The 40,483-nt window shown below is 68.3% G+C and carries 22 protein-coding genes and 2 pseudogenes (1 of these 24 running past the window's edge); 13 read left to right on the top strand and 11 right to left on the bottom strand.

Translation table 11 applies throughout. The annotated features are described in order from the left end of the window. From ACWDVB_RS01800 to ACWDVB_RS01790, 3 genes are all read left to right on the top strand, one after another. Positions 1–1,085, top strand: a 1,085-nt coding sequence (locus tag ACWDVB_RS01800) for a glycerophosphodiester phosphodiesterase family protein (RefSeq protein WP_451611933.1), incomplete at its 5' end; no start/stop codon positions are given. Positions 1,086–2,053: 968 nt separating this feature from the next. Then, positions 2,054–2,761, top strand: a complete 708-nt coding sequence (locus ACWDVB_RS01795; protein WP_451515487.1) for a NucA/NucB deoxyribonuclease domain-containing protein — start codon at positions 2,054–2,056, stop codon at positions 2,759–2,761. Between the two features lie 255 nt (positions 2,762–3,016). Beyond that, positions 3,017–3,532 (top strand): DUF6461 domain-containing protein, encoded by a 516-nt coding sequence (locus ACWDVB_RS01790; protein ID WP_451611935.1) that lies wholly within the window; start codon positions 3,017–3,019, stop codon positions 3,530–3,532. A 309-nt stretch (positions 3,533–3,841) separates the two neighbouring features. Here ACWDVB_RS01790 and ACWDVB_RS01785 read toward each other — a convergent pair. The 7 genes and pseudogenes from ACWDVB_RS01785 to ACWDVB_RS01755 all read right to left on the bottom strand — a co-directional run. Then, a pseudogene (locus ACWDVB_RS01785) lies at positions 3,842–4,826 on the bottom strand (IS701 family transposase); the annotation flags it as partial. Between the two features lie 1,143 nt (positions 4,827–5,969). Continuing rightward, positions 5,970–8,159, bottom strand: coding sequence for a DEAD/DEAH box helicase (locus ACWDVB_RS01780; RefSeq protein WP_451515488.1), 2,190 nt, complete (start codon positions 8,157–8,159; stop codon positions 5,970–5,972). Further along, on the bottom strand, positions 8,159–9,484 hold the full coding sequence (brxD, locus tag ACWDVB_RS01775) for a BREX system ATP-binding protein BrxD (RefSeq protein ID WP_451515489.1): 1,326 nt from the start codon (positions 9,482–9,484) through the stop codon (positions 8,159–8,161). The genes ACWDVB_RS01780 and brxD overlap by 1 nt, the downstream gene beginning before the upstream one ends. A 122-nt stretch (positions 9,485–9,606) precedes the next feature. Next, positions 9,607–12,564 (bottom strand): BREX-2 system phosphatase PglZ, encoded by a 2,958-nt coding sequence (pglZ, locus tag ACWDVB_RS01770; RefSeq protein WP_451515490.1) that lies wholly within the window; start codon positions 12,562–12,564, stop codon positions 9,607–9,609. Then, positions 12,561–16,457, bottom strand: coding sequence for a BREX-2 system ATPase PglY (gene pglY / locus ACWDVB_RS01765; RefSeq protein WP_451515491.1), 3,897 nt, complete (start codon positions 16,455–16,457; stop codon positions 12,561–12,563). Before pglY ends, pglZ begins: the two co-directional genes overlap by 4 nt. A gap of 216 nt (positions 16,458–16,673) precedes the next feature. Beyond that, positions 16,674–16,904, bottom strand: coding sequence for a hypothetical protein (locus ACWDVB_RS01760; protein WP_451515492.1), 231 nt, complete (start codon positions 16,902–16,904; stop codon positions 16,674–16,676). Further along, positions 16,901–17,140 carry a hypothetical protein gene (locus ACWDVB_RS01755; protein WP_451515493.1) on the bottom strand — a complete coding sequence of 80 codons (240 nt, stop codon included), beginning with the start codon at positions 17,138–17,140 and terminating at the stop codon, positions 16,901–16,903. Before ACWDVB_RS01755 ends, ACWDVB_RS01760 begins: the two co-directional genes overlap by 4 nt. Positions 17,141–17,391: 251 nt before the next feature. Here ACWDVB_RS01755 and ACWDVB_RS01750 point away from each other — a divergent pair, with 251 nt between their 5' ends. Further along, positions 17,392–18,234, top strand: a complete 843-nt coding sequence (locus ACWDVB_RS01750) for a helix-turn-helix domain-containing protein (protein ID WP_451515494.1) — start codon at positions 17,392–17,394, stop codon at positions 18,232–18,234. After that, a complete protein-coding gene (locus ACWDVB_RS01745) occupies positions 18,216–18,425 on the top strand; it encodes a DUF397 domain-containing protein (RefSeq protein ID WP_451515495.1) in 210 nt (69 codons plus the stop codon). Before ACWDVB_RS01750 ends, ACWDVB_RS01745 begins: the two co-directional genes overlap by 19 nt. 62 nt (positions 18,426–18,487) lie before the next feature. Here ACWDVB_RS01745 and pglX read toward each other — a convergent pair whose 3' ends face one another. Together pglX and pglW are read right to left on the bottom strand one after the other, a co-directional pair. Beyond that, positions 18,488–22,111 carry a BREX-2 system adenine-specific DNA-methyltransferase PglX gene (gene pglX, locus ACWDVB_RS01740; protein WP_451515496.1) on the bottom strand — a complete coding sequence of 1,208 codons (3,624 nt, stop codon included), beginning with the start codon at positions 22,109–22,111 and terminating at the stop codon, positions 18,488–18,490. Next, positions 22,083–26,816: a BREX system serine/threonine kinase PglW gene (gene pglW / locus ACWDVB_RS01735; RefSeq protein ID WP_451515497.1), complete on the bottom strand. Its 4,734-nt coding sequence runs from the start codon at positions 26,814–26,816 to the stop codon at positions 22,083–22,085. Before pglW ends, pglX begins: the two co-directional genes overlap by 29 nt. Positions 26,817–27,119: 303 nt before the next feature. On the opposite strand from pglW, the gene ACWDVB_RS01730 reads away from it, so the two are divergent. The 3 genes from ACWDVB_RS01730 to ACWDVB_RS01720 all read left to right on the top strand — a co-directional run bounded on the left by ACWDVB_RS01730 (position 27,120) and on the right by ACWDVB_RS01720 (position 28,366). Next, the gene (locus ACWDVB_RS01730) at positions 27,120–27,341 is read left to right on the top strand and encodes a hypothetical protein (RefSeq protein WP_451515498.1); all 222 of its coding nucleotides are present in this window, start codon (positions 27,120–27,122) and stop codon (positions 27,339–27,341) included. Between the two features lie 218 nt (positions 27,342–27,559). Further along, the gene (locus tag ACWDVB_RS01725) at positions 27,560–28,027 is read left to right on the top strand and encodes a restriction endonuclease (protein WP_451515499.1); all 468 of its coding nucleotides are present in this window, start codon (positions 27,560–27,562) and stop codon (positions 28,025–28,027) included. A 63-nt stretch (positions 28,028–28,090) separates the two neighbouring features. After that, complete coding sequence (locus ACWDVB_RS01720) at positions 28,091–28,366, top strand: hypothetical protein (protein ID WP_451515500.1); 276 nt, start codon at positions 28,091–28,093, stop codon at positions 28,364–28,366. 347 nt (positions 28,367–28,713) lie between these two features. Here ACWDVB_RS01720 and ACWDVB_RS01715 read toward each other — a convergent pair whose 3' ends face one another. Further along, positions 28,714–29,007: a hypothetical protein gene (locus ACWDVB_RS01715; RefSeq protein ID WP_451515501.1), complete on the bottom strand. Its 294-nt coding sequence runs from the start codon at positions 29,005–29,007 to the stop codon at positions 28,714–28,716. A 548-nt stretch (positions 29,008–29,555) separates the two neighbouring features. On the opposite strand from ACWDVB_RS01715, the gene ACWDVB_RS01710 reads away from it, so the two are divergent. The 5 genes from ACWDVB_RS01710 (at position 29,556) to ACWDVB_RS01690 (ending at position 39,787) form a co-directional block, all read left to right on the top strand. Next, positions 29,556–31,109: a TIGR02677 family protein gene (locus tag ACWDVB_RS01710; protein ID WP_451515502.1), complete on the top strand. Its 1,554-nt coding sequence runs from the start codon at positions 29,556–29,558 to the stop codon at positions 31,107–31,109. Further along, entirely contained in the window at positions 31,106–32,446 is a 1,341-nt protein-coding gene (locus ACWDVB_RS01705) for a TIGR02678 family protein (RefSeq protein WP_451515503.1), read from the top strand. The genes ACWDVB_RS01710 and ACWDVB_RS01705 overlap by 4 nt, the downstream gene beginning before the upstream one ends. Then, a complete protein-coding gene (locus ACWDVB_RS01700) occupies positions 32,443–36,600 on the top strand; it encodes a TIGR02680 family protein (RefSeq protein ID WP_451515504.1) in 4,158 nt (1,385 codons plus the stop codon). The genes ACWDVB_RS01705 and ACWDVB_RS01700 overlap by 4 nt, the downstream gene beginning before the upstream one ends. After that, positions 36,597–37,847, top strand: coding sequence for a TIGR02679 family protein (locus ACWDVB_RS01695; protein WP_451515505.1), 1,251 nt, complete (start codon positions 36,597–36,599; stop codon positions 37,845–37,847). Before ACWDVB_RS01700 ends, ACWDVB_RS01695 begins: the two co-directional genes overlap by 4 nt. Before the next feature lie 668 nt (positions 37,848–38,515). After that, entirely contained in the window at positions 38,516–39,787 is a 1,272-nt protein-coding gene (locus ACWDVB_RS01690) for an IS701 family transposase (RefSeq protein ID WP_451515506.1), read from the top strand. On the opposite strand, the pseudogene ACWDVB_RS01685 reads toward ACWDVB_RS01690, so the two are convergent. Then, positions 39,777–40,483: pseudogene (locus ACWDVB_RS01685) on the bottom strand (helix-turn-helix domain-containing protein) (its annotated part continues 928 nt past the right edge of the window); the annotation flags it as partial. The gene ACWDVB_RS01690 and the pseudogene ACWDVB_RS01685 overlap by 11 nt on opposite strands.

The raw sequence follows: 40,483 nt of genomic DNA, 5'->3' as shown, positions 1-40,483 counted from the left end.
GGTTTCAGTTGTATTACTCGAAGCACTACGACAAGTGGGTGTTCAACCGGCATGCGAGCGACACCGACGGGACAGACATCGTTCGCTCCATGAGTGACAATGCTGCAAAAGTGGGCGAATGGACCCATCTCACGGGCGTATACGACCACACTGCCAAAAAGGTCCAACTATTGGTTGGCGGTGAGCCGCAGACGGCAGCAAGTTTCACCACCCCCTGGCAAGCCCGCAGCGCCCTGCAGATCGGTCGGCTCTTCCACAAGGGCGCCTGGCAGGAGCACTTCAGTGGAACTGTCGACGACATTCGTATCTCTGCATATGACTCAGCTGCTCAATGCCTGAGAACGCACGCAATCGGCCACCGCGGCGCACCTGAGATCGCTCCGGAAAATACCCTTGCATCCCTGGAGGCGGCCGTCGACAGCGGTGCGGAATGGGTGGAGACCGATGTGCAGTTCACCAAGGACGAAAAACCGGTCATCATGCACGATGCGACAGTGGACAGGACTACCAACGGAACTGGACGCGTTGACCATTTTACTGCCGCAGAGATAGCCCAGTTGGTGGTTAAGGGAGGAGGCGGCGTTCCCACTTTGGAACAGGTTCTGGCCTCACCCAAGGTGAGATCCGTCAGACTCCTTCTGGAAATCAAAGGGCCCCAAAAGGCCGAGTATGTGGATCGTGCTCTCCGCCTCGTGGGCGAAGCCGGAATGACCGAGAACACGCTGTCTCAGTCCTTCGACGAGGACGTAGTACAGAGCGTGGCCGTTTCCCCCTACAAGACCAGGGTGGCTTTGCTTCGCTCACGAATGGATGCGGACCCCGTAGCCGTAGCACGTGCACTCTCGCTTGACGCATATGCAGTGAAGTTCAGTGAGCTTTCGACGCAGCCGTCAGTGGTGGGTAAATTGCAGGCAGCAGGAATCGATGTTTTCATCTGGACCGCAGACACCAGCAGTGAATGGCAGTCCGCGACGGCGTGGGGTGTCGACGGTGTTATCACCAATCGTGCGGACCAATACCTGCGGTGGAGGGAAAGCTACTGCAGCGAACAGGCCGCTCCCCGACGATCGACCAGCGACCAGTGAAGCCGCCCGTTCGGCCTCCTCGGGATCCCTTCGCGCGTGCTCACCCTCGCTCGGCGACCTGGGACGGCCGACGTCGCCGTTCCGAGCAGCTGAGGTGACCGCCACCGAGGTGCTAGATACCCCGTGAAACGTCAGCGGCTTGTCTGTGACCGACGCCGAGAAGCGGCAAGAGGTGTCAGCAGCAGCAGGTCTCTCACGTACTCGAGCTGTAGCCACCAGCAATCCCTTCGCGTTCCGCGACCGGGCGAACCCGTCCCACCAGCATCAGAGAGCAGTCATGCCACCACCACGCACCAGATGGGTATGCTTCCTCCTCCTCGCCATGGGCCTTACTGCGGCCGGCACCGCTTACGTCGCCGAGATTTAGACCGAGTCAGCCCAATCTCTCGCTGCGGTCGTGAACGAGACCACGGGCACCGTTCCAGCCGCTCCCGCCACGGCCTCGCAAAGTACTGCCTTCACTGCCGAGGATTCCTGTTTCCATCTCTCGGCCGGCGCCCGAGCGAGGGGGAGCGACGCTGTCACCGCGTGTGTGAGCGTCGACGGCGCGCCCAGCGAAGCGGGCTCAGCAGTCCGCAAGAAGGCAGACACTCTCAACCCGGCAGCTGCTGCCCGCGACGCCGATGATCCTTATGCCTCCGGCGTCGAAACGGAGTTCGAGCCGGACGGCGACGATCCCGAGCCGCCTCCACCCTCGTGTGTGCTGGCCAAGCCGGGACAATGGAACTGGAGTCGCACCGGCGGCCTGTGCATGACTGGCGCCGAGGTCACCTACACGCTGTACGACAGGTCCGGTAAGCCTGCGACACCGGCCCACCGGCCTCATCGAGGTCAGCTCCACGCTCGCCACCTCCTACAAGTCGCTGGACCTCAACGAAACGATCACCGCCAAGCTGGTACGGGTTACCGGAGACGTAAAGAGCCTCATGGTGAAAATGCAGGTCGGTTGCGGTGCCGGGTGTAAGACCGTGACGAAGCAGCCGTGGTACGGCTCCTCCGAGCTGACGCTCGGCCAGGAAAAGACCGGGCAAACCAAATACAGCGGCGACGCTTTCGCGACGAACGCCACCCGTTCATCGTTCCAGACCAGCTACAAGATGTACGTGACGATGTCCGGTGTGGCCCCACTCGACCCCACCGCCTCTTGGTCCAGCCCTGCAGACGGCAAGATCCGCTGTGACAAGGAGCAACCTAGGCTGCGCGGTTGCGTCATACCGACCGATGACCTACCGGTGCTGAGCTACTCGCGGTCGCACGTGAAGTACGGGATCGTCGTACCTCTCTACGAGGAGATCATGAAGCGCCGAGGCACTGATGTTTTGCACGCGGTCGATCAGACCACGGCGAACGCCAACCGCGCCGCGACCTGCACTCCCTTCGCTAACTTGTATCCAGGGCAGAGGTACAGGGACAGCTGCGACGAGTTCCCACCTGCCAGCACGAAGGAGGGGGGCCAGAATGGCGAGCTTTGCGCCGAGCTGACTCCTCAGGTCGTGAATGGTGCATGGTCAGCCCCCGCCACCTGGCCCGACCGTCCGACCTCAGGTACGGAGACGTGCTTGAGGCTCCACATCTCCCAGCGCGCCAACAGCTCGGCGGGCGGGGTCCTCGGCTCGCTTCGCAAATACGAGCGTCTCGTGGACGGCGACCCCTTCCGCATCAAATTGACCGCGTGAGGAACCCCCAGCGAGCACGCCACCCGGTACCGATCTCACAATGGCTCTCCGCCGTGCCTCATTCGCTGCGGGAGCCCGGATGACTCGACCTTGGCAGATGATGCCGGGGGGAAGTGACGGAGGCAGAACATGGCAGCAGGCGCGGACACGCATTCGCTCACCTGGGCGAAAGCCTGGATGTGCGTCACTTTTACCCGCGACCTGAGCCCCGAGGAGGTGTTCTCCCGGTACGGCGCCGATCCGGCTTGAGCGCAACTGCTCGACGCGGACCAGGCTTCGGAGCTGTCCTCGGGCGACTCCGACCACGGGATGGTCTCGTTGTTGCGGGCCGGGAGGCTCGGCAGTTGGACCTCTTGTGTCGAGGAGGACGGCGTCATCGGTTCCTGGGAGGAACCGCTCGCGGAATTGTCCCGGGGCACCGAGACGTACAGCGTGCTGACCACAGAGGGGCTCGACGTCTTCCAGTACTGGCGCGACGGCCATTGCGTCGAGAACTTCGAGCCCGGCATGGAGCACACCCGGCCCGACCGGCCCGAACTCTGGTGGGACCCTTTGGAAGCGGCGCTCGCCGCGCACGGGGACGAGGACACAGGGGTGGCACCCGTGGTGGCCCTCGTACTCAACCGCCTCGGCATCACCCTGGACGACGCCACCCTCGCCCGGCCCTGGCCCAGTCTGACGCTGACCGAGGACGACGCGCCGTCGGCACCGGTGGGTGACACCTACGCGGGCGAGGGACCGGTTCCGCCTCAGCCGTCGCCCGGGGGATGAGCCCAGGGGGCGTAGCCGCCACTGGTACTCCAGTTGCACCTTGCTATTGCCGCTGGTCAAAGGCTTGTTTTCGAGTGTAGCGAGCTGGCTGCCCGTCATGTTGCCGGAGTTCGTGATGCGGGGTGCGGCATTGGTAGTGACAGCGTTCGGCGGTGGCCTGGTGGCTGCGCCGAAAGCGGGACTATCTCAGGGCGTCCTGTGCGCGCTGACGGTGACCTGTTCCAGGGTGGCAAGCTGCTATGAGCTTGCGGATCTCCGCCAGGCTGAGCGGGACGAGGAAAGATCCGTTTCTGCGGCCTCCCTTTCAGTGAAGCAGCACTCGATTGCCCAGTAGCTGCCGTCAACGGTGACCAGCTGGTTCACAGTGGTCGCCGTGACCGCGTATGCCAGGTAGTCGGCGATCTCGTCCGGGCGGGCGATGCTCCAGCGGGCCAGTACCCACCTGCGGTGCGAGGGCCCGTCGTCCTCGAAGAACGGGACGGCCGGCAGCATTGCAGCCGCCCAGTCGTACACGCGTGGGCCCTTGGCACCGTCGCCGCAGGAGAGCCGTTGCCAGGGGTCGTCAGGTGGGTTGGAGATGAGCTGGTCGATGCGTCAGCACCCGGCCAGGGACTTGACCTGCTGCGATTTCGGCACGGCGACGACGTAGCCAAGTCCGGCTTCCTCGAGCATGCGGCGGAAATGCCAGTCCTGGCCATAGAGCGCATCCGCGATCACTCACGCGATGGGCAACGGTGAAGCCAGGGCCCGGGCGACCAGGTGCCGGGCGAGCTCGGTCTTGGTGGCGAATGCCAGGCCGCCGGCCACCCCTGCCACCCGGCACCATTCCCTGTTGGACGTCCAGGACTTCGGCAGATACAGCTGCCGGTGACCAGGGTCCGGCCTCGCGCCGAGGCATAGGCCGCGAACACGGCGACCTGGCAGTTCTCTGTACGTCCCGCCGTGCCCGAGTACTGCCGCTGCACACCCGCCGAAGTGGTGCCCTTCTTGAGGAAGCCTGTCTCGTCAATGATCAGGACACCGTCGGACTCGCCGAGCCGTTCGGCCACGTATTCCTGCAGGTCGTCACGGACCTCGTCCGGATCCCACCGGCCCGGTTCAGTAGGTGCTGCAGACCGGCCGACACGTCATGGCCGACGTACTCGGCCAGCTGCCAGCCGTTCTTCCTGCCGAGGGGACTGAGCAGCCCGCGCACGTAGTCCCGCATCCGCCGCCGCAGATCGACCCGACCGAACCGGTGACCGATTCGCAGCAGCACCTCCTTAAGCTCCGAAGCGCAAACATCGGGCCGCACATCATCTTGCGCGATCAGCACAACAGCGATCACATGCCGCCGGTCAAGAGCTCCGGCAACATGACGGGAAGTCAGCTCGCTACACTTGCGAACAAGCCTTTGACCAGCGGCAATAGCAAAGTGCAACTGGAGTACTAGGTCGTACAGGCCGCCCAGGAAGGCGACTTCGTCCAGGCGCTCCCACCAGCCGCCCTCCGCAGTGCGTAGCAAGTCGAAGACATCGCGCTGTGTCACCGCTGTGATTCTTGCCGCGTTGTCCTGGTCGGAGTGCGTCATGACAACAGAATGGCGTGCCAGCGGCGCGTCTGCCGAGCCTTGATGGCAGTCGCAGGGCCGCGCGAGCGAGGTGTCGAGGTGGTGCAGCTGACCTCCATCGCCCGGTCATACGTCTTCGGCTGTAGGCGCTGGCGTTAGATCTGCAAGAAGCCGAGCGCGGCTCGATGTATTCGAGAGGAGGTCGTCTACGACCGAGACCAGGCGACCGTTATCTCGCTGGCCTGTGCCGCTGAGGAGTTCGAACCTTCGAGTGGGTGTTGTTGCGGCAAGGCGTTGTCGAGCGTCTGCCAGCCGATGAGACACCTGCGCGCGTCGAGAACCATGCCGCTCAATACGGACCCCTCTGACCCGCCATGCTAGGAAGCTGCAAAGGGAGCGGTGGTTATCAGGGAGGGCAATATGGCGCGGGCCGCTACAGGCGGGTCAGAAGAGCCTCCGGCAGCGTGCGTCAGATTCGCGCGCGTAAAGCACGCAGAGCACGTAACGCACACGGTTGATTTGTCCTGATTCTCCCGTGCGGGCCGTTGACCTGCGACTCCTTCCACGCGTTCTTGTTCCACATGTTTCGCGATGACTCAGCATGTGGAGTGCGTGGCGATTCTGGAGCCTGCGACAAAGGGATCCTGACCTGCGCTTCTTCTGGGATTCCTGGCAGGCCCGGGGTGCGTCTCGACCTGTTCTCCATAGTGCACGACGTGGAGCCCCTCTGGGCAAGAGTGAGGGCTACCGGGCACCAAGTGGTGTCGGGCGGCCCGGGCTGGGGAAGGCGCATGCTCCTGGGAATGGGCAATTCGGGACCTCCTCTGAAAGCCGTCACGTGCGCCAGGGGAAGGGAGTGCCACTGCGGGGGTGCCTGGGACACTCAGGCTATTGGACGATCAAAAATCGCTTCGGTTCCGCCAGAGCGGCGCGTGCGCCGTCGAAGTCGGCCAGCCTCGCCGACAGGGTGGCCACGGCCAGTCGCTGGGGGAGCGCCGCCGAGAACTTCAGGCCACGCACTGCCCGCTGGTCGACCTCGGGCAAGACCAATGCCGGGCCAGCCTGTGCTGTGTCCCGTACCGGGCCGTTCTGTGCGGCGTCCAGCGCGGCATGCCACATGACCGGGCTCAGGTCCTCCCGTAGCCGCAGGTAGAAATCTGTCGGCCGCTGGACGGGATCGGCGATGGATGACAGTGTCGCGCCCAGCGTCGCATTGGCCCGATAACCCGCCCACGTCCACCAGCGGACGTCGTTTCCGCGCCGTGCGATCAGCGTCCTGCCGGGGTGGACGAGGTACTGGGCATCCTCGTCACGCCACTCCTGGAGACAGACCTCGGCTCGTCGGGTGAGTGAGACCTTCGGATCGCTGCCCAGGAGGACATCCCGCATGGCGCGCGTCAGCTCGTACGAGAGCCCGACGAGTGTGCCTCCGGACCACTTGGCGATCCCACCGCCGTCGACCGGCTCCACGAAGACCCGCTTGCGCCCCCAGTCGATGAACGTCACCTGCCAGCTGCGGCCCGCCAGCAGCAACCGTCGTGGGCCTGGACGTTCCTCCGTGAGCACGGACGGATCCATCCGGCCGATCTCGGCGCGACCGGACAGGACGGTGAACTGCGGCGGCGCGGTGAAGGACGCGGTCAGTTCGATGAAGTGACGCCGCCCAAAACGCCGTTCGGCCTCCAAACCGATGAACAGCATGCCTCCGTCGGTGTCGAGGAAGCCTTCCTTCGTCAGATGACGAAGGATGGGAGCGGCCGAACGGTCGAAGGGTGCCAGTCCGTTCCACTGCTCCGGCCACACCTGATCGCCGAGTTGGTGCTCCTGGAGGGTGGCGGCAAGCAGCTGCTGCGCCACGAGGTGTCGCGGTGCGGGTGGCGCGACGACCGGCTCGACCCAACCGCGGCCCCAGAGCAGCAGCAACGCGGCGGCCTGCAGCAGAGTGTCCTTGTGGGTGGCCAGAAACAGGCAGTTGCGGGTGTTTCCGGCGCGACGCCCTGTACGGCCGACGCGCTGAAGGAACGAGGCGACTGTGCTGGGCGAGTCGATCTGGACGACTCGGTCGAGGTCGCCGACGTCTATGCCCAGTTCCAGGGTTGACGTGGCCACGATGACGCAGTCACGGGCCTCAGCGAACGCCTGCTCGGACCGGGCCCGCTCGTCTGCCGAGAGAGAGGCGTGGGACAGGAACACCGTGACGTCACGTGCCCGTAGTGCCGCTCCCAGCTCCTCGACCTGCCGTCGTGACTCACAGAAGACCAGCCGCTTTTCGCCCCTGTGCAGGGCCGCGATGACCTTGGCCGCGTTGGACAGAGAGCCCACGTAGTCGAGTTCGATCTCACCGGGCGGGGGCCCGGCCACGTCATCCGCGGGCACCTCGGCGGAGGGTGCGCCCGAGGGGGTGGTGAACTCTGGGCCGATGACCTGACCCGCGCGTCGACCGGCGCCGGAACCTTGCAGCCAGGTGAGCAGTTGTTGGGGATTTCCGACGGTCGCCGACAATCCGATCCGCTGGATGGGATGCCCGGTGACCCGTTGGAGACGTTCGAGGACCGCGAGGAGATGCCATCCCCGGTCGTCGCCCGCGAAAGCGTGCACCTCGTCGACGACGACGGCTCGGACACCGCCCAGCAGGTGCGCGTGGTCCGTCTTCACTCCGATCAGCATGGCTTCCAGCGACTCGGGCGTCGTCAGCAGGATGTCGGGCCTCTCGGTACGGATACGGTGACGCTGTGACTCCTTCGTGTCCCCGTGCCACAGTGCGGCGCGGCGTCCGAGCCACTGTGCGTAGCGGTCGACGCGAGTCACGAGATTGTTGAGGAGCGCCTTGAGCGGACAGAGGTAGAGGACTGAGGTGCCGGTCCAGCCCTGTTCGGACATGGCGGACAGGATCGGCAGACAGGCCGCCTCGGTCTTGCCACCGGCGGTGGGGGCGAGCAGGACGGTGTCCGCGCCGTCCATCACCGGGTTGATCGCGGACCGTTGCAGAGGCCGCAGGTCCGGCCAGCCGAGCGTGTTGACCACGTGGTGCAGGATGACGGGGTCGAGCCGGTCGGCGGGGTCGGTCGCCGGAGTCATCACAGCTCCAGGTCGATGGCGTCGGCCGACGACGCTCCCGCCAGGTTCCGCTCCACGTCGGTGAGTTCACGTCCGCCGACCGTGAGCCGGTAGTGCTGCCGTGGGTCGAAGTCCGGGAACTGGTCGATGCGGTCGAGGACGTCGCCGACCAGTTTCTTGAGGAAGAGCCGCGGCGCGACCCCCACCTTGCCGCCGAGGGCTCCGCCCACCGCACGGGCAAGATCGGCGACATACGCGTCGTCCGCCAGAGCCTTGACCCGGTCGGGAGAGTCTGCGCCGGACGCGAAGAGATCCCGGATGCTCACTCCGAGACCGGTCAGCGACTCCAGAGTGAAGCCGGGCAGACGCAGTTGGACTGCCCGGGGGTTGTCGAAGCGGGGATCGGTCGTGAAGTCCGTGGCGAGTCGCTGGGCGAGCGGTGGGAGCCGTTGCACGCCTTGCTGGCCGTCGTAGAAGGCGGGTGTCCCGGTGATGACCAGGTAGAGGCCGGGGAACCGTCCCGAGTGAACTTCGTCGATCAGCTGGCGCAGGGCGTTGAGTGCCTTGTCCCGGGCATCCGATCGCACTCTCTGGAGGGTTTCCACCTCGTCCAGTACGACGAAAAGCCCTCGGTGGCCGGAGTCCCGCAGGACGGTGAGCAACCCTTGGAGGAAACCCAGGGCCCCGAAGTGGTCGAGGTCGCCGCGTACCCCTGCGGAACGACGAGCCGCAGCCGCCACATGGGGCTGGCCGCCGAGCCAGGCGAGGATGGCCGAGCCCGTCGCCTCGTCGCCCTCGGCGAGCGCGGTCCGGTAGCCGCGCAGGGCGGCCGCGAAGGACGGGGCGTGTCGCGACACCTCGGTCAGCCGGGCGGTCAGCAACTCCTCCACCGCGCCGCTCAGATCGTCCTCGTGGGCACCGGTGGCGAGAGCGTCCTCCTCCAGGGCGTAGAACCACGCGTCCACCACCGGCCGCAGGGCACTTGGCGGGAAGCTCGGGGTGGACAGCCGCTCGGTGAGACGCCGGTAGACGGTCTCCAGCCTGTGCAGCGGAGTCTCCGTCTCCGAGACCTGGATCTCGGCAACGGCGAAGTTGCGCTGTTTGGCTCGCTCTCCGAGCCACCGGGTGAAGAACGTCTTGCCGGAACCGTACTCACCTCGCACTGCCTTGAAGACCGAGGCACCCGAGGCGACCGCGTCGAGTTCCGCGTCGAGCGCGGACTCGAAACGGCCGAGGCCGGTGGCAAGAAGATCCAGGCCGCTCTCGGGCACCGCACCGCGCCGGAGCGCGTCGAGGGCGGTGCGCCGCCGGGCGGCGGAGACGGGAGAAGGGCGCGGATCGAACACTCGCTCATAGTCCCATCTGCACGCGGGTGTTGCGCCGCTCCTCGATCATCTGGTCGGTCGGCACACGGTCGTTGGCGCTCATGGCTCCCGGCTCATCGGTGGAGAGGAAGGCGGATGGAATGTCAGGCCAGGTCGAACTGCAAGCGGAGCAGCGCGAGATCGAGACGAAGGGTGCGCCCGTCCGGCAAGGTCTCCAGGACTTGCACCCCGTCGTAATTGAGCAGTTGGCGCAGGATCGCGGCGAACCCGTCCGCTCGGGCCACCGGGTAGGACACGCGCTGCGCCAGCGCGGACACCGGCAGCGTGCCCCCGGCGTCGAGCAGGGCTCGGATCGCCCCTTCGACCTTGTCCATGGGCGGCCTGCGGGCGAGCAGGCCGGTCTGTCCCTGGAACGCCTCCGAAGCGAAGAGGGACGAGATGAGGATGTCGTCGGGGCCGACGAGGGCGGTGGTCACCAGTGCCCCCTCGGTATCGGGTGCCGGAACCACCGCGACCTCGAACAACGAGTCGTGCGTACGGTCCACTTGGGCTTGTTTCCTTGTCGGCCTCTGCCGCACCTGGCGCTTTGCCGGAGCTGTCGCGGCTGTCGGGGCGGGTGAGACGGCGACAGGGGAAGACGTGGAGGCGTCCAGCAGCCACCAGGCCGGTCGCTGATCCTCCAGCTCCCGCCAGGCCGGGGGAGGAGCAGCTCCGAACGGCAGGAAGGCCAGCACAGGAATTGTGAACTCCGCGAGGGACGCTCCACCGTGGTATCCGGCCTTACGGGCCGTGTACCGCGAGTCGGCGTCCCACAGCGCGGCGATCGACCCACCGGACTCCGGCGCGATGACCCGGGGCCCGTGCAGCGCGACCTCCGTCGGGCCCACCTCGCCGTCCGGCGACCGGTGACGGGCGGACTGCGGCGAACCGGTGTCCACCTTCACCCCGTGCCGGTCCACGACATGCCCGTGGTCGCTGGTGATGACCACGGCCATCCCCTGCGAGGCGGCGATCCGCAGCAGATCCGGAAGGCCCGGGATGTGCCCGGTCCGCCAGGCGCCGTCCCCCAGCTTCTGCTCCTTGGCGAGTCGGTCGTCGATCGCGTTGAGGACGACGGCCACGTGCGTGCGGCCGTCCATGAGCGCTTCGGTGAGCTCGGGTCCGAATGTGTCCCCCGCGCTGTCGGCTCGCAGGTCGTCCTTGTGGAACACGGCCGCCGGCGCACCGTTCCAGAACGGAAGGGCGGGAAAGAGCTGGGCTTCGTCCTTCTGTGATCCCTGCATCAGTCTGCCCGCGAACAGCGAGGTACGGGACACGGAGGTGAGGGTGGGAAGAGCCGCTGCCATCGCGCGACGGAGCGGAGCGCCCTCAGCGGCCACCGGATCGAACTCGGCCCAAGTGGCGCGCAGTTCCCCGCCCAGTTCGGTGGCGATGGCCGCACTCATCCCGTCCAGGACGATCAGCAGCACGCGCCGGTCGGGGGCCCCTCGGACCACCGGCTTCACCACCCGGTCCAGGAACGTCTCCACCGTCAGCATTCCGCCGGGGTCGGTGCCGGCCGCGGTCCAGGTCGCCAGGACGCGCGCGAAGTCACGGTCGATCTCGTGGCGCCGCTCGCGCACGCGCACGGCCAGTGAGTCGTACGCGGTCCTCAGCTGGTCGTCGGAGTCCCCGCCCGCCTCGATGTGTTCGAGGGCGCGATCCACCCAAGCGGTCTCTTTGAGGTGCCGTTCTATGGATCCGCCCACGTGGGACGCCTCGGTCCGCGGCTCGGTGGCCAACCACCGGACGAGCCGCCGGGCCATGCGGGTCCGCTCGATCCGCGACTGAACCTCCGGCCCCTGTGCGCGCCGGTGCTCGCTCAAGGAACGCACGGCGGCGTCGAGCGGACCGGGCTCACCGGCGGTCAGAGCCGTTCCGACGGCCGTGAACCTGGCGTCCAGACCTGCTGACAGGAGAGGGCTGGCCCTGGCGGCGGCTTCCGCGCCGAACTGGCGGACCAGTACGGAGGCGCGTTCCAGTACCGTGTCGCTGGTCCGTCGTGCCTCGCGTACTGTCTCCGAGCCCGCAGCCGCAGGACGGTCCCTGGCGGCAGCGGCGAGCAACGTGCCCACGTAGTCCTCCGAGGCCCGGCCGAAAGCGGTAGCCATGGCGTCGAGCTGCTCCCCCTGCGCTGAAGGGCGCTCTCCGAACCAGCGCTCCGCGCGACCGCGCGCCGTGTAGACGGCAGCGTCCGGTTCGGCATGGCACCACAGCGCGGCGCAGACGAGTCCGAAGGACACCGCGTCCGGACCGTGTTCGGCCTCGACGAGGTCCAGAAGTGCCCGCCCCGCGAGTCCGGCGCGGTCGTCCTCGCCCAGGAACCGGGCCAGGCCGCCGCGTTCGGGGCCGCGGAGGGCCAGGAAGTGCTCGGGGTGTCCTGGAAGCAGGGACCAGCCAAGGAGCGCATGGGTGTCGAGGCGGTCAGCGGATGTGGTGTGGTCCTGACGGGCCTCTTCGTCCTGGTAGCTGCCCAGTCTCAGGCGACGCAGCGCGAGCGCGGACAACGCGGTGCCGCGCGAGAGGATGCCGCCTCCCAGTCGGGGCCAGCCGCCCCGCGGCGGCGCCGCGTCCAGCAGGGCCTCCGCGGCCCACTTGTCGTCCTTGAGCCGCTGGTCGACCTGATGCGCTCCGAACGCGTCCCGCACCACGTCCCAGCTGTCCACCGTGTCGATGCGCTTCTTGTGGGTACGGGCCAGAATCCCGGGGTCGAGCTCGTTCGGTTCGCGATCGGTCAGGACGACGAGTACGGCAGGGCCAGCGGCCGCGGCCGCGTCCGTGTCCGACAGGTGGCCGAGCAGCAGTTCATGCACGGCGAGCGGGGAGGGCGCCGCCACGATGCGGGCCGAAAGGCCGTCGCCCCATACGTGTTCGGCGGGGCCGCCCCACTGGGGTGCGGAGCGCAGCAACACGGCCCGGCGCTGGGCCTTGTCCTTGTCCTTGTCCTGGTCCTGGTCCTGGTCCGCCAAGGCGTCGGCCAGAGAGCTCTGGGTCGACAGGTACTGGGTGATCGTCGCGAGGTTCAGCCGCACGGCCACCGTGCTGGTCGTCGCCGTACTCATCGTTCGACGACCTGCCAGGTGATCTCGACCTCAATGCCGGGCTCACGCGCGGCCAACTCCGCGATTTGAGCTTGGAGTTGCGCGACGGCCCTGGACGCGGTCGTCCGTCCGCCCCCGGAGCGCTTCAGTCGTCCCGGAGTGGACGCGCCTGTGCCGGAATTCTGTACGGGGATCGGCGGATGACTCGTCCGGGTATCGAGGGCCACATCATTGGGGCGTGGCACCGGGTCAGCAGGCGGCGGGATCGGATTCGGCGTCGCGCGGTTGCGCTTCACCAGCGCAAGGACCTCGCGCTGCGTCCTGGCCAGCGCCTCCTTCAGGTCGTTGGTCCGCTGGTCGCTCTGTGCCGCGTTGCGCAGGGACTCCAGCAGCGCCTCTCCCTCCGGCCCCTCCGAGGTGGCGAGGTCGAGGGTGGTCCAGGACGCCGAGTCCAGTGCTTGCGCGACCGCACGAGCCTGCTTGACGGAGGTCCCGAACCGGTCGGCGCCGACTTGGCCGAAGTCGAAGGTGGCCAGGGCCTCCACCGTCTTCCGAGCTCCGGCAGCACCCTGACCGGCCGAGCGCGTGAGCTCCGCAAGCAGTTCGACGGCCCGCCGAGCGAGGGCGAGGCGCCCGCCCTCGGCGGTTTCGTCGAGCTGGAGGAATCCGGTGTGCCGCTCCAGCTGGGTCACCAGCTCGCGGGCCGCCTCCAGGTGGGCGCCCGCCTGCTGGGCGATCTGCCGGGCGAGCTGGTTGACCATGCGGCCACGGCGCAGCGTGGGGGCAGGATCACCGAAGACCGTGGAGAAGCGCTCGCGGGCGGCGGACCAGTCCTCCTCGGAGGGCAGCGGCTGACTGCGCAGCGCGTCATGGTCCTTGATCTCGTTCAACTGGGGCGCCGGGTCGAGCGGCGTGCCCGCGCGGACCCACACCCGGTCGTCCATCTCGGCGAACGACGCCACGATGAGGCGGGCGAGGAAGACCGGCAGACCGCGTGGTGCCGGCCAGTCCGTCCAGTCGGTGAGGGTGATCAGACTGAGGTCTCCGGTCACGCCCTGCCCCCTGGCGAGCTGCCGGAAATGATCGGCCCAGTACTCCGACACCTCGAAGTACGCTTCCTTCTGCTGCCCGAGCCGCAGCGGGGCGGCCACTCGGCGCATCAGGTTCCGGTCGGGGGCGGGGACTTCGGCGCGTCCGTCGCGGGCCTCGGCGGCGGCTCGTACGTGAGTGAAGACCTTTCTGGCGTCGGCAGGCTTGACGACGGTGCCGGTGCCCTCGGGGTCGAGGTTCGGGTGGTCCGGGTACTGGCTCGCGAGCAGCTTGCCCGCGATGTGCCGGATGCCGTCCCGCAGCGACTGGCCGAAGGACAGCGTCAGCCCCTCGACCTCGCGCAGCGACTGCAGATGGTCGCCGAAGCCGAGTTCCACATCGGTGGCCTTCTTGTCGGCGAGGCCGTAGGCCTGCTTGAAGGCCGCCTTCACGTTCTTGAGCAGCGACTCCCGCTGGGTCTCCAGGAGTCCCTTCGCACGGGCCCGGTTGTCGGGGCTCAGGTGGCTCGCGTACTGGCCGTCGAACCGCTGGCTGTCGGACAGGGCCTTGTCGATGACGACGAGGCGGCGGAAGTCGGCGTACCGCTGGCTGGAGAGGTGGGTGGGAAGCCAGGCGACGCTGCGGGAAGGATCGCCCTGCCGCTCACGCAGCCGCTGCATCCGCATGGCGTCCTCGCGAGGCCCGTACTCACTCTCGTCGAAGGGGAGGTCGATCACGAGCCGCCAGTGCCCGTCCTGCTGAGGCATGAGGTCGTGGTCCGGCAGCTCGTCCGTGTCGGCGACATTGCCGAACAGCACCTCGACGCTGCGCTCCGTGCCCCGCCAGGCGAAGTGCAGCTCGTTAATCAACTGGTCCTGTTCGACGCAGAGTTCTTCGACGAGGAGCCGCTTCGCGAGGGCCTCGCGGTTGCCGGGGTTGTCGTTGACGTTGGCGTTGGCGATCACCGAGTCGACATCGACGCCGGACAGTTCGAGCCGGACGCCCGGGTTGGCCTCGGTGCCGGTTTCCTTGATCTCGGGGAAGCGGCCCGCCCACTCGGCCACCTTGTTCTTCAGGATGCCGTACTCGCGGCCAGGAATCGGGGCGGCCACCGAGCCGTAGTTGAGCGCGGACAGGCGGCGGATGGTCAGATCGGACAGGGCCGGGACGCTCGGGGCGAGTGCCGAGAGCAGCAGCGTGCCGACGATGCGGTTGTCACCGGTGAACTGCTTGATACGGGTGAGCAGATCCGGGTCGGTGATGCTGTCGGGCCGGTGGGCGTACTGCTCGATGGCCTCCTCCGACACGTTGTGCGTGAGGAGGAGGTACGGACGAAGCTTCGTCCGGTACAGCTTGTCGGCGGCCTCGAAGACCACCTTGAGGCTGTCGGTGAACGGCTTGTCGCCGCCGGCTGTGATCAGCGGATACAGGTCGCCGACCGGGATCAGGTCGCCGAGCCGTAACTCGGCCCGGTGGTCGGCGAGCAGCTGTCCCATGAGCTTCATGCCGGTCCGGTTGCGCTGGAGCGCGGACGAGACATGTACGAGGGTGTCCATGAACGCCGGTGAGAAGGGGTAGGTCAGCCGGAAGCTCTCCTCGTCCGCGCCGACGCCGTCGCCGCCGCGGTCGGAGCCCAGGAGCGTGTCCCACACCTCCTGGCGGATCCTGCGGGTCTTCTCGAACTCGGCCTCGACCAGGGCGGCGGACTTGTCGTCCTTGGGCTTGAGCAGTCGGGCGTGCGCGACCTGGGGGAGGTTCCGGTCCTCCAGAGTGATCTTGTCGAACCGGCCCGAGGCCAGGTTGAGCGTGTCCTGGATGGACGCCTCGGCCGCCCCCGACACTTCCTCGCCGACCAGTTCGCGCAGGTCGCGCTGACGGGCGATGAACGAGATCACCGGTACGGCACGGCGGGCGTCGCCGCCCTCCACGAAGTTGGTGATCTTTCCGGCTTCCCGGGCCACGAACTTCTGGTCGTGGATGAGGGTCGCGAGCCACAGGATCAGCTCGTCCATGAAGAGGATCAGCCCGTCGTAGCCGAGCGACTTGGCGTGCTCGGCGATCACGGACAGGCCGGCGTCGAGCGAGACGAACCCGTGCTCGTCCTCGACGGCGTTCTTCGCGAAGCCCGGCAGCAGATGCGTGCTCGCGTCCTGCACGAGGCGTGCCCGCAGTTCGGCGGGTGTCGACGGACTGACCAGGTTGAGTGCCTGGCCGCCCTCGTGGATCTCTTCGGCGGCGAGGGCGGTGTCGAGCAGTTGAGACGTCCAGCCGAACGCCTCACCCCACTCGTCCTCCTCGTCCTCGGCGCCGTCACTGCCATCCGCCGAGGCGAGGCCGCCGATCACCGCTTGGTCGCCCATGCGGGACCGCATCGCGTGAATGTCCTCGAACAGGGCGTCCGTCCGGTACACCTGCGGCGTCGCGGCCTCGGGGTGCAGCTTCTTGACGTGGCTCACGTACCCACCGAGGATCCGCTGCTCCAGGGCCTTCGCCCCGAGCATGTGGTACGGCACGAGCAGGAATCGCTTCCCCTCCGTGCCGAGCCACTCGTGCTTGGTGAGCACCGGGTCCAGGTCCGTCCGCGCGCGGGCCGCCGGGTCCCCGCTGAGCAGTGCGTGGAGCACTGCCATGAAGTGTGACTTACCGGAACCGAACGACCCGTGGAGATAGGCGGCCTTCGACGTGTGTCCGTCGAGCGCGGCCCGGATAAGACCGAGCGCCTCGTCGAAGTTCTCCAGCAGCCGTTCCGTGACCACGTAGTCCCGCAGCGCACGTTCCGCGCCCTCCGGGGCTGTCGCCTCCGAGAGCTGGAGGACGAAGTCGGACGTGGATATGGACTCCTTGATGTCGATGACATCGCGGAGTAAGAGCGGCTGTTGAGCCATGAACGATCACTCTCCGACGGGGCGTCTGCGCAGGTTCATCCGATCGTATGACCTTCTACTGTCGTCGGATGACCTCTTTACGCATATGCCGGACTACCCGAGATTGATTGCCTCCGACTCTGCCTCCGACTCTGCCTCGGACGTCGGACTCACGAGCGACCGCGACTTGTCACGCGTCTCCGGGTCCGTCGAGTAGATGATGCCGACGTGGCGCTGTCATCTGGGCTGTCTGCTCCGGGCGTTCACCTCGGCGAGGAGGGCACTCAGCAGCTCGTTCTGCGTGAGGACGCGGAGGTGGCCGGGGTCGGCGTCCCACTCCCGGCCACCGGCGAGCGGACGCAGTTGGACGTACGGGCCCTCGTGGCCCATGACCCGGCCGACGCGGTCACGCCCGCTGTCGTGAACGGCCTCGCCGACGGTGGGTGCCCGGTCGGCGTCCTCCGTCACCCGGCGTTTCCCTTCGCGATCACTGCCGCGAGCATCAGGGCGATCGGTGCCGAGCACACGCCGAGGTGGACGAGGGCGTACTGCGCTTCTGTCTCGCGGTCGTCCGCCCAGGGGGTGCGGATGTCCATCGCGGGGAGCTGGATGCCTGCTTGGGAGAGTGCGGTGGCGAGGGCGTCGCGGGCTTCGACGGCTTCCTGGACCTTGAGGGTGTGGGGAGGGGGCGGTGTGGGGGTCATGTGGGTCCTTTGGGTCCTTGTTGGTACTTCTCGTCGGTGGTTCTCGGCGGGATTCGTGGTTGGGTTCCGGTGCTGTTCTGCTGATTTCGTGACCGGGCCGTGCTGCGCCAATTACGCTGTGTAGTCCGGTCGTTACGAGAATGCGCCCGGAGGTGGGCGGCCGGGTTGTGGGCGGGGTGATGGTTCCTCGCCGCGCGGGGGTGGTTCCACACGTTCCACGTCGGTCACTCGTACGTCCCGGAGGGAGCGGTATGTCGCAACGACGCGTCATCACCGGCCGCAGTCAGGAACCCCGTCAGCGGTTCGCCGAGGAGTTGCGGAAACTGCGGGGCGAGAGTGGGTTGAGCCTGCGTGCACTGGGTGAACGGCTGGGCTGGGACTGGTCGTTGTTCGGCAAGATGGAGAAGGGGGAGACCTTGGGCAGCCCGGAGGTCGTCCAGGCGCTGGACACGCACTATGGGACGCCGGGGTTGTTGTTGGCGCTGTGGGAGCTGGCGGCCGGGGACCATACGCAGTTCCGGGAGCGGTATCGGCGGTATATGGCGCTGGAGGCGGAGGCGGTGAGTTTGTGGCACTTCGCGGTGAGCGTGCTGCCGGGGTTGTTGCAGACGCCGGGGTATGCGCGGGAGGTGCTGGCGGCGGGCGGGCTCAAGGGGAAGGAGCTTGAGCAGCAGGTGGAGGCGCGGATGGGGCGGCGGGAGTTGTTGGCGGGGGAGGATGCGCCGCCGTTCCGGACCATCCTGTCGGAGGCGGTGTTGCGGACGCCGTTGCGGGATGTCGGGGAGTGGCGGGTGCAGCTTGAGCACCTCGGGGAGATCGCTGAGCGTCCCAACGTGACGGTCCATGTGCTTCCTCAGAGCGCAGGGCTGCATGGCCTCGTGAGCGCTGATATGTGGTACCTGCTCCTTCCGGAGGGCAGGACCGTGGCGTATACCGAGAATGGGTACCAGGGCGAACTCATCGAGGAACCAGCCCCGGTTGTGCGTTTGCAGAAGACGTACGATGCGGTGCGGGACTTGGCGCTCACCCCGGCTGCGTCGCGCAAGTTCATCCTGCGGATTTTGGAGGAAGCAACGTGCGCTCCATCGACCTGACTGCCGCCTTCTGGCGCAAGAGCAGTTACAGCAACCAGGACGGTGGGGCTTGCGTCGAGGTCTCTGACGACTTCGCCGCCGTCGTCCCGGTACGGGATAGCAAGGTGTCGCAAGGCCCGGTTCTCGTGTTCCCCACAGCTGGTTGGGCCTGCTTCGTCTCGGCCGTCAAGGACGGGCAGTTGAGCGACTGACCAGGCAAGGCAACGGCCCCGCGATCTGCTCGGATCGCGGGGCCGTTGGCGTAGCTGGCGGGCTACTTCTTGGCGGTGCGGCGTCCTCTGGTCACGGCGGCCGGGCGCCAGGCGCGCAGGTCGTCGTCGGTGAGGCCGTGCTTGCCCTGTTCCATCTGCCGGTCGCCCTCGAAGAACTTGGCGGGGGTCGGGGAGAAGAGTGGGTCGGGCTCGTTGTGCCACTGGTTCAGCCAGGGCTGGAGTTCCAGCAGCCCGGCGAGGAGTGGGGTGACCTCTTCGGTGGTCAGGCCCTCGTGGGTGGCGATGTACGTATCGAGGGCGATGGCCTGCTCCCGGTGATCCCAGCCGGCCCAGCCGTACAGATCGGGGGTGGCGACGTTGGCTCGCGCGTACGAGATGAACCGCTCCTTGGGCACGTCTAGCTTGCCGCGTGCTCGCCAGTAGGAGGGGCGCAGGAAGTCGGCGGAGGTGTACTTCGGCGGTACGGGGATGCGGTCCCGGATCTTCCGCTTGGCTGGCTCGTCCGGAGCGGCGTCCTCTTGCCGCTGAAGATCCCAGACGTGCTCCCAGTCTGCGCGCTTCTTGAGGGCGGCGGGCTTGTAGCGCAGGGCGGAGAGGAAGGGCACGTGCTCGTCGGTCATCAACTCGGTAATCGTGGCCGGCAGTTCCTTGCGAGGCGCGTAGATCTTGGCTACGGAGACGAAGTCTTCGTCACGAGAAAGGTTGTCGGTGAGGCGTGACAGTGCGACGAGGGCGGGCACTCCGTTCTCGTCGAACCAGTGAGCGCGATCCTCGATCCGGTCGAGCAGCCAGCTCCGAAGGGCCTTCTCCTGGAGCGAGTCCCACCCTTCGGTGGCCCAACGCCGCTTGTACTCTGGCCGCTCGACCATACCGATGGCCCGCGACGACTCAATGGCATCGATCCGCTTCTGGACTACCTCGCGGTAGGCGGCGGACCAGTGGGTGGGAATCTCTGTGATGGGCGTGGACCCATGCCGCTTGAACCACTCATCACCGGCCTCACCGGCGGTGATCCGGCGCGCGAGCACGATCTCGAAGGCGCGTTCTCCGAGGGCGAGTTCAGGGAGGGTGGAGGAGTCGGTGCTATGGGAGGCACGCAAGTCTTCGGGATGCAAGCTGTACAGCGCGTAGACCTGCCAGTCGAGTTCCTCTTGAAGGGCGATCATTTGGGCACGCACGGAATGCCAGCATGCTTTGGCTTCTCGCATAGTTTCGATTGAGGGGACACCCTCACTGACAACGGTAGACGGGATGCTGGTGTTCAACCGCTCGGTGGCATAGTCCAGGGCATTAGCGAGAGTGATCGGATAGGCGGAAGGAAGAGGGAAGCTCCGAATTTTTGTGCTGGTAAAGTCGTAGAAACTTTCCCAAGCGTAGCGGCCTGTCCCTCGCTCGCCGCCTCGGTTTCCCTTATCGTGGCATACCATTCGAAGCCAAAAACCTGCAGTTGAGCTGTTGAGAAGTCCGAGGAGGCGGATGTAATTCTCCGCTTCAGCGTCTTCGCTAAGTTTGATTACCGGCGCTGACTGTTTGAATACGTTGCCACCTCTGTCCAGCACGAAATGGTTATGTGTTGTTACTGATGCAAACACGATGGTGAGTGAAGTTCGGAGCTTGGCTGGGTACAGCTCTTGCCACTCATACCAGGAAAGGCCGCGCTGAATCATGGGTGTGCCGAAGCGGCGGCGACGCGAAATTGCTGAGCGGTAGGGGAGTAGGTACTGATAAATTCCGGGGATGTGATCGATAGGGATCACTCTGTAACGGTCGTCATACATCCAGACGGAATCAAGAGGGGAGTTGACCTGGTAGTCGCGAATGGCGTCACCCTCGATCATAGGGCGAACGTATTCGATGCGATTGCGCCTCGCGCTACCGTTCGGAGTTAGTAGGAAAAGGTCATCTTCGCCTGTCACAGAGGAAATTCCGGCCTCTGCGGCAATGTCTTGTATAGTGGCAGTCGTTTTTTTGGCGAGCTGTTCCACCATCTCAAGACCCCCGTCGGCAAGGATCCACGGTTGTTTACCAAAATAGCGGGTGCGTGCTAGATCGTCGACCGATACCCACTTGCTGACTGACCCTGGGCTATCAACCTGTTGCACAATGGCATTCCAAACGAGCCCGTCTTCACCTCTATCTGGTGTGCCAGGCTCGCCCTGGACGCTACGTACGGTCCGAATGGTTTCTGAACGCGCACTTCCGCCGCGCTGCTTTCCTACAAGTATGACGGTGGGTGTGCCGTGCCCCGGAATGTATGCACCCGAAGTGTCAATAACTTCTGTTAACTCCACTTCGTGGCCAAAATATGTTTCGATCAGCCTGGTTCCGAACTCTCTTTTCATAAAAGAATTTGCGGTGATCTGCCCGATTATGCCGTACCCACGCCCACGCTCGGAGCTTTCTACCTTGGCCAACTCGAAGAACCGCTGGGCAAACGGCACTGACAGGGCATACTTCCCCGAGCAGGCGCTGTATAGTCCTCGATAAAGCTCGTTGAGGTTTTTGTCCTTCACTGTGATGTATGGCGGGTTCCCCACCACCACGTGATACCGCCCCGGCTCCAAAATCCCCGGGTGTTCATGCACATCCTCGGTCTCATACTTGAAGTCGGCCAGCTCATCAGCCCCCTCCTCCTCCAAGCCATCAAACAAGTTCCCCTGCTTGTGCCGGTGCTTGATAAGTGAGTCGCCCACCGCCAAATGAATCGGCCACTCATACTTAGCCGCCTCAGCCAGCGTCCGAACCCCACCCGCAGCCATAGCCGCCACCAGCAACCGGAACCGAGCAATGGCCACCGCGAACGGGTTCAAGTCCACCCCGTGCACGGAGTCCAGCGCCTCCCGCACCCGCTCGTGGACGTCCTTACCGGGCCGCCCATCCGCCCACAGCCGCACCAACCGCCGAAACGCCCCCAGCACAAAGTGCCCCGACCCACACGTAGGGTCGATCATTTTCAGGCCCTCGTACCCGAACTCCCGTACCGCCGGATTCATCGTCCGGTCGAGGATGAACTCCTCCACGAACTCCGGGGTTTGCAGCAGCGCGTACGTCTTACGGGCCGCCTCGCTCAGGTCCTGATACAGGTCACCCAGGAACCGCGTATCCCAGCCCCGCGTTCCGTCCCCGTCCTCCTCCAACACATCCGTGAAGTCGTGGACAAGAAGGCCGCCCTCATCCCGCACCCGCCAAAAGTCCACCAACTCCCGCGCACCGTCGTGCGACAACGGCACCTGGAACAGCGGATTGTGCCGCCGGTCGAACAGCAGCCGCCCCGCCTGCCCCGCGCCCAGCTCCTCGAACGCCCGCTCAAGCCAGCCCCGGTACGTCGGGTCCTCGGACTCCGCCACGTACTCCTCGAAGCGAGCCAGCGCCAAGTCCCGCCGGTCCGGCTCCGGAGACGTCAGGTATGGCTCGGGGATCAGCCCGTTGTCCTCGCAGAACCGGACGAAGACCGTACCCAGCACCCACGCCACCGCGACCTGCGTGACCCGGTCGTCCAACCACGCATTCCACGTGGCCGCCGTGCGCCCCAGCTTGCGTGCGCGCTCGTACTCGGCGCGCAGCTTCTCCCCCTCCGCGACTACCTCGACCTGCCTGCCGAGGTCGGCCTCGACTAACTTGACCTGCTGCTTAAGGTCATTCAACAGGCCCTTGCGGTCGATCACTTGTGGTCCCCCTCGTTGCGTTCACGTCCATGACACCCGCATCCCCCGCCGTCCCGGACAGGTAGTCCTTCTTGACCCACGAGTCCGGAAGATCGATCCATTCGCCCAGGCCCGCCTGGTAGGCCACCGCCGTGTGACCCAGCTTCGGCTCCCGCCCCGGGTCCGCCTGCGGCACCAGCAACCACAACCCCCGCCCGCCCTGCCGAGCCGCCTCCGCGAGCCGGTCGAGGACGCCCATGCCGTCGTACCGGGCGAAAACAGCGGCCTCAGTCAGCAGCACCGGGCCCGAACCGGCGAGCCCCGGCACCAACAGCTCCCGCACCTGCGGCTCCACCGCGCCCCACGCGGTCCGCGCGTACTCGCTGAACTTGAGCGCGCCCCGCGAGCCCGGCTCGGCCACGTCCGCCTTCAGGAGCGTCTCCCACGTCGGCTTCGTGCCCGGCGGCACGAGCGCGTGCATCGACGACAGGAAGAGTTCGGTCACGGAGACCGCCTGCGCCCCGATGCGGTGGCCCGCCAGTCTCCGTACCGCCTCGACCGTACGGACATGATGCACCGTCAGGACGCGGTACCCGTCCCGCCGGGCCGAGGCAAGGAGGCGCTCGTCCGCGCGGACCCCGCCCGCTACCAGCGGGTCATCGGAGTAGCGCGTCACCGCGCCCGCTTCCGTCGACTGACGCCAGTCCGCGACCGTCAGATAGGTGGACGCACTGTCCATCCGCGTCGGCAGATAGCGGGGCGTCCTCGTGTCCTCGCGCGTCGAGAGGGTGAGGTCGAAGCCGGCGTCGCGCAAAGCCTTGGTCAGCGGGCCGCCGGTCGGCAGCTCGTGCGTGCTCGTGCCCCGGCTGTCCCTGATGACCAGCTCAGGGAAGCGGGCCCTTACCCGCTCATTGACGTCCTCGCCCGTCAGACCGGGCTGGCGGGCTTCGGGCACGCCCGCGATCAGCCGTACCAGACCGGCCTGAGTGAGGCGCAGGGCCCGTACCAAGGGCAGGTCGCGCGGATAGATCTCCAGACGGGGCGTGGCCGCCGCGTTCACGGACGCGGCGGCGGCCAGTTCGACCAGTCGCCGTTCGTCCCAGTCCACGACACCGGGCGGTGGGGTGAGTGCGCCCAGCTCGCTCAGTACGGTTGTCGCCGTCGGCAGGGTGTCCAGACGGGTCAGGCGGTCGGCCGTCTTGCCCAGGCGGGTCGCGTAGTCGAGGAGACCCGGAGCTGTTGGGGTGTCCGGGGCGTCACCTTCCCGCACGTCCAGCGCGAGCAGGCCCGCCGCCAGTACGTCCTCCGTCGCCCTGCGGTTGGCCTGGTGCTGGAACTCCGCCTCCTCCGGCTGGAGCTGCTCCACCTCCACGACGGCCCGCACCGCCGCCAGGGCAAGCGCGCGGCGCTGCTCGCGTCCCGGCAGCTGCGTACCGCGTCGTACGGCGAGGGCATCGGCGATCTCCACGGCGGGGGCGACCCGGCCGAGGCCCACCAGCAGGCCGACGATCTCGTCCCGCAGAGCCCGGACCGCAGGGTGCTTCTTCCAGCGCTTTCGCTCCTCCTTCAGCATCTGCGGGATGCGCCCGGCGGACAGGCCGAGCGCTTCGGCGACGTCCTTCTGCTTGGGCCAGACGCCGATGCCGGGCAGCTCTCCGCGCTCGTCGGGCAGCCGCAGCAACAGCCGTACCATCTCGACTTTGTTGCTGTTGGAGCGGTTGTTGTTCAGCTCGGGAACGAAGAGGGTGGCGAGGGTGTCCAGGCTCACCGCGCGGAGGACGGACTCCGTGAGGCGCGACGCTCCCTCACCCGCGACCGTGGACCCGGCCACCGCCGACCCGGTGGCGGTGAGCTGGGCGAGCTCCTCCTTCGCCTCCGCGCGGCCCTTGGGGGTGAGTGGTGAGAGCGAGGCCTCGCGCAGCAGCCTGCCCCATTGGCGCTGACGTCGCTGCACCTCGGTGCGTGTCTTGGTGCCCAGGCCCGGCGCGTTGAGGAGCTTGCTGCGGCTGTAGTCGAGGAGGCCGCCGACCGTGGTGATCCCGAGGCCGTAGAGGAAGGACTCGGCGGCCGGGGTGAGACCGGCCGCGGACAGGTGGGTGTCACGGGTGACCGCCGCCGCCAGACGCTCACGCTGTTCGTCCGCGGTGAGCGGCTCGGCGTCCGCGATCGCCGCGGAATGCTCACCCCCCGGTGTCTCCTGCGGTGCGGGCTCGGGGTGGCGGGAACGGTGGCTGGACGGCACCGTCTGCGTGGCGTCCAGGAAGATCTTCCGCCAGGCGTCCCGCATCGGCTTCAGCTCGGCGAAGCGCTTCGCCGCGTCCCGGTGGAGGGCCTTGCGGAAGAAGGCGACCAGGCTGTCCCGGACGGCGGGCTCGAAAGCGTCTGCCTGGACGGTCGGGTACGGGAAGTCCTTCGCGTCCGTCATCCTCGGCGGGAGCGAGCCATCGCCCCATTTCGGTAATTCGCCCGAGGCCATTTGGTGCAGGGTGACGGCTATCGCGTACCGCTCGGCGTGCGAGTCGTACGCGGTGCGGGTCAGGCTGCCGATGAACGGGTCGAGGTAGCCGTCGGTGCCGGCCTCGTAGTCCTTCGCCGGGTAGCCCGCCAGGGAGAAGTCGATGAGGACCAGTTCGCGGGTGCGATTGGGCCGGATGCGTATGGCGATGTTGTCCGGCTTGATGTCGCGGTGCCAGACGCTCTCGCCCTCCAGGAAGTCCACGGCACCGAACAGGTAGTCGCCGTAAGCCTCCAACTGGTCCATCTTCAGGCGGCCGTGCTCGCGCAGCTGGCGCGCGACCGTCTCCTCGCGGCGGCGGGTGCGTGTACTGGTGCCGATGCTGGTGCCGGAGTCGGCGGTTTCGCTGTCAGACTCGGTGGCCTCGCGCTCGTCGCCCACGTACTCCAGGGCGAGGACGGTACGGGTCCCGATGCGCAGGGGCTCCGGCTCGACGAGCCGGATCACGCGGGAGTCGGGGCGCAGCCGGTTCATCACCTCGGCCTCGTGGACCAGGACTTGGCCCCTGCTGTCCGAGAGAGCCACCTTCAGGACGGCCAGCGGCCGGGTCCTGCGCGCTTCGGCCTCCAGGTCGCGGACGAGGAAGGCCCGACTGGTGGAACCGGTTCCCAGGCGGCGCCGGACTTCCCACCGTCCGCCGAGCACATCTCCGGCCACCGCTTCGAGGGGGTCCTTCTCCGGCTCCTCGGCCGGTTCGGGGTCGGGCGCCGCCGAGACGGGGGCGGTCAGGCCGTCCTCGACAATCTCCAGCATCTCCAGGAACTCGTCCACGGAGGAGAGGCGTTGACCGGGGCGGTAGGCGGTCGCCGCCTGCACCAGGAAGTCGATGTCCTCGGAGAGGTCGTCGACCAACGAGCTGGGGCGCAGGCCCTCGCCCGCCTCAAGACGGGCCAGCAGCTCGGCCTGGCTCGCGGCCGGGGCGCGGCCCGTGACCAGGAGGTATGTGAGGACGCCGAGGCCGTACACGTCCAGGTAGACCGGGTCGGCCTTGAGGGCGGTCAACTCCGGTGCGAAATACGGGTCGGAGCCCTCCGCCAGGTGCATCGCCGATAACGCGGTCGGCGCGAAGCGGGTTGCTCCCTGCCCGCTGTCGCCGTCCGTGCCGGATGCCCGCTGCGTGGCGATCTGCCAGTCCGATATCTCCAGGCGGGGGGTGAGCCAGGCGGCGTCTTCCCCGACCGCCCGACCGCGGCGGCCCCGGTCGCGTGGGATCACGTGAACGGCGCGGGCGGCCAGCGCACGGTGGTGGATGCGGGCGGAGTGCGCGGAACGTATCGTCTCGGCGAGCTGGCGGACCAGTGCCATCCGGCCGAGGATGTCGAGGCCCTTGCCGTGCTGGAGCAGATACTCGTCCAGGCGCAGCGTGCGCGGGTCGTAGTCGAAGATCAGGGACGGGCCCGCGGAGTGCCCGGACGGGTAGTACTGCTTGAGCTGGACCGCGCCCGGGTGCTTGAAGCGCTGTAGTACGGCCGCTTCGCGGCGGGCCGCGTTCTCCACCGACCGCCTCAGCGAGGCGTCCGATCCGCGCTCGCTGAGGTAGACGCGGACCCGGGCCACCTCGGGGAGCTCGCTGTGGCTCGCCTTGTAGTCGGTCCAAGTCGGCCCGGAGTCAAAGGACTTGCGGTCCAGTTGGTACGGGCCGACCTTGTACTCGGCGTCACTGCGCCGGATACCGATCCGTTCGAGCTTGGTCTTGATCTCACGGGACTCGACGGCGTTGATACGGCGCCGCTCGTCGCGCGGCGGCTGCTTCAACATGGTGACCAGCTCGTCGACCGTGTGGACGCCGTTCTGATCGTGGGCGGGCAGGCGGACACGTAACCCGCCGTCGGTGAAGCAGACGGCCTCACCGACCCACACCCGCCTGCCGTTCTGGCCGAGCAGCGTGGCCAGTTCCTTCGCCTTCTTGTTGACCAGGTGGAGCGGGTTGCCGTGCGGGCGACGATGGCCACCGGGGGTGGTCTGCACCCAGGTGCCGTTCTCGCTGGTCACGGAGCCGTGCCAGTCCTTGAGCTCGATCATGTAGACGCCGCCGGGCGCGACGACGAGGAGGTCGACCTCGCGGACGTGTCCGGTGTGGGCGGTGAAGGTGAAGTTCGACCACGCGCGCCAGGGGTCGGCGTCCGGCAGCCTCTCCCGGATGGCTTCCAGGCCACGGTGTTCATGGTCGAACTCGGACTCGGTGACCGTGGTCCACCGGCCTTGCCGCATGCGCTTTCCCCGCCCCTTGAATCTGTCCCCTGCCACTGCCCGTTCGTGTTCTACGTGCCGTTCCCACCACGTCACGGAACTGGTGAATCCTAGCCGTGGCCGACGACGGCGGGTAAGTCGTGCGGGGAACCGCAGTTATTGATCCCGTGGGGGCGCGTGCAAGGGACACGCGCGGAAAGAACAATGCCGACGCTCCCACGCGCCCCCCTTCCGGCCAGCTCGGCCGAAGAAGTACTGGTCGGGGCGGAGGGCTTCCCCGAATACTCATAAGGCATAGGGCGGGGACGGGGGACGGGGGATCTGATGCTGCTCGCCATGGCGTTACTGGTGATAGGTGGCACGGCGCTGGTGTCGCGTTGCGGCGGTCCGACAGCCTTGCACCGGCCGTGTCGCCGTAGGCGCCGGGGGCTCTTCGCACGATGCCGCGACCACACCTTCACCTTGGTCACGATCACCGACCTGGTGGGCCTCGCGCTGTTCGGTCTTGCCGGTGGCATGCTGGCGCTCTTCGGCCCGGCCGTCTGATGCGGCGCAGGCGCAGCCAAGGAGGTTGGGCGGCCATTCCCTGGTGGGTGTGGGGCTTAGGCGTTCTGGCGGGGGTCAGCGGTCTGTGGCAGGCGGCCGAGCAGTGGCCGGTAGGGACGGGCATCGTGCTGGCCGCAGCGGCGGTCGGGCTGGGATTGAAGCCCGGACGGCTGGCCCTGCGGAGATGGAGTGAGCGCTCGGCGCTTTCCGCGGGGCCCGTGCGATATTCGCTGGCGCATCTCGACGCCCTGGACCCCCGGGCGTTCGAGCTGGCGGTCTGCTCCTTGCTGCGCCGGGACGGACTGGCGGCGGAGCATGTGGGCAGAGCCGGGGACAAGGGAGCCGACGTACTCGTAGTCGACCGTTCGCGACGACGTGTCGTCGTGCAGTGCAAGCGGCTGCGTCCGGACTGCAGGGTCGGTGACCAGGATGTGCAGCGGGTCAACGGCACGTACCGCCACGACCACGGTGCCCACTTCGCGGTGATCGTCACCACCGGAGGCTTTACGGCAGCCGCGAGAGCCAGCGGCCCCCGTTATGGGATCCACCTGGTGGACCGGGACACGCTGGAGAGGTGGGCGGACGTGGGCGAGCCGCTCTACAGAATCCTGCGGATACCGGACGTGGACACACCACGCAGGCGCTGGGTGACCGGAACCTGGCGTCGGGAAAGATCGCTGGGCTGACGACCTGCCAGCGAAACGACAACCCTGCGCGCAAGCAGGCGAGTTGACGGCACGAGGGGGAGTATGTCCGACGAGATCGAGTCCACGCAGATCCAGGTTTTCGGCGCCGACCCGCGGCACGCGGAGCTGGAAGCGCGGGAGCTCCGCGAGATTCTGCATCAGCTGGACGGCGCCCAGGTGCGCTTCGCCCCGCCTGAAGCGACGCGAAGCACGGAGGGTGCGAAAGGGGCGGAACTGCTGACCCCGGAGGTCGTGCTCATCCTCACCACAGGCACTCTCGCGCTGGCGAGGACCGCGATCAAGGCGTGGGTCGTTCCAGGGCGGGGTATCCGGGCGTGAGGTGCAGGCGTTGCGGGACGGCCAGGACGGACCGAGTGGGAGGCCTGGCGCAGGCCCGGGAGACGAACGATGAGCCGTCAGCACGCCTTGCACCGTTCAGAGGCACGCTGGGTGGGGGGGTGGCTCCGCCCAGGGGCCCGGTTACGCCAGCCACCGCGGTGATCACAGAGCCGAGAACCACAGCACCCCTCCGACGTCATGTGCAGCCACGAGGTTGGACATGTCTCTGGTGGCGCGACGAACTGCTGCGGGCCCCGAGGGCAGTGCGCGAGACAGTAGGGCAAAGTTCGAAAGTCCTCGGCCGGGAAGACGGGACCGGTCCTCGCTTCAGCGGGGCATACCGCGGGTCATCGATCGCCCCGGAGGTGGTCGCTGAGCTCGTCGTGGCAGTCGTCCCCGGTGCCGACTTGGACTCGCGAGAAGGTAAGCACTCCGTCCTCCTCGCCTTCCTGCCTGGCCTTGGCCAGCTGCATCTCGATGTCCGCGATGTACTCGGCGCACTCAGCGCTGACGGGCTTCTCGGGCCTCGGGTCCGGTGCCGAGGAGGTGTTCAGTGCGGCGGTGACAGTGATACCGGCTGCGCACAGCACCGCCCACGCGGCAACCCACGCGGGGCGACTCATCCGTATCAGCTTGGGCATCCAGGCATACTACGAGCACACCAGCGGGCTGTCTCCGAATGCCTGGTGCCCGAAGGCGCCGGTGAAGACGCGGAAGATGGCGTCGTCCGGCGCCCGTGAGGGACTCGCCGCGCACCAGGCCGTCGCTCCCGCACAGCAGCCGGGCCCCGGAAACGGTGAACCGGAGTGCGTCCTGGGAGTATTGCTACGGCCTGGCCGGGAACCGCGAAGAACGGCTCCGCCACTAACTGGTCCTACGACACCGAAGGCCACGAGACGGCCGGCGCGTCCACCCCGGAGGGCACGACCGAGGAATCGAGGCGCGCGAGCCGCACACCGTAAGGCTACTTACCGCAGAGAGGAGCTCTTCGGCCGACGCTCCCACGCGGTCACGGAGGAACAGGAACTCCGGCGATACGCAGTCATCCCGCAGAAAGCGGCAAGATCCGTAGAGCTTCTGATGACGGTGGCGCGTCCGCCGACGAACTGTGACTCGCCCCTGAGTGTCGTTGCCTCCCTCTACGGTGGGGGTCCGGATGCCGTCGGGGCAACGGGGAGGGGCGGCAGGAGTGCGCAGGGTTCCACCGGAGATGTTCCGGTTCACGACGGTGGAGAGGTCCGATCTGTACGGGGCGGTGCTGGACGTCTTCGGCGTGGCCGGTGAACACCTGGAGACGGCGCTGGGGCTCGACGCGGTGCGAGAGCGGCTGCGCCGGGTCGGCTGGGTGGCGGCGGTCGAGGATGAGGGTCTGTATGAGGCGCTCAGGAAGCTCGTGCAGTGGGAGCTCCTGGATGTGGTGCACAACCACGCGGAGAACTACCGCACGGCCGAGGAGTACGAACGGCGCAACCTGCAGTATTCGTTGACCCGCCGGGGCGAGGCCGCTCTTGCCGGGCTGCGGCACGCACTTGAGGTTCTCGCCTCCACTGGCGCGCTGCAGACGGCCGTGCTGGAGGCGATCGCCGACCGGCTCGACGAGCTGTGCCTGCTCTCCGGTGAACCCGCGTCGGCCGATCGGCGGATCTTCAGCACGCTGCGGGAGCTGGAGGGGCATCTGGACGCTCTGGTGGAGAACACCAAGGCGTTCAACGGTGAACTGCAGCGCCTCCTGCGCGCCGAGGGCGCGGATCTGGAGGTGTTCCGCGAGGTCAAGGCCGCCACCGTCGCGTATCTGCAGGAGTTCCTGGTCAACCTCGACCGGCGCGGGCAGGCGGTCGCCGCCGCCGTGGCCCGGGTGGAGGAGCGGGGGACCGCCGTACTGCGCGAGCGGGCCCTGCGCGGGGCGGAGCTCCCGCCGGTGGCCGGTGAGGATCCCGCGGCCGGCTGGGTGGAGAGCAGGCGGGCGCGCTGGGCGGGCCTGCGTGCGTGGTTCCTGGCGGACGACGGTGCCCGACCGCGGATTGAACAACTGCACGACATAGCCCGGCGAGCCATCGTCTCGCTCTTGCAGGTTCTGGAACGGATCAACGAGTCGCGGCGCCGCTCCTCCAGCGCCGTGCAGGACTTCCGGGAGCTGGCACGCTGGTTCGCGGCGGCCCCCGCGGAAGATGACCTGCACCGGCTGTGGTCGGCGGCCTTCGGGCTCGGTTCGGCACGCCATGCTCATCTCGCCCACCCCGACCCCGAGCTGATCCCGTCGTCCCACGCCTGGTCCGAGGCCCCACCGGTGGAGGTGTCGGCGCTGCTGCGGACCAGTGGGCGGACGGAGCGGTTCACTCGTACGGCCAAGGTGCGGGACGTTGCGGCTGTCAGGGCGGAGCGTGCCGAGCGGGCCCGCGCGGAGCGAGCGGAACTCGCACTCGCCTGGCAGGTGCTGGAGACGGACGGACCTGTTCGTCTGTCTTCGTTCGGCACGTTGGATCCCGCTGTCTTCGACCGTTTGCTCGACCTGTTTGGCCGTGCCCTGGCCGCCAGGCCGGACGCGAACGGCTTGAGGCGCGCCACGACGGGAGACGGCCGGGTGGAGATCACCCTGGCGCCGCCTTCCGATGAGCGCACCGCCGTACTGCACACCGTGAAGGGCTCACTTACGGGACCGGACTACGTCGTCCACATCACGGCGGCGGGTGGAGCGAGCGTCTCCTCGGCCCTCCGCGCCACGCCGCAGGAGGCCACAGGATGAGCACCCTCGCCAACCAACTGGCCGCCGCGGAACGGGAGGAGGTCGCCCGCGCCATCCGTCTCCTCCTGGCCCGGCCCCTGCTCACCGAGACCGCCGACCCGACTGGCTTCGAATTGGTACGACGCCGTCGCGAGCCGCTGGCCCAGTGGTTCGACTACACCTGCGGCTGGAACCTGGTCGTGGAGCCCCGCCGCGGTTACGCCCGCCTCACCAAGGTACGCGCCGACCCGGACGGCTCCCGGCCGGCTCGTAGGGCGCGTTCCGGCCGGGCCCCGTTCGACCGGCTGCGTTATGTGCTGTTGTGCGTGACCACGGCCGAGTTGCTGTCGATGCCGATGACAACCATTGGCATGCTCGCAGACCGCGTCGTGCAGGCCACGGCGGCCGACCGGGCACTGACCGCGTTCGACCCGGTCCACAAGCCGGAGCGGATGGCATTCGTCGATGTCCTCAAGCTGCTGGAGTCGTACGACGTGCTGCGCGCGGTGGATGGTACGACCGAGGCGTACGTCGAGTCCGCGGAGGCCAAGGTCCTCTACCGTGTGGACACCACCCTGCTGATGCGGTTGCCCGCCGCGCCCGTCGGCGCCTCCCGGCTCGCCGTGCCCCCGGACGAGGTGCCCGCGCGGTTCGAGGAACTCCTCACCGGCCTGGTGCGTGAGCGCCGTTACGGCGGCGCGGTCGTCGACAGGACGGCCGACGAGACACACGATGAGAGCGCCGCCACTGACGCACAACGCAATCTGAAGCTGCGCCACTCGGTGCTGCGTCGCCTCTTCGACGACCCCGTGCTGCACCGGGCGGACCTCGCCGAGGACGAACTGGCCTACGTCTCATCACTGACTGGACGTCAGATCCTGCGTCGCTCGGTCGAACAGGCCGGCTTCCTCCTGGAGGAACGTGCGGAGGGCTTCCTGCTCGTGGACCCGGACGGGATCGCCACCGATGTCCGCTTCCCCGACGACACCTCCACCGCCAGGGTTGCCGCACTGCTCCTTCTGGAGCCGCTCTGCGCCACGCCCGCCGGAATGCTGCCCGAACAGCTCGCCGAGGCCGGAGCGGGTCTGCTGCGCCGCTTCCCGCGCTGGGCCAAGGCGTATCAGTCCGTGGACGGCGCGGCCCGGCTCTGTGACGACGCGGTACGCGTCCTGCGTGACGTCGGGCTCGTCCGCGCGGCCGGCGGGCGGGTCGTCGCACGCCCGGCCGCGTACCGCTATCGCCTGACGGAGACGAAGAGTCCGGATCCGGATGGTGACCCCGGACCGGGGCGGGACATGAGCCGGCGCGCAGGCGCCGGGGTTTCCGGTGGCGCTGCGGCAGAAGGGGATCAGCAGTGAGTGTGACAGAGCTTCCGGTCCCGCGGCGGCCCGAGCCCGCCGAGTCGCCTGCGACACCGGCAACGGCGGTGGACGCGGCCCGCAGCCGCTGGCAGCCGTACCGCGCGGGCATCCTCAACGTCTGGCGCTACTACGACGAGACCTTCACCTTCCATCAGGGCCGCCTGCTGCTCCGCGGCCAGAACGGTTCGGGCAAGTCCAAGGCCCTTGAGCTTCTGCTGCCCTTCCTCTTCGACGCCAGCCTGCGCCCCAGCCGCCTCTCGACGTTCGGCGGTTCGGAACGCACCATGCACTGGAACCTGCTCGGCGAAGGCGCCCCCGGCAAGACCCGTGTCGGGTATGTGTGGATGGAGTTCCGCCGCGTCGGCGACGACGGCGCCGAGCGGTGGTTCGGCTGTGGTGCGCGTCTGCAGGCGAGTGTGCACACCAGCGGGGTGCATGCCGACTACTTCACCACCAGCTCCAGGATCGCCCACCCCGCCGGCATGCTCCTCGTCAACGAGGCGGGACAGCCGCTGACACGCGCAGCGCTGGTCGAGGCCCTGCGCGATCGCGGCAATGTCCATGCCTCGGCCACCGACCACCGCACGGCCGTACGACGTGAATTGTTCGCCGGGATGGGGGAGCAGCGTTATGAGTCGCTGTTGTCCGCCCTGCTCCAGTTGCGCCAGCCCAAACTGTCCGAACGGCTCGACCCGTCCCTGCTCTCCACCCTGTTGTCCCGCGCCCTTCCCCCATTGGGCGAAGGCCAGATCGCTGAACTCGCCGAAGGCTTCGAGCGGCTGGACCGCCAGCGCGAACACCTCAAACGGCTCGACGACGAGGTGACAGCGGCAGAGACCGTCGCAGTCCGGCAGCGCGCCTACGCACGACGTGTCCTGCGTGCCGGCTCGGCCGCGCTGATCTCGGCGACCACCGAGATGGACGATCTCACCCGCGCCGCCCGCCAGAGCGCCGAGGAACTCGAAGAGGCGCTGACAGAACGGGAATCCGCTCAGGCCCGGCGCGAGGAACAGGAACTGCGGGCGCACGCCCTGGAGGAGACCGTCGAGGGGCTGCGCGAGAGTGACGCGTACAAGCAGGGCGAGGAACTCGACCGGCTCCGCCGTCGTACGGAAGAAGCGGCAGCCGTCGCCGGGCGTCAGCGTGCCACTGCGCAGGCCACTCGGATCAGCGCGGAGGAGGACCGGAGTCACGCCGACGAGGCGGCGGTCAAGGCCCGCACCCTCGACGAGCACGCGCACGAAGCCGCCGGGGAAGCACACCGGTCTGCCCGGGTGGCGGGTATGGAGTCGATCCATCATGAGGTGCGGACGCTTCTCGACACGGATTCGGTAGGGAACCTCGCAGACAGCCCGGGGCACGAGGCCGGTGGCCGTCGGCCCTTGGGTTCGGCCGGTGCACCCACGGCGGGCGAGAACGGGGCACGACAGGCCCGCAGACTGCTGCGGGGTGCGGTCACCGCCCGACGCCGGCAGGTCGCCCTCATCACCGAGGCGATGGACGAGCACGATCGCGTGGTACGCGACCGGGGTGTCGCCGAGAGTCTGCTGGAGGACGCCCGTAGCCGGCTCACGGAGGCGATCGCCCGGCGGGACGAGGCGTCCGCAGCCTGGGACGCTGCCCTTGCCGTACAGGCGGAACGGCTGTTCGCCTGGGCCGGCGACTGCGCGGAACTACGCATCGCCGACGCCGGGGAACTGGCGGCCAGAGCCGCGACCGAGGCCGAGGTGACGGCGCTGGTCGACGCCGCCGCACGCCCGCTGGAACAAGAGATCGCCACAGCGGAGGCCACGGCGCGAGCCGCACGTCTGCAGCTACGGGACGAGCGGAGCCGACTTGCCGAGGAAGTTCGACGGCTCAGCGACGAGACCGACCTGCCGCCTTTGCCCCCTCCCACCCGCACCACCGTCCGCGCGGTGACGGCGGGCGCACCCCTGTGGCGACTGATCGCCTTCCACGACGGTGTCCCGCTCACCGTGCAGGCCGCGGTAGAGGCGGCACTGGAGGCATCGGGCCTCCTGGACGCCTGGGTCAGCCCCTACGGTGGCATCGTCCTGCCGGGGCACGACACCCGAGCCGAAGCGGCCCTGGCCGTGACCGTCTCGGGGCCCAGTCTGCTGGAGGTACTGAAACCCGAGGAGGGCATTCCCGTCCCGGTCGACACCGTGATCCGCATCCTCGCCGGTGTCGCGTACGGCACATCACTGCCCGGCGGTCACCCCGCGGCCGTCTCCGCCGACGGTGCCTGGCGTCTCGCGCTCGCCACCGGAACGTGGAGCAAGCCGGAACCCGCTTACATCGGTGCCCTCGCGCGGCAACGGGCCCGGCAGCGCAGGATCGGTGAACTGACCGAGCACATCAGCGAGACGAACGCATCCCTCGCCGCGCTCGACGACCAACTGCGCGGCCTCGGCGCTCGCCGCGCCCGGCTGGACGCAGACCGCGCGGCTCGACCCGACCATCAGGAACTCGACGCCCGTCGGCGTCATGGGGATCGAGCCGAGGAGAAGGTGGCGGCCCGGGACGATGCCGTGCGCGACGCGGCTGACCATCTGGGCCGGTGCGAGACCAAGGTGGCAGGCGCTCTGCGCACGCTCAGCCGTCGGGCGACCGAACATGGACTGCCCACCGATCGTGACCGGTTGCATGAGCTCTCCTCCGACATCGACAGGTTCAGGGACACCGCCGACAGTTGGGTGGACGCCCGTCTCAGCGCGACCGCCGCCGCCGACACGGCTCGCCGGCTCACCGCGCAGGCGGACCGCTCGCGCCGAGCTGCCGATGAGCAGTCCGAGAACGCCGCTGCCGCCGAAGCCGAGGCGGCGGGAGTGAAGGCGCGCCTGGAGGCGGTGGAGGCCACCGTCGGCGAGGACTACCGGCAGATCGTCGCGCGCGTCGCCGAGGCCCGCGCCGAACTGCGGCGCTGCCGTGAGGAGGCCGGCCGGGCGGCCGACCTCCTCCTGCGCCTGGAAGGCCGTATCGGAGGTCTGCGGGCAACCAGTGGTCAGGATGCCGAACGACGGGAGCGGGCCGTCGACACCCGGGACCGCGCGGCGCACCGGTTCCGGCATCTGTGTCTGGTGGGGCTCGCGGAGGACGCGGGTATCGCACCGGAACCAGACGCCGGAGACGGCACGAAGGCCACTCTGGAGGCCGCCCGTGCCACAGCGGCGAAGTGGCCCGGCATCCCGCACGCCCCACGCAACCTGGGCGATGCCGCGACCCGCCTTTCCGAAGCGGTCCACGAAGCCCGCCAGCGCCTCGGTGCCCGTGCCGACCTGGATCTGGAGCCCGATGACGACATCCAGCTGTTCACCGCTACGCTGGACGGCCTGCGGGTGGGGGCGACGGGCCTGCTCACCACGCTCACCCAGGAGCGCGACCGCAGTAGTGACGACATCACCACCGCCGAGCGGAGCCTCTTCGACCAGATCCTCACCGGCGACATCCGCCGTCACCTCGCCGCCCGCATCCGCCAGGCCGGCGAACTCGTCCACCGTATGAACGGGCATCTGGAGCGGGTTCGTACCGCCTCCAACGTCGCCGTCCAGCTTGTCTGGGACGTCCGTCCGGATCTCCCGGAGGGCACCCGTACGGCCCGTCAGCTGCTGCTCAAGGACCCCGGCCGGGTCAACGAGAGCGACCGGGAAGCCCTGCACGCCTTCTTCCGCGCCCGTATCGAGGAGGCCAAGGGCAGTGACACGGCCGCGAGCTGGGAGGAGCAGCTCGGTGAGGTGCTCGACTACACCGCCTGGCACCGATTCACCGTGCGCCTCGATCGGGCGAACGGGAGCGGCTGGCAGCCGCTGACCAAGAAGCTGCACGGCGCACTCTCCGGCGGAGAGAAGGCCATCGCCCTGCACCTGCCGCTCTTTGCCGCCGTCGCCGCCCATTACGAGGCCGTGCCGCTGGCGCCCCGGCCCATCCTGCTCGACGAGGTCTTCGTCGGCGTGGACGCGGTCAACCGCGGACAGGTCTTCGCCCTGCTCACCGCACTCGACCTCGATCTCATGGTCACCTCCGACCACGAGTGGTGCACCTACGGCGAACTACCCGGCATCGCTGTCCACCAACTCCTCACCGATGGGCACGATAACGCTGTCACCAGCGCTCGCTTCGTCTGGAACGGCACCGATCTGGAGGCGGGATGACCCACACCGAACCGGCTGCGGGTGAACGCACCCTGCGCCGTCCCGAACTGGACCCGCTATGGCACACGGTCCACAGCCGCCTCTCCTCCGGCCGCCCCGTCACACGGGTGCGCCTCGGACCGCTTGACGAAGCTCAGCGCGAGGCGCTCGCCGACCTTCTGGGTCTGGACCGTCTACCGGATCCTCACCCCTCCGTCTCGCTGGCCCGCCTGGAAGAGGCGGTCACCGAGCTGTCCGGTTTTTCGGTGCGTGAAACTGTCACCGAACTCGTAGGCCCTCTCGACGATCGCGCGACAGAGCGGCGCCGCAAGAATGATGAACGTGCCGAGCTGTGGGCATGGTTGGACGGGCATGCCACCGTGCGGGCCCAGCCCGCGCTCGCCGACTGGACCGCGTCGTGCCGAGCCACCGGCCTGGTCGGTGGCTCACCGGAACGGACCCGAAACCTGCTCGCAGAGGCATTGACCGTGCTCGCGGCACTCCCGGCCCAGGCCGAGCCCCTGCCCGTCTTCGCTGCCCGGGTCCTGAAGGGCGACTCCCACGCACTCGACGACGGTACCCGCCTGTCCTCCCTTGTCCTTCGTGCTCTGGCGACTCTTCACGACACCGGCGTGCCGGAATCCGCGGCGGACCGGCGCACCTTGTGGACGCGCGCGGGCGTCGCCGACGACGACCTGTCGTCCACCGTTCTCGTCGGTGGACTACGCCCGGCCGGTGCAGGCCCGCTCGCCCGTGTGGCCCGTGTCTGTGCCGAGGCCGGTCAGGCCGCCAGTCTGACCCTCGCTCAACTGCGGGCCCCGGGCGAGTTCGCCCTCGCCTCCGATCCGGCACCCGTCGTCCACGCCGTGGAGAACCCCAGCATCCTGGCTCTGGCCGTAAGCCGCTTCGGCCCCGACTGCCCGCCGCTCGTGTGCACATCCGGCTGGCCCAACAGCGCGGCCATCCACCTCCTCCGTCTTCTCGCGGATCAGGGCGCCGTCCTCCGCTATCACGGCGACTTCGATGGCGAAGGAATCCGCATCGCCGCCTACCTCTTGGACAAGACGCCGGCCCGCCCCTGGCGCATGACGGCAGTGGACTACCGTGCCGCGGCGGCCCGCACCTCGCACGGACCCCAGCCCGGCCGACTCACCGAGGCTCCCTGGGACCCCGAGCTGACCCGTGCCATGGCCGCATACGGCATCGCTGTAGTCGAGGAACTGATGGCTGACGTCCTGTTGGCAGACCTGGTCGAAGCGATTGAGTGAGGAAGCTGCTCCGGTCGGTCGTGACGCTCGTTCGACACTCCGAGTGCCCGAAGTCCCCCCGACAGACCGGAGAAGGGCCGCTGATCTGAGGGTTCTCCCTTTGCGGCGTCAAGGGCACGCCAGGTGGCTCCCGGTCCCGGTCCTCCCCCGGGGCGGCCAGGGCACTGCTCGATTTCGCGGCCACCGAACTGCCGCCGGAGAAGGCCGTCAGGGTGGTCGAGATCGCCGTACGGCTGCCGATGACGGTGTCGGGCAAGGTGCGGCGTGCCGCGTTGCGGGCGTCCAGGACGCTCGGCGGTCCGGAGGTGCGCTCGGAGCTCGTCCGACGCCGCCCTCCAGGGGCCCGGCCACGGGGCCGCGGGGGGCGGCGCCGGTGGTCATGGTGGACGGCACCGGTGGCCATGGTGGGCCGCCCACACCCCCTTCCCCGTTCCGCATCCGATCCGCCGCGCGGCGACGGGCCTCCTGATGCCGCAGCCACCGGTCGCCGCCATAACAGGGTGCCGGTGCCACATCGTCCGCGCGCCGTTCAGCGGCCACTGTGGTGCTCAGGGCGACGCAGTACACCGAGTCAGAAGGGGGATCTCGTGGTTTCCACCGCACTCAGGAGGCAGACAGACGGACACGGGGGGAGGGCGCCTTCCGCGGCCACGGAACTGACGGAGTACGTGCTGCCGCACTCCCTGCACCGCAGGGACCAGCTCAGCAAGGGCGAGCAGTACGTGGGCGGGCTGCTCGCGGCGCGGGGCCGCAAGTCCATGAGGAACATCGCCGCTCTGCTCGGCGGCGGCGCCGCGGAGCAGAGCATGCACCACTTCATCAGCGCCTCGACCTGGGACTGGCGGCCGGCCAGGGAGGCACTCGCCCACTATCTGCGGCGGAGCGCGGCGCCGAGTGCCTGGGTGGTCCGGCCGTATGCCATCCCCAAGGTGGGGGAGTGGTCCGTGGGTGTCGGCTCCCGTGGCGACAGAGGGGCGGGGGAGCCCTCCAGTGGCCAGTACGCCTTCGGTCTGTGGTCGGCGTCGGACGATCTGAGTGTCCCGGTGAACTGGCGCCTGTTCCTGTCGGACCGGTGGACCGGGGACCAGGCGCGCAGACGCCGTGCGGGCATTCCCACGGACGTGATCAGTGCGACACCTGAGGAGTGCGCCATCGCGACCGCCCTGGAGCCCCTGCGGAGTTGGCGGATGCCGGCCCGGCCCGTGGTCTTCGACGTACCAGGGACCGATGTGCGCCGCCTGGTCACCGGGTTCGACGCGATCTCGGTTCCGCTGATCACCGGAGTCGGCTCGCTGACCGCCTGTGAGGTGGCCGCGCCGGCGATGCCCGGATACGGATCGGGCCCGCTCACCGCCCGGCACATCCTGGAGTCGGTCAAGGGCCTGCGGCGTGCGGTGGAGTGGGTCGACCACGCCTCGGGGCGACGGCACACCTCTTGGGCCATGGCGATCCCGGTGGCCCTGCCCGGCCGCACGCGCGAGAGGGCGCGCGAAGGACTCAAGGGCCGAAAGACCCTGCTCCTCGTCGGCGAGTGGGAGGACCCCCTGCTGCCGCCGACCCGCGTCTGGCTCACCGACCTGACCCGGACACCGGTCCCCGAACTGCTGCGCCTGACGAAGCTGAGCGGCTGGACGGCGCACGGCGTGGACGACGTGGGCGCGAAGGTCGGCCTGCGGGACTTCGAAGGCCGGTCCTTCGGCGGCTGGCACCGTCATATGACGCTCGCCTCCGTCGCGCACGCCGTAGCCGCGCTGTCGGAGGTCGACCGGTCCAGGACCCGGGCCTGCGCGTCCGTCGTCCTGGGGCGACGGGTCAGCGTCGTGCCGTCAGGCCGCCGCCCCGTGCGCGCACAGTGTGCCGAATCCGGTTCAGCCGCAGCGCGATCTGCACCTCCAGGCGCTGCGTCGAGTCCTGCCAGCGCTCACCGAGCAGTTCGGTGATCCGCTCCAGCCTGCGGGCCACCGTGTTGGGGTGGACATGCAGGGCGTCGGCCGTGCGGGTGGCGCTGCCCCCGAGGGAGAAGTAGGTCTCCAGGGTCCGGGTGAGTTCGGTGCCCTGTTGGGCGTCGTACTCCAGGACCGGGCCGATGGTGTCCGCGATGAACCCGCCCGCGTTGGGCTCGTCGGACAACAACAGCCCCAGGAAGCCCAGTTCACGCGGCGAGGCGGCGCCACCCGCCGAGCCGAGCGCGGTCAGCGCGGCCAGGCAGCGCTGCGCTTCCTGGAAGGCATCCGAGAGCGCGTCGGCGGAAGTGACGGGCCCCGCGCTGCCCACCGTCACCGGATGCCCCAGTGCCGCGGCGAACTCCGTGGCCACGGTCCGGCCGGTGGCCCCGGCGTCGGCACCCGGCAGCAGCAGCACGATCCCGTCCGACTCCACGCTCTTCAGGCCGGAGCGCTGATGCGCGTAGGAGGACGCCCAGAAAGCCCCCCGGCCCTGGGGATCGTTCTCGGGACGGGCCACGACGAGGACATGCGGCATGCTGAGGTCGACGGCGAGTCTGCGGGCGCGGTCGGCCAGCTGCCCGGCGGACAGCTGCTCGCCGTGGATCAGGTCCTGGAACACCTCGCTGCGTACTTGGAGCTCGGCGAGGCTGGTGCTCCGCTGCAGGAGCAGGGACACGGCGGCGACGCGCG

Source organism: Streptomyces sp. NPDC003379 (genome assembly GCF_053589195.1).
This window is presented reverse-complemented; position numbering and strand designations above follow the sequence as displayed.

Excerpts from the sequence above, each read along its gene's own strand:
- ACWDVB_RS01780 (WP_451515488.1), bottom strand. The coding sequence starts at position 8,159 with ATGACTCCGGCGACCGACCCCGCCGACCGGCTCGACCCCGTCATCCTG.
- pglZ (WP_451515490.1), bottom strand. The coding sequence starts at position 12,564 with ATGAGTACGGCGACGACCAGCACGGTGGCCGTGCGGCTGAACCTCGCG.
- pglY (WP_451515491.1), bottom strand. The coding sequence starts at position 16,457 with ATGGCTCAACAGCCGCTCTTACTCCGCGATGTCATCGACATCAAGGAG.
- ACWDVB_RS01755 (WP_451515493.1), bottom strand. The coding sequence starts at position 17,140 with ATGACCCCCACACCGCCCCCTCCCCACACCCTCAAGGTCCAGGAAGCC.
- ACWDVB_RS01750 (WP_451515494.1), top strand. The coding sequence starts at position 17,392 with ATGTCGCAACGACGCGTCATCACCGGCCGCAGTCAGGAACCCCGTCAG.
- pglW (WP_451515497.1), bottom strand. The coding sequence starts at position 26,816 with ATGCGGCAAGGCCGGTGGACCACGGTCACCGAGTCCGAGTTCGACCAT.
- ACWDVB_RS01730 (WP_451515498.1), top strand. The coding sequence starts at position 27,120 with ATGCTGCTCGCCATGGCGTTACTGGTGATAGGTGGCACGGCGCTGGTG.
- ACWDVB_RS01720 (WP_451515500.1), top strand. The coding sequence starts at position 28,091 with ATGTCCGACGAGATCGAGTCCACGCAGATCCAGGTTTTCGGCGCCGAC.
- ACWDVB_RS01715 (WP_451515501.1), bottom strand. The coding sequence starts at position 29,007 with ATGCCCAAGCTGATACGGATGAGTCGCCCCGCGTGGGTTGCCGCGTGG.
- ACWDVB_RS01705 (WP_451515503.1), top strand. The coding sequence starts at position 31,106 with ATGAGCACCCTCGCCAACCAACTGGCCGCCGCGGAACGGGAGGAGGTC.
- ACWDVB_RS01695 (WP_451515505.1), top strand. The coding sequence starts at position 36,597 with ATGACCCACACCGAACCGGCTGCGGGTGAACGCACCCTGCGCCGTCCC.